50 protein-coding genes, 1 tRNA gene and 1 pseudogene (2 of these 52 cut by a window edge) are annotated in these 55188 nt (G+C 72.2%); 28 read left to right on the top strand and 24 right to left on the bottom strand.

Annotated elements, in window-relative coordinates; translation table 11 throughout:
• Positions 1–1071, top strand: partial view of a GMC family oxidoreductase gene (locus ASF41_RS14025; RefSeq protein ID WP_244476460.1) — the 3' portion only. It extends 504 nt beyond the left edge of the window; only the last 1071 of its 1575 coding nucleotides appear in the window; its start codon lies off the left edge, out of view; its stop codon occupies positions 1069–1071.
• Positions 1068–2027, top strand: a complete 960-nt coding sequence (locus tag ASF41_RS14020) for an alpha/beta hydrolase fold domain-containing protein (protein WP_056494083.1) — start codon at positions 1068–1070, stop codon at positions 2025–2027. Before ASF41_RS14025 ends, ASF41_RS14020 begins: the two co-directional genes overlap by 4 nt.
• Positions 2028–2254: 227 nt before the next feature.
• Here the strand turns inward: ASF41_RS14020 and ASF41_RS14015 are convergent, their stop codons facing one another.
• Entirely contained in the window at positions 2255–2731 is a 477-nt protein-coding gene (locus tag ASF41_RS14015) for a MarR family winged helix-turn-helix transcriptional regulator (protein ID WP_056494080.1), read from the bottom strand.
• Between the two features lie 114 nt (positions 2732–2845).
• On the opposite strand from ASF41_RS14015, the gene ASF41_RS14010 reads away from it, so the two are divergent.
• Positions 2846–3217: an antibiotic biosynthesis monooxygenase gene (locus tag ASF41_RS14010; RefSeq protein ID WP_056352143.1), complete on the top strand. Its 372-nt coding sequence runs from the start codon at positions 2846–2848 to the stop codon at positions 3215–3217.
• A gap of 390 nt (positions 3218–3607) precedes the next feature.
• Here ASF41_RS14010 and ASF41_RS23815 read toward each other — a convergent pair whose 3' ends face one another.
• Positions 3608–4099, bottom strand: coding sequence for a lipocalin-like domain-containing protein (locus ASF41_RS23815; RefSeq protein WP_082504409.1), 492 nt, complete (start codon positions 4097–4099; stop codon positions 3608–3610).
• A 290-nt stretch (positions 4100–4389) separates the two neighbouring features.
• Here ASF41_RS23815 and ASF41_RS14005 point away from each other — a divergent pair, with 290 nt between their 5' ends.
• From ASF41_RS14005 to ASF41_RS13995, 3 genes and pseudogenes are all read left to right on the top strand, one after another.
• Complete coding sequence (locus ASF41_RS14005; protein ID WP_056494077.1) at positions 4390–5442, top strand: tyrosine recombinase XerC; 1053 nt, start codon at positions 4390–4392, stop codon at positions 5440–5442.
• Positions 5443–5464: 22 nt separating this feature from the next.
• Positions 5465–6773 (top strand): annotated as a pseudogene (locus tag ASF41_RS14000) (leucine-rich repeat-containing protein kinase family protein).
• A 120-nt stretch (positions 6774–6893) separates the two neighbouring features.
• Positions 6894–7268, top strand: a complete 375-nt coding sequence (locus tag ASF41_RS13995) for a hypothetical protein (RefSeq protein WP_200941355.1) — start codon at positions 6894–6896, stop codon at positions 7266–7268.
• Positions 7269–7508: 240 nt separating this feature from the next.
• On the opposite strand, the gene ASF41_RS13990 is transcribed toward ASF41_RS13995, so the two are convergent.
• Positions 7509–8630 (bottom strand): aldo/keto reductase, encoded by a 1122-nt coding sequence (locus ASF41_RS13990; RefSeq protein WP_056352142.1) that lies wholly within the window; start codon positions 8628–8630, stop codon positions 7509–7511.
• 96 nt (positions 8631–8726) lie between these two features.
• Between ASF41_RS13990 and ASF41_RS13985 the strand changes: the two genes are divergently transcribed.
• Complete coding sequence (locus ASF41_RS13985; RefSeq protein ID WP_056211784.1) at positions 8727–9620, top strand: LysR family transcriptional regulator; 894 nt, start codon at positions 8727–8729, stop codon at positions 9618–9620.
• 188 nt (positions 9621–9808) lie between these two features.
• Here ASF41_RS13985 and ASF41_RS13980 read toward each other — a convergent pair whose 3' ends face one another.
• Together ASF41_RS13980 and ASF41_RS13975 are read right to left on the bottom strand one after the other, a co-directional pair.
• Positions 9809–10579, bottom strand: a complete 771-nt coding sequence (locus ASF41_RS13980; protein WP_056494074.1) for an SDR family NAD(P)-dependent oxidoreductase — start codon at positions 10577–10579, stop codon at positions 9809–9811.
• 112 nt (positions 10580–10691) lie between these two features.
• Positions 10692–12323, bottom strand: a complete 1632-nt coding sequence (locus tag ASF41_RS13975; protein ID WP_056494071.1) for an alpha-D-glucose phosphate-specific phosphoglucomutase — start codon at positions 12321–12323, stop codon at positions 10692–10694.
• Positions 12324–12559: 236 nt separating this feature from the next.
• On the opposite strand from ASF41_RS13975, the gene ASF41_RS24885 reads away from it, so the two are divergent.
• From ASF41_RS24885 to ASF41_RS13960, 4 genes are all read left to right on the top strand, one after another.
• Positions 12560–12636 (top strand) — tRNA-OTHER (locus tag ASF41_RS24885).
• A 234-nt stretch (positions 12637–12870) separates the two neighbouring features.
• Positions 12871–14364 carry a DUF2252 domain-containing protein gene (locus ASF41_RS13970; RefSeq protein ID WP_082487485.1) on the top strand — a complete coding sequence of 498 codons (1494 nt, stop codon included), beginning with the start codon at positions 12871–12873 and terminating at the stop codon, positions 14362–14364.
• A 173-nt stretch (positions 14365–14537) separates the two neighbouring features.
• Positions 14538–18071, top strand: a complete 3534-nt coding sequence (locus ASF41_RS13965; RefSeq protein ID WP_244479657.1) for a DEAD/DEAH box helicase — start codon at positions 14538–14540, stop codon at positions 18069–18071.
• Between the two features lie 125 nt (positions 18072–18196).
• The gene (locus ASF41_RS13960) at positions 18197–19432 is read left to right on the top strand and encodes an oxalate decarboxylase family bicupin (RefSeq protein WP_056494068.1); all 1236 of its coding nucleotides are present in this window, start codon (positions 18197–18199) and stop codon (positions 19430–19432) included.
• A gap of 6 nt (positions 19433–19438) precedes the next feature.
• Here the strand turns inward: ASF41_RS13960 and ASF41_RS13955 are convergent, their stop codons facing one another.
• The 7 genes from ASF41_RS13955 to ASF41_RS13925 all read right to left on the bottom strand — a co-directional run bounded on the left by ASF41_RS13955 (position 19439) and on the right by ASF41_RS13925 (position 26636).
• Positions 19439–20410: a sulfonate ABC transporter substrate-binding protein gene (locus ASF41_RS13955; protein ID WP_056494063.1), complete on the bottom strand. Its 972-nt coding sequence runs from the start codon at positions 20408–20410 to the stop codon at positions 19439–19441.
• Between the two features lie 332 nt (positions 20411–20742).
• Positions 20743–21906 carry an FMNH2-dependent alkanesulfonate monooxygenase gene (ssuD, locus tag ASF41_RS13950; protein WP_056276019.1) on the bottom strand — a complete coding sequence of 388 codons (1164 nt, stop codon included), beginning with the start codon at positions 21904–21906 and terminating at the stop codon, positions 20743–20745.
• Positions 21907–21937: 31 nt separating this feature from the next.
• Entirely contained in the window at positions 21938–22780 is an 843-nt protein-coding gene (locus ASF41_RS13945) for an ATP-binding cassette domain-containing protein (RefSeq protein ID WP_056352127.1), read from the bottom strand.
• 54 nt (positions 22781–22834) lie between these two features.
• Positions 22835–23617, bottom strand: a complete 783-nt coding sequence (gene ssuC, locus ASF41_RS13940) for an aliphatic sulfonate ABC transporter permease SsuC (RefSeq protein ID WP_056211769.1) — start codon at positions 23615–23617, stop codon at positions 22835–22837.
• Between the two features lie 7 nt (positions 23618–23624).
• Positions 23625–24581: an aliphatic sulfonate ABC transporter substrate-binding protein gene (locus ASF41_RS13935; RefSeq protein WP_056494060.1), complete on the bottom strand. Its 957-nt coding sequence runs from the start codon at positions 24579–24581 to the stop codon at positions 23625–23627.
• A gap of 13 nt (positions 24582–24594) precedes the next feature.
• Positions 24595–25185: an FMN reductase gene (gene msuE / locus ASF41_RS13930; protein ID WP_056211764.1), complete on the bottom strand. Its 591-nt coding sequence runs from the start codon at positions 25183–25185 to the stop codon at positions 24595–24597.
• 350 nt (positions 25186–25535) lie between these two features.
• Complete coding sequence (locus ASF41_RS13925) at positions 25536–26636, bottom strand: HD-GYP domain-containing protein (RefSeq protein ID WP_244472689.1); 1101 nt, start codon at positions 26634–26636, stop codon at positions 25536–25538.
• A 383-nt stretch (positions 26637–27019) separates the two neighbouring features.
• On the opposite strand from ASF41_RS13925, the gene ASF41_RS13920 reads away from it, so the two are divergent.
• The 6 genes from ASF41_RS13920 (at position 27020) to ASF41_RS13895 (ending at position 30955) form a co-directional block, all read left to right on the top strand.
• The gene (locus tag ASF41_RS13920; RefSeq protein ID WP_056211762.1) at positions 27020–27364 is read left to right on the top strand and encodes a DUF2293 domain-containing protein; all 345 of its coding nucleotides are present in this window, start codon (positions 27020–27022) and stop codon (positions 27362–27364) included.
• A 133-nt stretch (positions 27365–27497) separates the two neighbouring features.
• Positions 27498–27707: a molybdopterin-binding protein gene (locus tag ASF41_RS13915; RefSeq protein WP_055948660.1), complete on the top strand. Its 210-nt coding sequence runs from the start codon at positions 27498–27500 to the stop codon at positions 27705–27707.
• Positions 27708–27712: 5 nt separating this feature from the next.
• The gene (locus ASF41_RS13910) at positions 27713–28261 is read left to right on the top strand and encodes a hypothetical protein (protein ID WP_056276029.1); all 549 of its coding nucleotides are present in this window, start codon (positions 27713–27715) and stop codon (positions 28259–28261) included.
• 125 nt (positions 28262–28386) lie between these two features.
• Positions 28387–29313: a penicillin-insensitive murein endopeptidase gene (mepA, locus tag ASF41_RS13905; protein WP_056276032.1), complete on the top strand. Its 927-nt coding sequence runs from the start codon at positions 28387–28389 to the stop codon at positions 29311–29313.
• A gap of 56 nt (positions 29314–29369) precedes the next feature.
• Positions 29370–30260 (top strand): aldose 1-epimerase family protein, encoded by an 891-nt coding sequence (locus ASF41_RS13900; protein ID WP_056494057.1) that lies wholly within the window; start codon positions 29370–29372, stop codon positions 30258–30260.
• Positions 30257–30955, top strand: a complete 699-nt coding sequence (locus ASF41_RS13895; protein ID WP_407067286.1) for a TenA family protein — start codon at positions 30257–30259, stop codon at positions 30953–30955. Before ASF41_RS13900 ends, ASF41_RS13895 begins: the two co-directional genes overlap by 4 nt.
• A 19-nt stretch (positions 30956–30974) precedes the next feature.
• On the opposite strand, the gene ASF41_RS13890 is transcribed toward ASF41_RS13895, so the two are convergent.
• Together ASF41_RS13890 and ASF41_RS13885 are read right to left on the bottom strand one after the other, a co-directional pair.
• A complete protein-coding gene (locus ASF41_RS13890; protein WP_056211753.1) occupies positions 30975–31304 on the bottom strand; it encodes a hypothetical protein in 330 nt (109 codons plus the stop codon).
• Between the two features lie 393 nt (positions 31305–31697).
• A complete protein-coding gene (locus tag ASF41_RS13885; RefSeq protein ID WP_056352113.1) occupies positions 31698–32414 on the bottom strand; it encodes an HAD-IA family hydrolase in 717 nt (238 codons plus the stop codon).
• A gap of 190 nt (positions 32415–32604) precedes the next feature.
• Here ASF41_RS13885 and ASF41_RS13880 point away from each other — a divergent pair, with 190 nt between their 5' ends.
• The 3 genes from ASF41_RS13880 (at position 32605) to ASF41_RS13870 (ending at position 34370) form a co-directional block, all read left to right on the top strand.
• Positions 32605–32925 carry a hypothetical protein gene (locus ASF41_RS13880; protein WP_056211749.1) on the top strand — a complete coding sequence of 107 codons (321 nt, stop codon included), beginning with the start codon at positions 32605–32607 and terminating at the stop codon, positions 32923–32925.
• Positions 32926–33121: 196 nt separating this feature from the next.
• Positions 33122–33391: a hypothetical protein gene (locus ASF41_RS13875; RefSeq protein WP_056211747.1), complete on the top strand. Its 270-nt coding sequence runs from the start codon at positions 33122–33124 to the stop codon at positions 33389–33391.
• Between the two features lie 37 nt (positions 33392–33428).
• Positions 33429–34370: an ABC transporter ATP-binding protein gene (locus ASF41_RS13870; RefSeq protein ID WP_056381964.1), complete on the top strand. Its 942-nt coding sequence runs from the start codon at positions 33429–33431 to the stop codon at positions 34368–34370.
• Positions 34371–34385: 15 nt separating this feature from the next.
• Here ASF41_RS13870 and ASF41_RS13865 read toward each other — a convergent pair whose 3' ends face one another.
• From ASF41_RS13865 to argH, 3 genes are all read right to left on the bottom strand, one after another.
• On the bottom strand, positions 34386–35093 hold the full coding sequence (locus tag ASF41_RS13865) for a hypothetical protein (RefSeq protein ID WP_056494054.1): 708 nt from the start codon (positions 35091–35093) through the stop codon (positions 34386–34388).
• Positions 35094–35193: 100 nt separating this feature from the next.
• Positions 35194–35514, bottom strand: coding sequence for a hypothetical protein (locus ASF41_RS13860; protein WP_056211741.1), 321 nt, complete (start codon positions 35512–35514; stop codon positions 35194–35196).
• Positions 35515–35713: 199 nt separating this feature from the next.
• A complete protein-coding gene (gene argH / locus ASF41_RS13855; RefSeq protein ID WP_056494051.1) occupies positions 35714–37099 on the bottom strand; it encodes an argininosuccinate lyase in 1386 nt (461 codons plus the stop codon).
• A 51-nt stretch (positions 37100–37150) separates the two neighbouring features.
• Here argH and tlpA point away from each other — a divergent pair, with 51 nt between their 5' ends.
• The 3 genes from tlpA (at position 37151) to ASF41_RS13840 (ending at position 40318) form a co-directional block, all read left to right on the top strand.
• Positions 37151–37783, top strand: coding sequence for a thiol:disulfide interchange protein TlpA (tlpA, locus tag ASF41_RS13850; protein ID WP_407067285.1), 633 nt, complete (start codon positions 37151–37153; stop codon positions 37781–37783).
• A gap of 430 nt (positions 37784–38213) precedes the next feature.
• Positions 38214–38495: a hypothetical protein gene (locus tag ASF41_RS13845; protein ID WP_056494049.1), complete on the top strand. Its 282-nt coding sequence runs from the start codon at positions 38214–38216 to the stop codon at positions 38493–38495.
• A gap of 134 nt (positions 38496–38629) precedes the next feature.
• Positions 38630–40318, top strand: a complete 1689-nt coding sequence (locus ASF41_RS13840; RefSeq protein ID WP_056211736.1) for a methyl-accepting chemotaxis protein — start codon at positions 38630–38632, stop codon at positions 40316–40318.
• Positions 40319–40344: 26 nt separating this feature from the next.
• Here ASF41_RS13840 and ASF41_RS13835 read toward each other — a convergent pair whose 3' ends face one another.
• From ASF41_RS13835 to ASF41_RS13825, 3 genes are all read right to left on the bottom strand, one after another.
• A complete protein-coding gene (locus tag ASF41_RS13835; RefSeq protein ID WP_056494046.1) occupies positions 40345–41004 on the bottom strand; it encodes a haloacid dehalogenase type II in 660 nt (219 codons plus the stop codon).
• A gap of 78 nt (positions 41005–41082) precedes the next feature.
• The gene (murJ, locus tag ASF41_RS13830) at positions 41083–42624 is read right to left on the bottom strand and encodes a murein biosynthesis integral membrane protein MurJ (protein WP_056381952.1); all 1542 of its coding nucleotides are present in this window, start codon (positions 42622–42624) and stop codon (positions 41083–41085) included.
• A 435-nt stretch (positions 42625–43059) separates the two neighbouring features.
• Positions 43060–43659 carry a superoxide dismutase gene (locus ASF41_RS13825; RefSeq protein WP_056494043.1) on the bottom strand — a complete coding sequence of 200 codons (600 nt, stop codon included), beginning with the start codon at positions 43657–43659 and terminating at the stop codon, positions 43060–43062.
• 279 nt (positions 43660–43938) lie between these two features.
• Here ASF41_RS13825 and ASF41_RS13820 point away from each other — a divergent pair, with 279 nt between their 5' ends.
• The gene (locus tag ASF41_RS13820) at positions 43939–44883 is read left to right on the top strand and encodes a hypothetical protein (RefSeq protein WP_056494039.1); all 945 of its coding nucleotides are present in this window, start codon (positions 43939–43941) and stop codon (positions 44881–44883) included.
• Positions 44884–44910: 27 nt separating this feature from the next.
• Here the strand turns inward: ASF41_RS13820 and ASF41_RS13815 are convergent, their stop codons facing one another.
• From ASF41_RS13815 to ASF41_RS13800, 4 genes are all read right to left on the bottom strand, one after another.
• Positions 44911–46686, bottom strand: a complete 1776-nt coding sequence (locus tag ASF41_RS13815; RefSeq protein WP_056494036.1) for an HWE histidine kinase domain-containing protein — start codon at positions 46684–46686, stop codon at positions 44911–44913.
• Between the two features lie 223 nt (positions 46687–46909).
• Positions 46910–47656, bottom strand: coding sequence for a tRNA (guanosine(46)-N(7))-methyltransferase TrmB (locus tag ASF41_RS13810; RefSeq protein ID WP_082504407.1), 747 nt, complete (start codon positions 47654–47656; stop codon positions 46910–46912).
• A 4-nt stretch (positions 47657–47660) separates the two neighbouring features.
• On the bottom strand, positions 47661–48839 hold the full coding sequence (metK, locus tag ASF41_RS13805) for a methionine adenosyltransferase (RefSeq protein WP_056276071.1): 1179 nt from the start codon (positions 48837–48839) through the stop codon (positions 47661–47663).
• Between the two features lie 141 nt (positions 48840–48980).
• On the bottom strand, positions 48981–49406 hold the full coding sequence (locus tag ASF41_RS13800; protein WP_056381949.1) for a helix-turn-helix domain-containing protein: 426 nt from the start codon (positions 49404–49406) through the stop codon (positions 48981–48983).
• 1569 nt (positions 49407–50975) lie between these two features.
• Between ASF41_RS13800 and ASF41_RS13790 the strand changes: the two genes are divergently transcribed.
• The 4 genes from ASF41_RS13790 to ASF41_RS13775 all read left to right on the top strand — a co-directional run.
• Positions 50976–51749 carry a DNA-binding protein gene (locus ASF41_RS13790; protein WP_244479656.1) on the top strand — a complete coding sequence of 258 codons (774 nt, stop codon included), beginning with the start codon at positions 50976–50978 and terminating at the stop codon, positions 51747–51749.
• A 5-nt stretch (positions 51750–51754) separates the two neighbouring features.
• On the top strand, positions 51755–53257 hold the full coding sequence (locus ASF41_RS13785) for a M48 family metalloprotease (protein ID WP_082504405.1): 1503 nt from the start codon (positions 51755–51757) through the stop codon (positions 53255–53257).
• A 511-nt stretch (positions 53258–53768) separates the two neighbouring features.
• Positions 53769–55040 carry a sensor histidine kinase gene (locus ASF41_RS13780; protein WP_056494028.1) on the top strand — a complete coding sequence of 424 codons (1272 nt, stop codon included), beginning with the start codon at positions 53769–53771 and terminating at the stop codon, positions 55038–55040.
• A gap of 15 nt (positions 55041–55055) precedes the next feature.
• Positions 55056–55188, top strand: the start of a protein-coding gene (locus tag ASF41_RS13775; protein WP_056211718.1) for a response regulator. 245 nt of this gene lie beyond the right edge of the window; only the first 133 of its 378 coding nucleotides appear in the window; its start codon is at positions 55056–55058; the stop codon falls past the right edge of the window.

Below are 55188 nucleotides of genomic sequence, written 5' to 3'. Positions count from 1 at the left end.
GACGGCTTGAAGCGCGAGGGGCACCGGCCCTTCCACCTGCCGGTGGGCGTGCTCCTCGACGAGCGCGACGGGAAGGCCCTGCCGCACTCGGCCTGCATCCGCTGCGACGCCTTCGACGGCTATCCCTGCCTGACCAATGGCAAGGCCGATGCGCAGATCATCTGCGTCGACCCGGCCCTGGCCCGGCACCCGAACCTCACCCTGTGGACCGGCGCCTATGTCGAGCGCCTCCTCACCAGCCCGAGCGGGCGGGCGATCACCGGCGTCGAGCTCGTGCGCGACGGGCAGAGCCGGACGGTCTCGGGCGACATCGTGGTGGTGGCCTGCGGCGCCCTCTCCTCGGCCCTGCTGATGCTGCGCTCGGCCAACGAGGCGCACCCGCACGGCCTCGCCAACGGCTCCGGCCAGGTCGGGCGCAACTACATGCGCCACAACAACGCCACGGTGCTGGCGGTCTCGCGCACCCCGAACCCGACGAAGTTCCAGAAGACCCTCGGGCTCAACGACTTCTACTTCGGTTCGGACGATTGGGACTTTCCGCTGGGCCACATCCAGATGGTCGGCAAGTCCGACGGCACCCAGATCCACGGCGAGGGCCTGCCGGGCTTCCTGCAATGGTTTCCCGAAAAGCCCTTCGACTGGATCGCGAAGCATTCCCTCGACTTCTGGCTGACCTCGGAGGACCTGCCCCGGCCGGAGAACCGGATCTTCTACGAGGGCGGCCGGGTCCGCCTCGACCTCACCGAGAGCAACATGGAGGGGCATACCCGCCTGAAGCAGAAGCTGCGCGACCTCTGTGGCAAGCTCGACGTGCACCCGCACCTGTTCGACCGCTCGCTCTATCTCGGCAAGGACACGCCCATCGGCGGCACCGCGCACCAGGCCGGGACGCTGCGCTTCGGAACGGACCCGGCCACCTCCGTGCTCGACCTCGATTGCCGGGCCCACGGCATCGACAACCTCTACGTCACCGATGCGAGCTTCTTCCCCTCGATCGGGGCCGTGAACCCGACCCTGACCATCATCGCCAACGCCCTGCGGGTCGGCGACACCATCGCGGGGCGGCTGTGACCAGCCTGCCCGCGCGCCTCCTCGCCCTGGCGATCCGCCTCACCGGGCGGCGGCGCAGCTTCGCCCAGGCGGAGCGCGACCCCGAGGCGGCGGTGGCCCGGCGCCCGCGGCCGGCCCGGCCGACGCCCGCCCTGCGCCGGACCCTGGCGGTGACCTGGGAGACCCGCGACGGCTTCGAGGTCTACACCCTGGCGCCGCGCACGGGGGCACGGGCGCCGCGCACGGGGGCCGGGGCCCCCGGCCAGGGAGCCCGCACGGGGCGGGTGATCTACCTGCACGGGGGCGCCTATACGAGCCCGATCACCCGCCTCCATTGGCGCTTCCTCGCGCGGCTGGTCTCGGCCACGGGCCTCACCGTCACGGTGCCGCTCTACCCGCTGACGCCGGAGCATGCCTGCGCGCAGGCGAGCGCCTTCGCGATGGCGGTCTACCGGGCCTGCGCCGAGGCCGATCCGGGCGCGCCGATCGCCCTGATGGGCGATTCGGCCGGAGGCGGCCTCGCTCTGTCCCTGGCGATGCAGGTCCGGGAGACCGGCGGCGCAGGCAGCCTGCCCGGTCCCGCCGGCCTCGTCCTGATCTCGCCCTGGCTCGACGTCACCACCGCCGACCCGTCCCAGGCCCGGATCGAACCCCGGGACGTGATGCTGATGCGCCCGGGCGTGCGGACCCTCGGGCGCTGGTACGCAGGCGACTGGGACCTCACGGACGAGCGGGTCAGCCCCCTCTTCGGCACCCTGCGGGGCCTGCCGCCGATCGAACTCTTCTGCGGCACCCACGACATCCTGGTGGCCGATGCCCGCCGCCTCGCCGCCCTCGCCCGGGCGGAGGAGGCCCCCCTCGCCTATCACGAGGAGCCCGGCCTGATGCACGTCTACCCGCTGCTGGGCCTGCCGGAATCCCGCCGGGCCGAGGCGCGGATCTGGGATTTTTTGGGGGACCGGATGGGCCGGGGGTGAGGGGTTGGATGTGGGGCGAGTGACGGGCGCTTCTGTATGGCAATGAGGCGTCGCGGCGGCCCGTTTCGGATCGAGGGCGGGTGTTAGGCCCGCCCCTCTGCGTCGGTGATGGGTGAGGAGCAGACCCTGACCCTTCGCCCTCAAGCGGACGTTCCGCCAGCGATCCCCGAAAGCAGCCGTCCTTGTGGACGATACCCGGGGCGTCGGGAGCGTCAGCCGACCGTGAGCTATGCGCTCCGGTCCTCGGCATCGGCGCCGCTCTCCGCGAGCCTGTTACGCAGCATTCCGAGAACACGCAGCGCCGTGGCGAGATCGTCGGAAGGGATGTCTTTGGCCAAGTTGCCGGCCGCCGGAAACCAAGCCCGAACGGCGGCTTCGTAGGCGTGCCGACCTGCCGTCGTCAAAACTACGAGTTGTGCGCGCTTGTGGTGCGGGTTGGTCTCGAAGGCCACCAAGCCGTCCTTGGCGAGTTCGTTGACGATGCGCTGCACGTTCTGCCGGTTCGCGCCGAGGTCCCGGGCCAGCCAAGCCACCGGCTGCGGCCGATCTGCATAGGCGATGGCCCCCATGATCTGCCAGCGCGCGCTGGTGAGCCCGAAGGGCTCGACCAGGCGGTCGCCCCAGATCAGCGTCGCGTTGTTGACCCGGAAGAGCGTGAGAACGAGATCGGTCAGCGCTTCAGCGGAGCGAGAAACTTCGGACATCGCAGAGATCACCGCCTATTGACATCATGATGCCATTTCGCCAATAATGACATCATGATGCCATGTAGGCATCACGAAGGCAACTCATTGGCCTGCATGCCCAGGGAGCACCCGATGTCGACGTTCATCGAAATGGACAGCACCGTGACCCTCGCCGACCAGTTGGCCGACGAGGAGGCTGGTCCGATCGTCTTGATCAACACCTTCGTCGTCCCGCCAGAGGACGCGGACGCGCTTCTGGAGGTCTGGAGCCGCGATGCGGCGATCATGAAACGGCAGCCGGGCTTCATCTCGACACAGCTTCATCGCGGCATCGCGGGAAGCGGTGCCTTTCTGAACTATGCGGTTTGGCAGTCCGTCGCCCATTTCCGGGCCGCCTTCGCCAACCCCGAGTTTCGGGCGAAACTCTCGGAGTATCCAGAGAGCGCGAGGGCGAGCCCCCATCTGTTCCGTAAGGTCGAGGTTCCCGGCATTTGCATCGCCTGACGCCTCATGGGCCCAGATCAGGACACCGCTCTTCGAGAACGCGGATGAAGGCTGATCACTGCGGTTGCTCGATCGAGTGAGGGCCACTTTCTCAGCCCTCACTTCCCAAAGCGGACCGTCGGAAATCCACCACCCTGGACGTGGGTCATCCTCGACGTAGCTGCCGAGAAGCGGACCTTCCAAAAGTCTGAGAAGGGTGGGAAGCCGCCCTTGGCCTTTCTCGCCGAAGCGGACATTCCTCTCCACACTTAAACCTCACCCTGAGCGCTGATCCACTCTGTTGCTAAAACGGACGCAACAAGTGCTTTCGTACGGATCGCTCACAATACTTCGAAAAACCAGATTTCGCTTGGCATTATAGGACAATAATGAATCTGAAACCCTCAAGTTTCAAGGATACCGTTCCCAAACAAGCGTGATTACGCTCATCTTGCCGTCGACATTGAACTTAAAGGGCGGAGTGACCAGTGTGAGTTTATTATCGCTGTACTCCACTTCTCTGACCTGTGACGTACCTGTCCAAACCTCATTCCACGACGTATCAATGGCATGTGTGACTTTCTTGCCGTCGAATTTAAAGGTGCCTGCGTAAGCAAAGAAAGTCTTGTGGAGGCGGACCCGATCCTCATCCGTCATCTTATCGTTTGCCGCAGGTTTTTCGCGACCCTCGAAAGCGCAAATCACCATCATGCGCCCGTCTTTCCCATAGTTGATCCAGCCGGTTGGCCGAGGACCACCATAGGCGTCGATTACCTCATTGGTATCCACGATCTTCCGGGTAGCACTCGAAAGGCGCCACGTCCCGTGGATGTCCTGTGTATCTAATGCGAAGGCTCCGGAAGCGCTTACGAAGCACGCCACGGCTGTAGCAACTATTCTCATATGCTGCTCCTGTTGCTGTAAATTCGCAGCATGCGAACCACATCACTATGGATGGATACTTTACTCACATCCACTCTATCGAATGACTGGGACCGAGAATTGTCATTCGAAACCAGTTTGGCAGAACTCCACCCGTGCCGGTCGTAGGCTTCTGTCTAATTAGCAACCTGGAAGCGGACGTTGTCGGCTTCTGCAAAGGGTCGGAAGCCGACCTCCCCGGCAGTCAGATTCCGCCACCCCGCGCCCCCTCGGCAACGGAGCGTCAACGCCTCTCGGGCTTCAGTGGCCGGATGGCATCCTCCGCACCCGGTCCCGCCCCGCTCCCCGCCGACGCCCTGGCGTTTCCCGGGGACGCGGTCCTGCGCGCCGAAGCCCGGGCGTGGCAGGACGAACTCGCGCGGGAGCGGCGCCTCTCGCCCAACACCGTCGAGGCCTATGCCCGGGACCTGCGCCAGTTCCTGGCCCATCGCGCCGGGCGGCACGGCCCGCCCGGCATCGCCCAGCTCGTCGCCCTGAAACCGCGCGACGTGCGCGCCTTCATGGCCGCGCGCCGGGCGGACGGGGTCGGCGGGCGCTCGCTGATGCGGGCGCTGGCGGGCCTGCGCTCCTTCGCCCGCCACCTCGAGCGCGAGGGCCACGGCACCGTGGCGGCCTTGGGCGCCGTGCGCTCGCCCAAGGTGGAGCGGCGCCTGCCGCGCCCGATCCCCATCGACGCCGCCCGGGCGATGACCGGGCCGGAGCTGCGGGCCGGCGAGACCCGCGAACCCTGGGTGCTGGCGCGCGACGCCGCCGTGCTGGCCCTGCTCTACGGTTCGGGCCTGCGCATTTCCGAAGCCCTCGGGATCCGGGCGAAGGACGCGCCCGTGCCGGGCACCGATTCCGTCACCGTGCTCGGCAAGGGCGGCAAGACCCGGATGGTGCCGGTGCTGCCGGTGGTCGCGGCGGCGGTGGCCGACTACGTGGCGGCCTGTCCCTACGCCCTGGCGCCGGACGGCCCGCTCTTCGTCGGCGCCAAGGGCGGCCCGCTCTCGCCGCGGATCATCCAGTACGCCGTGGCGGCGATGCGGGGCGGGCTGGGCCTACCCCCGAGCGCGACGCCGCACGCCCTGCGCCACTCCTTCGCCACCCACCTCCTGGCGCGCCAGGGCGAATTGCGGGCGATCCAGGAGCTGCTCGGCCACGCCTCCCTCGCCACGACGCAGCTTTACACCAAGGTCGACGCCGCCCGCCTGATGGAGGCCTTCGACGCCGCCCATCCCCGCGCCGGCGCTGGCCGGGCCGCGGCCCTGCGCGCGAAAAGTCGTGCGCCCGGTCCCCCACCCGCGCTAGGACCGGCGGCATGATCCGGCTCCCCGCGCCCCCGACATGACCCAGGACCCGTTGGCCGACCCGCTGGCCGCCCAGCTGGCCTCCCTGCGCCGGGGCGACTGCGCCGGGGCCCGGGCCCTGCGCTTTCCCCCCGGCCTCGCCGAATTCCCGCCCGAGATCTTCGGCCTCGCCGACACCCTCGAGCTCCTGGACCTCAGCGGCAGCCACCTCGACGCGCTGCCGGCGGATCTCGGCCGCCTGCGGCACCTGCGCGTGCTGTTCTGCTCGGGCAGCCGCTTCACCCGCCTGCCGCCGGTCCTGGGGGATTGCCCGTCCCTGAGCCAGGTCGGCTTTCGCGGCACCGGGCTCGAGGAGGTGCCGGGCGAGGCCCTGCCCCCGGCCCTGCGCTGGCTCACCCTCACGGACAACCGGATCGCCGCCCTGCCGGACGCCCTCGGGCAGCGCCCGCACCTGCAGAAGCTCATGCTCTCGGGCAACGCCCTGACCCAGCTGCCCGAGAGCCTGGCGGGGGCGCCGAACCTGGAGCTGGTGCGGCTGGCCGCCAACCGCCTGGAGGCGCTGCCGCCCTGGCTGACCACCCTGCCGGCCCTGGCCTGGACCTCCTTCGCGGGCAATCCCGTCGATGACGCGCCCGGGCGCCGCGACGTGCCGGGCGTGCCCTGGCGCGATCTCGAACCGGGCGACCTCCTCGGCGAGGGCGCCTCGGGCCGCGTGCACCGGGCGCTCTGGCGCCGCGGCGGGGCCCCGGCCGAGGCGGTCGCCCTGAAGCTGTTCAAGGGTGCCATGACCAGCGACGGCCTGCCCGAGCGCGAGATGGCGGCCTGCCTCGCGGCCGGCGCGCACCCGCACCTCACCGGCGCCCTGGGGCGCCTCGTCGACCACCCGGCGGGCGCGGAGGCGGGTGCTCGCCGGGCCGCCGAGCCTGGAGAGCTGCAGCCGCGACGTCTACGCCCCGGGCCTCGCCCTGACGCCGGCGGCGGCCCTGCGCATCGCCCGCGCCGCCGCGGAGGCCTGCGCCCATCTCCACGCCCGCGGCATCCTGCACGGCGACCTCTACGGCCACAACATCCTGTGGGACGGCACGGACGGCGCCGCCGTCGTCAGCGATTTCGGCGCCGCCTCGACCCTGCCCGCGGGGCCGGCCGGCGCGGCCCTGCGCCGGATCGAGATGCGGGCCTGGGGGCTGCTCCTGGGCGAGCTCCTCACCCTGGCGCGCCTCGATTCCGGCCCCTGGCGCGACCTGGAACGGGCCTGCACGGGGCCCGACATCGCGGCGCGCCCGGACTTTTCGGATCTCCTCGCCCTTCTGCCGGCCGCGACGACGGGGGCCGGCCGCGACGACTGATGTGCGGAAAGCACAGGCGCCGCCCGGCGCAAGTCCCGGCGGGCCGAACCCGCGCCCCGGCCCGAAGCGGCCCCGATTTCGTCACGGTGGCCCGCCAGGGACCGCAGCCGGAATCAAGGGATGACGGGGATCATGAAGGCATTTACTTCCGCGTTGCTGCTCCTCGGCGCCCTCGCGGCCCCGCAGGCCGCGATGGCCGCGAGCAAGACCACGGTGGGCGTCGGCACCGGCGCGGTGGCGGGCGCCCTGGTGGGCGGACCGGTGGGGGCGGTCGTGGGCGGCATCGTCGGCGGCTATATCGGCGCCACCGCCGAGAGCCCCCGCCCGCGCCGCCGCCGGGTGCGCGCCGCCCGGCGGGCCGCGGTCGCCCCGCCCAAGCTGCGGGTGGCCGAGGAGCGTGCCGCGCCGGTCCGCCCCGCCGCCCCGGCCGCCACCGGCAGCCTTGCCCCGGTCACCACCGCCCCCGCCGCGACCACCTGGCAGAACCCGCGCTAGCGGTTGTCCGGGATTCGGGGAAAACGGTTCTCCCGAAAAGACCAACGACCGGACAGGACTCGAGGGTCTGTCGGGTTCAGGATGAGCCTGACAGACTCCCGGGGGACGGCCTTCGAGGCCCGGGACGCGCCCCGGCCGACCGTCCGCTCTTGGGGCGCACCGCCATGACGTCGGACATTGGCCGTCCGATCGAGCGGTGCTCGCTCAGGGCGCGGGAGCGTGGGCGGGACGGGATGGGCCTCAGGCCGCCTCGCCCGAGGCCTGAACCCGCGCGCCGCCGAACACGACCGCCTGCCGCAACGGCGCTCGCGACAGGCCGTAGATCAGGCGTGGCTCCGCCGGCGCGCTGACCGCCTCCAACGCGGCGCGATGCTCCGCGGCGAGCACGACATCGAGCGCAGCGATGTTGTCGGCCACCTGCGCCGGTCGGCTCACGCCCATCAGCGTCGCGGTCACACCCGGTCGCCCCATCACCCAGGCGAGCGCCACGCGCGCCGGCGATTGCCCGATGGCCTCCGCCACCCGGCGCACCGCTTCGACGATGGTCCAGTTGCGCGGCGTGAACAGGCTGTCGCCGAACGGATTGGCCCCATCGAGCCGCTTGTCGCCGGCGGGACGCGCCTCGCCCGACGCCGCCGCATCCCTCGGCAGGCCGCCCGCGCGGGGTCCGGCCGCTTCCACCGTCGCGCGGTCGTACGTGCCGCTCAGCAGCCCGTAGGCGAGCGGCGACCACGGCACCACGCCCAGGCCGAATGCGGCTGCGAGCGGGATGTGCTCGTCCTCCACGTCCCGGTTCACGAGGGCGTAGAAGTACTGCAGGGCGATCGGCCCCGGCAGCCCGCGTCGTGCGGCCAGCGTCGCGAGCGTGGCAACGTACCAGGCGGGCGTGTTCGACACGCCCCAATAGCGAACCTTCCCGGCGCGCACGAGACCGGCCATCGTCTCCAGCAACTCCTCGGCCGGCGTGACCCCGTCCCACACATGCACCCAGTAGAGGTCGACGTAGTCGGTTCGCAGACGGCGCAGCGAGCCTTCCAGCGCCGCGTGGACGTGCTTGGCACCGTTGCCGCCCGCATGCGGACCGTTGCCCGTCGCGAACCCCGACTTGGTCGCGAGGACGATCCCGTCCCGCACGCCGGACGCGCGGATGAAGCGCCCGAGCATCGCCTCGCCCTCGCCCCCGGCATACACGTCGGCCGTGTCCACGAAGTTGCCGCCCCGCTCCCGATAGGCGTCGAACACGGCGCGGCTGCCGGCCTCGTCCAGCCCCCAGCGCGCCGTCCCGAAGGTCATGGTGCCGAGCGCGAGGGGACTGACCGCCAAGCCGGAGCGGCCGAGCGTACGGTAATGCGTGAGGTCCATTGTTGCATATCCTTGCTGCTATCACCCAGGATAAGGCCACCGGCCCAGGGGGATTAGCCGGATTCATCGGCAAGGGTCTGTGAGTGGAATTCAGCAATGCGACGAGGCACACTCGATGATCTCGCGGCCTTCGCGGCGGTCGCGCGCACCTGCAGCTTCACGCGTGCGGCGGCGGAACTCGGCCTGTCGCCCTCGGCGCTCAGCCACGCCGTCCGCGGGCTGGAGGAACGGCTCGGGGTTCGGCTGCTGGCGCGCACCACGCGCAGCGTCGCGCCGACGCCGGCGGGCGAGCGGCTCGTGCGGTCGCTGGCCCCGGCGCTGGCGGAGATCGAAGGCGGCCTTGCAGCCCTCGCCGACTGGCGCGGTGCGCCGTCCGGTGCGCTCCGGCTGACGACCTTCTCCTCGGCCGCACGCCGCGTGCTCGAGCCGGCCCTGCCGCGCTTCCTCCTCGACCATCCGGCCGTCTCGGTCGAGGTCGTCATCGACGATCGCCTGGCCGACATCGTCGCGGACCGGTTCGACGCCGGCATCCGCTTCGGCGAGTCGGTGGAGCGGGACATGGTGGCGGTGCGGCTGGGGCCGGACCTGCGCACGGTGGTGGTCGGCACGCCCGCCTATTTCGCGCGCCATCCGCGGCCCGAGACGCCGGCCGACCTGGACGCGCACAACTGCGTCAACTACCGGCTGGTCGGCGGCGGGGGATTGCTGCCGTGGGAGTTCGCGCGCGACGGCCAGGAGGTGCGCGTGCGGGCCAAGGGGCAGCTCATCGTCAACGATGCGGACCTGTCGGGGGCCGCGGTGCGGGCCGGGGCCGGGCTCGGCTACATGCTGGAGGAGGACGTGGCCGCCGACATCGCGGCGGGCCGCCTCGTGCAGGTTCTGGCGGACTGGTGCACGCCCTTCCCCGGCTACCACCTCTACCATCCGAGCCGGCAGGCGACGCCGACGCTTCGCGCCCTGATCGACGCCCTGCGTCGGCCCGAAGCCTGACCGGCCGGGGTCCGGCGCGACGCGGGTGTCCTCGCGACCGCTTCGTCGCGATCTCGCCACAGGGCGCTCCGCCGGCCTTCCGGCCGCCGGAGCGCGGGGCGGGCCGACGAGGTCCGGCCCGACCCGGACCGGACCGGGCGTCAGGCGCCGCCCACCCGGGCGGCCGCCCCGCGGCCCCCGTCACCCCCTCAGGCGCCGCCCCACTGCATGGTCAGGCCGCCGTCGACCACCAGGGTGTGGCCGGTGACGTAGTCGGCATCGTCCGAGGCGAGGTAGAGGATCGCCTTGGCGATCTCGTTGGGCTGGCCGGCCCGGTGCCACGGGATGCGCTCCAGGGACTGGGCGAGCTTGTCCGGGTTCTCGAAGCGGTCGGCGGTCATCGGCGTCTCGATCAGGCCGGGCGCCACGTTGTTGACGTTGATCCGATCCTCGGCGAGCTCCCGCGCCAGGCTGCGGCACAGCGAGCCGACGCCCGCCTTCGACATGCCGTAGGGGGCACTCTCCGGGGTGGGCAGGTGCTGGGCCACCGAGGAGACGATGACGATCTTGCCGCGCCCGCCCTGGGCCCGGCGGACCTTGATGAAGGCCCGGGCGCAGAAGACCGGGGCCATCAGGTTGACGCGCAGGATCTGCTCGAGCTTGCCGTCGTCCATCTCGGCCACCGGCATGCCGCTCATCGCCTGGCCGGCATTGTTCACCAGGATGTCGAGCACGCCGAGATCCTGCGCGACCCGCGCGAAGGTCGCCGCCACCGAGGCCGGATCGCCGACATCGTTCTGGATCACGAGGCAGCGGCGGCCCGCCGCCTCGACCCGGCGCGCGGTCTCGCGGGCACCGTCCGCGTCGGTGTTGTAGGTGATCGCCACGTCGGCGCCCTGGCGGGCGAACAGCTCGGCCGTCGCCTGTCCGATTCCCGAATCCGCGCCCGTGATCAGCGCGCGTTTGCCTTCCAGCGTCATGTGAGCCCGTCTCCTCGCACCATTCGAATCGATGCGGGGACAAGGGACCGGCGCCCGGCCCTGTTCCGGGCCGCGACGCCGGATCACGGGCGCCCGTGCGGGCGTGCGCCCCTCAGGTGACGACGCTCGGCGCGGCGCGGCCGGTGAGCGCGGCGATGTCGGCCAGCGCGTTGGCCACCGCCACCACCGGGGCCAGCACCTCCGCCACCGGCAATTCGAGCCGGTCTGGGGCGGCTTCGTAGCGCTCGATATAGACCCGCAGGGTCGCCCCCGCCGTGCCGGTGCCGGAGAGGCGGTAGACCACCCGGGCGTCCTCCGCGAAGGTGACGCGCACGCCCTGCTGCTCGGTGACGGAGCCGTCGACGGGATCGACGTAGCGGAAGTCGTCCGCCGCCGCGACGGTGAGGCCGCCGAGCTTGCTGCCCGGCAGCGTGGCGAGCTTGGCCCGCAGGCCCTCCATCAGGCCCTTGGCGGCCCCGGCGTCGATCTCCTCGTAATCGTGTCGGGTGTAGTAGTCGCGCCCGAACGCGGCCCAGTGCCCCCGCACGACGTCCTGGGCCGGCTTGCCCGTGACCGCCAGGATGTTCAGCCAGATCAGCACGGCCCAGAGCCCGTCCTTCTCGCGGACGTGGTTCGAGCCGGTGCCGGCGCTCTCCTCGCCGCAGAGGGTGATGAGGCCGGCATCGAGCAGGTTGCCGAAGAACTTCCAGCCGGTGGGGGTCTCGTAGGCCGCGATGCCGAGCGACGCCGCCACCCGATCCAGAGCCCGGCTCGTCGGCATCGAGCGGGCGACGCCCGCGAGCCCCTGAGCGTAGCCGGGGGCGAGGTGGGCGTGGGCGGCCAGGATCGCCAGGCTGTCGCTCGGGGTCACGAACAGGCCGGGGGCCACGATCATGTTGCGGTCGCCGTCGCCGTCCGAGGCCGCGCCGAGGTTCGGCGCGTCGGCGCTCAGCATCAGCTCGTAGAGGTCGTGGGCGTGGACCGGGTTCGGGTCCGGGTGGTGGCCGCCGAAATCCTCCCGCGGCGTGCCGTTGAGGACGGTGCCCGGCTCGGCGCCGAACACGCCCTCCAGGATGGCGTGGGCGTAGGGGCCGGTGACCGCGCTCATGGCGTCGAAGCGCATGCGGAAGCCGCCGGCGAACAGGCGCGCGATCGCGTCGAAGTCGATGAGTTCGCGCATCAGCGCGAGGTAGTCGGCGACGGGGTCGATCACCGCGACGGTCATGTCGCCGATCCGGGTCTCGCCGATCGTGTCGAGGTCGAGGTCGGGCCCGGCGACGATCCGGTATTCGGTCAGCGCCTTGGTGCGCGCGTGGATCGCCGCCGTGACGCTTTCGGGGGCCGGGCCGCCATTGGCGGTGTTGAACTTGATGCCGAAATCGCCCTCGGGGCCACCCGGGTTGTGGCTCGCCGACAGGATGATGCCGCCGATGGCGCCGTGCTTGCGGATGACGCAGGAGGCGGCCGGGGTCGAGAGCAGGCCGCCCTGGCCCACCAGCACGCGGGCGAAGCCGTTGGCGGCGGCGATCCTCAGGGTGGTCTGGACCACCTGGCGGTTCAGGAAGCGCCCGTCGCCGCCGAGCACCAGGGTGGCGCCCGCCCGATCGGGAATGCAGTCGACGATCGCCTGGACGAAGTTCTCGACGTAATGCGCCTGCTGGAAGACCGGCACCTTCTTGCGCAGGCCGGACGTGCCCGGCTTCTGGTCGTCGTAGGGCGTCGTCGGGACGGTCGTTGCGGACATCGTTCAAGCACTCCTGAATCGCCGCGCTCAAGAACGCGGTTTGCCGCTGCGGGTCAATCGGCGCCGGCCCGCAGGGGAGCCGGCCTTCGGGGCAAGCTTTGCGCCGATGGGGGGCGACCACGCACGCTTCGGACAGCGTCGCGGACGGGGATGGTCTTCAGAGAGCGATGACAACGCCAGCGTTCCCGAAGCACATCCGCCTTGCCGCGTCGCGGATTCCATGCTTCCTGGATCTCGGCCAGGTGGGTGAGTGTCGAGCCAGGATCCCCGCAAGGATTCGTACGTCCGGTTCAAATCCGGACCCCGGCCTCCATCCTGAACGACCAGCCCCCTCGCGGCGCGTCTTCGAGGTTCGCCCTCCCCCCCCAAGGGCGGACGACCGGGCCTGAACGCCGGCCGCCGCAACGCCCCTTGCCGACGTCGCCTTTCGCAGCCGCGTCCCGACGCTGCGCGCCGGGATGAAACCCGGTCCTGAGACGTGTTGCCCCGGGAACGATCCCAAACGGTCAAGATTTGTCCTTCACGAATTCGCGTGTGAGGACCGTGCATGGAATGCCCCCAGGATGTCAGCCTGCGCGCTGACGGGTCGAGCGCGACCGAGGTCCGCCCGGAGGCCGACGACATCCTGCTGGCGCCCCTCGCCGACATCCCGCGCATCAACCTGCGCGAGGCGGGCGAGCCCTGGGACAAGCGTCGCCACGCCGGCAAGGCCCTGCGCGAGGCGGTGCCGCACGCCGCCCACGCGGCCTGGACGCCACCCGCCCACCGGCCCGACCCCGTCGCGCTGATCGAGGCGGCGCATGAGGGGCGCCAGGCGCACCTCATCCCGCTCCGGGTCGCCCGCATGGCGAGCTCGCCCTTCGCCTTCCTGCGCGGGGCCGCCCACGTCATGGCCTGGGACCTCGCCCACACCCCGCGCAGCGGCATCGCGGTGGTGATGAACGGCGACGCGCACCTGGCCAATTTCGGCCTGTTCGGCACGCCCCAGCGCGACATCGTCCTCGACCTCAACGACTTCGACGAGGTCACGATCGGACCCTGGGAATGGGACCTGAAGCGCCTCGCCGCCAGCATCGAGGTGGCGGCGCGCACCGACGGGGTCGCCAAGGCCGAGCGCCGCGAGGCCGCCCTCGCGGCGGTGGCGGGCTACCAGCACACCATGACCGAGCTGGCGCCGCAGGGGCCCCTCGACGTCTGGCACCAGGCGGCCCGGGCCGACCAGCTCGACTTCGCCGGGCTCACCATCGACGCCCATTCCGAGGCGGTCATCGCCAAGGCGGTGGAGAAGGCGCGCAAGAAGCACAACAAGAGCCTGCTCGCTCGGGTCGGCGAGCGCCGCACCGACGGCGGCTGGCGCTTCAAGGCGGCGCCCCCGATCCTCACGAGCGTCGATGCCGAGACCCGCGAGGCGGTGATCGGCGGGCTGGAGCACTATGCCGAGACCCTGCCGCGCGAGCGCCGGTTCATGCTCAGCCGCTACCACGTGGTGGACGTCGCCCACCGGGTCGTCGGGGTCGGCAGCGTCGGCACCCGCGCCTACGTCGCGCTCCTGTGCGGGAATTCCGACCAGGACGTCCTCTTCCTCCAGGTCAAGGAGGCGGTGACGCCGGCCCATGCCCCCTACCTCGCGGGCATGCCGGACGCCTACGGCGACCACGAGGGCGAGCGGGTGATCTACGGCCAGCGCCTGCTCCAGGCGGTGGGCGACCCGCTGCTGGGCTGGACCACCATCGAGGGCCGGCCGTTCTACGTGCGCCAGATGAAGAACATGAAGGGCGACATCCCCGTGGCCGGCCTCACCGGCCAGCCGCTGATCTACTTCTCCTGGGCCTACGGCGCCCTGCTGGCGCGGGCGCATGCCCGCACCGGGGATGCGGCGGCCATCGCGGGCTATTGCGGCCGCGACCGCCAGTGCGACCTGCGCGAGGCCCTGGCCGACTGGGCCCTGGCCTACGGCGATCAGAACGAGGCCGACTTCGCCGCCTTCCAGGCCGCCATCGCGCAGGGCCGCCTGGAGGCGGCGCCCGACCCGGAGATGTGATCCACAGGCCTGCGACAAACTGGGGACGGCGGGCGAAAGAACGGAGCCCGGACCCTCCGGCCGCGTTTCCCGAGTCCTCTTCTCGAGCCGGGCAGCGCACACCCCAGATGGCAAAACGCAGGACCGCGTCGTCTTCCGCTTCGACCGCGACGGCCGAGGGATCGGCCGAGGAAATGGCCGGGGGATCGGCCAAGGAAACGGGCAAGAAAACGGCCAAGAAAACGGTCGAGCGGCCGACCAAGACGTCGCCCCAGGGGCCGCGTGCCAAGGCGGCGCCGAAACCCGCCTCCCGCAAGGCCTCGGGGACACCGGCCGAGACGGTTTCCGACGCCGCATCCGGCAAGGGGGCCGGCAAGGAATCTGGGAAGGGGACCGGTGCGGGCCGTCCGGCCGCGGCGCCGGCGCAGGCCGCCCCGGCCGGCCCCGAGATCGTGGCGCCCCTGGTGCCCACCGGTGCCCTGGCGGTCGCCCTCCTGGACCTGACGCGGACCGGCAAGCCCCTGATCCACATGGCCCGCGAGAGCCACCGGCTCGACGTCATCGCCAAGATCCTGCGCGCCCTGTCGCCCGAGCGCAGCGTCGCGATCTACCCCGAATGGGACTGCCTGCCCTACGACAGGGCGTCGCCCTCGCGCGGGGTGATGGGCGCGCGCACCGGCGTGCTGCGCTGGCTCACCGACACCGCGGCCCTGCCCGACATCGTCCTCACCACCGCCCCCGCCCTGATCCAGCGCGTGCCCCCGGCCGAGACCTGGGCGCAGGCGCGCCTGGAGGTCCGGGTCGGCGACGCCCTCGATCCCTCCGCCGTCTCCGCCTTCCTGCAGCGGCTGGGCTACATCCTCGACGACCGGGTCGACGAGCCCGGCGAGGTCGCGGTCTGGGGCCGGACCGTGGACGTCTTTCCGGCCGCCGCCGACCGCCCCTGCCGCATCGAGTACGAGGAGGGCCGGGTCACCGCGATCCGCTCCTACGATCCGGTCTCGCAGCGCTCGCTGGCCGATGCCGACCTGCTCGTCATCGACCCCGCCACGGAGATCCTCCTGCCCGAGGGCTCGGAGAGCCGGCTCGCGCCCTTCACCGGCCAGGAACACGGCCTCGCCCGGTTTTACCCGTCCCTCGTCACGGTCCTCGATCAGGTGCCCGACGCGCGCCTCGTGGTCGAGGACGGGGCGGAGGAGCGGGCGCAGGCCTTCTTCGAGCAGATCGACGAGGGCCGCGAGGCCGCGGCCCGGTCCCGGCGCGGCGGGGCCGAGGATGGCGGCCTCTACCTCAGCCCCGCGGATTGGGCGGCCCAGCTCGCGGCGCGCCGGGTCGCCGAGGCGGAGGCGGAGGGCGCCGAGGACCTCACCATGCCGGCCTTCGTGCGCAAGGCCCGGCCGAACACGGCCCTGGCCGAGACCCTGCGCGAGCGCCTGAAGGCGGGCGACCGCATCCTCCTCACGGGACCGGCCGAGCCCCTGGCGCGCCTCGTCCGCATCGCCGAACGGGCGCTGGGCCGCAAGGCCCGGACGGTCCGGGCCTGGGCCGAGGCCGTCGCGGCCAAGCCCGGCGCGCTCCTCAGCCTGGAGGCCCCGATCGAGGCGGGCTTCCGGGTGCCCGGCGAGGGCCTGGCGGTGGTCGCCGCCGCCGACCTCTTCGGCGCCCGTGCCGCCACCGTGGCGGCCGGGGGCCCGAGCGCCATCCTGCCCATCGGCGAGGTCGAGCTGCGCATCGGCGACGTCGCCGTGGACCGCGACAACGGGCTCTGCGTGTTCGAGGGCCTGGAGGCGGTGAGCACCGGCGAGGGCGGGAGCGAGGACGCCCTGCGCCTGCGCTTTGCCGGCGACGGCATCCTGATGGTGCCGGTCTCGCAGGCCGACCGGATCTGGCGCTACGGCTCCGAGGTGGAGGCCGTGACCCTCGACAAGCTGGAGGGCGGAAGCTGGGGACGCCGCCGCCTCGAGGCGGAGGCCTGCATGGCCCGGGCCGCCCGGGTGATGCTGGCGGACGCCGAGAAGCGCCGGACGATCCGGGCGCCGGTCCTGGTGCCCCGGGAGCGCGAGATGGAGCGCTTCGCCGCCGGCTTCGGCTTCGCCCTGACCGCCGACCAGGCGGCGGCGGTGAGCGGCGTGATGGCGGACCTGGCCTCCGGCCGGCCGATGGACCGCCTCGTCTGCGGCGATGTCGGCTTCGGCAAGACCGAGGTCGCCCTGCGGGCCGCCGCCGCGGCGGTGTTCGCCGGCAAGCAGGTGGCGATCGTCGCCCCGACCACGGTGCTGGCGCGCCAGCACGTGCAGACCTTCACCCGGCGCTTCGCCCGCTTCGGCCTCGAGGTCGCCCACCTCTCCCGCCTCGTCTCGCCCGCGGAGGCCAAGCGGGTGAAGGCGGGGCTGGCCGACGGCACGATCCGCCTCGTGGTCGGCACGCACTGCCTCGCGGCCAAGGGCGTGGGCTTCGCCGATCTCGGCCTGATGGTCATCGACGAGGAGCAGCGCTTCGGCGCCAAGATCAAGCAGGGGCTGCGGGAGGCGGCGGGGGACGGCCACGTGCTCACGCTCACCGCGACCCCGATCCCCCGCACCCTGCAGAGCGCGCTGGTGGGACTCCAGAGCCTCAGCGTCATCGCCACGCCGCCCTCCGTACGCCAGCCCATCCGCACCGTGATCGGGCCCTTCGAGGACGAGGCGATGCGGGACGCCCTCACGCGCGAGCACCGGCGCGGCGGCCAGAGCTTCGTGGTCTGCCCGCGCATCGAGGACATCGCCCCCATGGCGGCGCGCCTCGCCAAGCTGGTGCCGGACCTGCAGACCCGGGTGGCCCACGGCGGGCTCAACGCCGCCGAGATGGACGACGTGATGGTGCGCTTCGCCGACGGCGAGGGCGACGTGCTGCTCGCCACCAGCATCATCGAGAGCGGGCTCGACGTGCCGCGCGCCAACACCATGCTGGTCTGGGATGCCGAGCGCTTCGGCCTGTCGCAGCTGCACCAGCTGCGCGGCCGGGTCGGGCGCGGCCAGCGCCGCGGCGTGGTCTACCTGCTGAGCCGCCCCGACCGGCCGCTGACGCCCGCCACGGAAAAGCGCCTGCGGACGCTGGAGGCCCTCGACCGCCTGGGCGCGGGCTTCGCCATCAGCGCCCGGGACCTCGACCTGCGCGGGGCGGGCGACCTCGTCGGCGAGAACCAGGCCGGCCACGTCAAGCTCATCGGGCTCGGGCTCTACCAGCACCTGCTGCACCTGGCCCTGCGCGCCGCCAAGGGCGAGCCCGCCGAGGACTGGAACCCGGAGATCCGGCTGGGCCTGTCGGGCGCCGTGCCGGCCGACTACGTGCCCGAGCCGGAGGTGCGGCTCAGCCTCTACACCCGCACCCTGCGCCTCGCGAACCCGGAGGAGGTGGAGGCCCTGCGCAGCGAGGTGGTCGACCGCTTCGGCCCGCCGCCCGCCGCCTTCGAGGACCTGATCGCCCTGGCCCGGCTCCGGGTCGGCTGCCTCGGGCTCGGCATCCACCGCCTCAGCGGCGGACCGCAGGGGCTGGCCGCCGACCTGCGGCCGAACGCGCCGCCCCTGCCGGTGCCCGCCCACGCCCATATCGTGCGCAAGGACAACCGGGTGCTCCTGCGCCAGGGCAGCGACGACCCGGCGACGCGCGGGCGCCTCGCCGCCGCCTTCCTGGAGCGCCTGGCGGCGCAGGGCGAGCGCCCGGCGCCCGCCCTCGCGGCGGCGGCCTGACGGGCCGCCGCACGAGGCCGTGAGGCACGGAACGGCCGGCGGCGGGGCCGATTGACGAGGGCGTGGGGGCGCCCAGCGGCGCTCCCGGACGCTAGACGCGACCCGATGCCCGAGACCCGCTGCCCATGACCGACCTGTCCCGCCGAAGCCTCCTGGCCGCCACCGCCGCCGGGGGCTCCCTCCTCACCGTGGCCGGCGCGCAGGCTCAGCCCGCGGCACCCGGGGCGCAGAGCCCGATCCGGGGCAAGGACGGCGCCTCGATCCTGGGGCCCCGTAACCCGGCCCGGGAGGCGCAGGACCCCTTCACCCTGCGCCCGCCCCGGACCGACCACGGCACGATGCCGAACCTGAAATGGTCCTTCGCCGACAGCCACATGCGCCTCGAGGAGGGGGGCTGGGCCCGGCAGACGACGATCCGCGAACTGCCGGTGTCGAAGGCGATGGCGGGGGTGAACATGCGGCTCGGCGCCGGGGTGGTGCGCGAGATGCACTGGCACAAGGAGGCCGAGTGGGCCTACATGCTGAAGGGCCGGGCCCGGATCACCGCGGTGGACGCGCAGGGGCGGACCTTCGCGGACGATGTCGGCGCGGGCGACCTCTGGTACTTCCCCTCGGGCATCCCGCATTCGATCCAGGGCCTGTCCGCCGACGGCGTCGACGGCTGCGAGTTCCTGCTGGTCTTCGACGATGGCGGGTTCTCGGAGGATTCCACCTTCCTCCTGACCGACTGGATGGCGCATACGCCGAGGGACATCCTGGCCAAGAATTTCGGCCTGCCGGAGAGCGCCTTCGCGGGCGTGCCGGAGAAGGAACTCTACATCTTCCCGGGGCCGATGCCCGGCCCCCTCGACGCGGACCGGATGGGCGGCGCCGGCCCGGTGCCGGAGCCCTTCAGCCACCGGATGCTGGCCCAGGCCCCCCTCAGCCTGCCGGGCGGCACCGTGCGCATCACCGATTCCTTGGTGTTCAAGGCCTCGAAGACCATCGCGGCCGCCCTGGTGGAGTTGGAGCCCGGAGCCATCCGCGAGCTGCACTGGCACCCGAACGGCGACGAGTGGCAGTTCTACATCGCGGGCCAGGGCCGCATGACGGTGTTCGGCTCGGAATCGAAGGCCCGCACCTTCGACTACCAGGCCGGCGACGTCGGCTACGTCCCCTTCGCCATGGGCCACTACATCGAGAACACCGGCCCGACGCCCCTGACCTTCCTGGAGATGTTCCGCAGCCCGACCTACGCGGACATCTCCCTGCGCCAGTGGCTCGCCCTCACCCCGCACGCCCTGGTGGCGGCGCACACCCACCTCAATCCGGCGGATCTCGACCGCCTGCCGGCGGTCAAGGCGCCGGTGCTGCCGGGCTGAGCCGCCTCAACTCCCGGGCTTCCTCACCGCCGCGGCGACGTCCACGGGCTTCGGCAGCAGGCCGAGGCGGTGGAAGGTGTCGGCGACCCGCTGCTGGTCGGCGGTGGTCTCGGCGTTCAGCGGCGTGACCCCGTAGGTGAGGCGGCGCAGGGCCACCGTGAGAATCGGCGCCGGGATGCCGACGGAGGGGGCGAGTTCGGCCGCCACCGCGTCGGTGTTGTCCTTGGCCCAGGCGCCGATGGCGGCGAGCGTCGCGTCGAGGGCCGGGCCGTGCGCGGCGGCGAAGGCGCGGGTCGAGAGGTAGAACTGGCGGTTCGGCACGAGGCCGGTGCCGTCGGCGAGGATGCGACCGCCGGTGCTGCGCTCGCCCGAGGCGAGGTAGGGGTCCCAGATCGCCCAGGCGTCCACGGCGCCCCGCGCGAAGGCGGCGGCCCCGTCGGCCGGCGCCAGGAAGGTCGGCGTCACCGCCTCGTAGGGCACCCCTGCCTGCTCCAGGGCCCGGACCAGGAAGTAATGGACGTTCGAGCCCTTGTTCAGGGCGATCTTCTTGCCGCGCAGGTCCGCGACCGTGCGGATCGGGCCGTCCTGGGCCACCAGGATCGCCTCGCCCTTGGGTGCTGCCGGCTCGTGGCCGACATAGAGCAGGTCCGGGTTGGCGGCCTGGGCGAAGATCGGGGGGGCTTCGCCGGCCGAGCCGAGATCGACGGCCCCGGCATTCAGCGCCTCCATCAGGGGCGGCCCCGAGGGGAACTCGGCCCAGGTGACGCGGTAGCCGAGCGGCTTCAGGCGCTGCTCCAGCAGGCCCTTGCCCTTGAGCAGCACCAGGGTGCCGTATTTCTGGTAGCCGATGCGGATCACCTTCTCGTCCGCGCGGGCGTGCAGGACGCCGAAGGTCAGCACGGCCAGGGCGGCGAGCAGGATCCCGGCGCGGCGGGTGCCGTCGGAGCGGAGCGCGAGCGCGTGGGTGGCGGCGGGCATGGGACTGTCCTCTGGGCTGGGGGTGGGGTGGAGCGCCGGCAAGGCTCTCTCCCCGCCTGCGGCGACCGGATTTCCACATGTCGGCACGACGCGGCCCTCCTCCCCCTCGTGGGGAGGAGTGGGAGGTGGGGGTGGCTCCGCCAGCCTCGGCCGGCTGAGGGTCACCCGCCCCCCACTCCTCACCTCTCCCACAAGGGGGAGAGGGACGCGCCGAGCTTGCAGAGGCGGATGCGTGAATACGGTAGCCGCCTGCGGGGCGAGGAGCGCGGACACCGCGTCGTGCCCGCGATGAGCGGCGGCGACGCCGAGGAGGCGCCTTCGACGTCAGCGCCTCAATGGGCCGCGATGCGCCGGCTCGGGACGATGTCGTTGGCGATGACCTCGCCGAACGGGCCGTTGTTGCGGGCGTTCGTAGGCGCGACGCCGGTGGTGGCGCGCAAGGGCAGCTTGGGGAAGACCAGCTCGGCGAAGCGGTAGGCCTCCTCCAGGTGCGGGTAGCCCGACAGGATGAAGCGGTCGATCCCGAGGTCGATGTACTCCTTCATCCGGTCGGCGACCTGATCGGCCGAGCCGACCAGGGCGGTGCCGGCGCCGCCGCGCACCAGGCCGACGCCGGCCCAGAGGTTCGGCGAGACCTCGAGCTTGGTGCGGTCGCCCCCGTGCAGGGCCATCATCCGGCTCTGGCCGACGGAATCCTGGCGCTTCAGGGTGGCCTGCGCCTTGGCGATGGTCGCGTCGTCGAGGCGCGAGATCAGGCTCTCGGCCGCGGCCCAGGCCTCGCCCTCGGTCTCGCGCACGATGACGTGCAGGCGGATGCCGTAGGAGAAGGTTTTTCCTTTCCGGTCGGCCGCTTCGCGGGCCTTGGCGATCTTCTCGGCGACGCCCGCCGGGGGCTCGCCCCAGGTGAGGTAGACCTCGCAATGCTCGGCCGCGACCTCGATGCCGGCCGGCGACGAGCCGCCGAAGTAGAGCGGCGGATAGGGCGTCTGCACCGGCGGGAAGATCACCCGGCCCTCCTCCACCCGGAGGTGCTTGCCTGCGTAGCTGACCGTCTCGCCGGCCATCAGCCCGCGCCAGATGTGCAGGAACTCGTCCGTCACGACGTAGCGCTCGTCATGGTCGAGGAAGACGCCGTCGCCGCGCAGCTCCACCGGGTCGCCGCCCGTGACGACGTTGATGAGCAGGCGCCCGTCCGAGATCCGGTCGAGGGTCGCGGCCATGCGGGCGGCCATGGACGGCTCCTGCAGGCCGGGGCGCACGGCCACGAGGAAGCGCAGGCGCTTCGTCAGGGGCGCCAGCGCCGAGGCCACCACCCAGGAATCCTCGCAGGAGCGCCCGGTGGGCAGGAGCACGCCGTAATAGCCGAGTTCGTCCGCCGCCTGGGCGATCTGGCGCAGATAGGCGAGCGAGACGTCGCGGGCGCCCTCCTGGGCGCCGAGGTAGCGGCCGTCGCCGTGGGTCGGGAGGAACCAGAGAACGTCGGTCTGACCGGTCATGGGAAATCTTTCTTGGACGGGGAGGCGGCGCTCAGGACGGCGCGCGCTCGGACAACAGGTGGTCGAGGATGCGGCCTTCCAGGGCCGCGAGGTCGGCATCGCCCCGCCGGCGCGGGCGCGGCACGTCCACGGCGACGTCGAGGGCGATGCGGCCGGCCTCCACCACGAGGATGCGGTCGGCCATCGCCACGGCCTCGGCGACGTCGTGGGTGACGAGGATCGCGGTGAAGCCCTGCGCCCGCCAGATCCGCTCGATCATCGCCTGCATGTCGATGCGGGTCAGGGCGTCGAGGGCGCCCAGGGGCTCGTCGAGGGCGAGCAGCCCCGGGCGGCTGACGAGGGCGCGGGCGAGCGCCACCCGCTGGCGCTGGCCGCCCGACAGGGTCGCGGGCCAGTTGCCGGCCTTCTCGGAGAGGCCGACCTCGGCCAGCGCCGCCTGCGCCCTGGCGCGGCGCTCGGCCTTGCGGCCGCCCTCGCCGAGGCCCACCGCCACGTTGTCCACGACCCGGGCCCAGGGCAGCAGGCGCGGCTCCTGGAACATGATGCGCTTCGGGGGCGTGCGCACGGCGCCCGACTCGAGGGCGATGCGGCCGGCGCTCGGCTGCTCCAGGCCGAGGATCAGGCGCAGCAGGGTGCTCTTGCCGCAGCCCGAGCGCCCGACCACGGCCACGAACTGCCCGGCCGGGATGTGCAGGTCGAGGCCCTCGATCACCGTGTGGCCGTCGAAGTCCTTCCGCAGGTCGCGCAGGGTGACGCCGATGCCCGTGGCGGAGGGCGGCGCGGCGCGGGCCGGCGCCTTCGGGGCGGCGACCCCGCGGGGTTTCGGATCGCGGATCGGGGAATCCTCGGGGACGCGGAGGGCGGTGGCGAGCATGGGACGGACCGTCGAAGGGGAGATGAGGATTTCGGGAGGGGAGCCGCCGCCGCGTCACGCGTTCCGGTAGGCCGGGTTCCAGGCCAGGAACCGGCGCTCCAGCAGGCGGGTGACCGCGTCGGCGGCCTTGCCGAGGCCGGCATAGATCACGATCGCCAGCACCACGACGTCCACCAGCATGAACTCGCGGGCCTGCATCGCCATGTAGCCGAGGCCCGAGGAGGCCGAGATCGTCTCGGCCACGATGAGCGTCAGCCACATGATGCCGAGCGCGTAGCGCAGACCCACGAAGATCGAGGGCAGCGCGCCGGGCAGGACCACGCGGGTGAAGAGCGTGGTGGGCGACATGCCGTAGACCCGGCCCATCTCCACGAGCTGCGGGTCCACCGAGCGGATGCCGTGCAGGGTGTTGGCGTAGACGGGGAAGAACACCCCGATCGCCACGAGGAAGAGCTTGGCCTCCTCGTCGATGCCGAACCACAGGATCACCAGGGGGATCAGCGACAGGTGCGGGATGTTGCGGATCATCTGCAGCGTCGTGTCGGTGAGGCGCTCGGACAGGCGCGACAGGCCGTTGGCGAGGCCGAGGGCGAAGCCGATGCCGCCGCCGATGAGGAAGCCGACGGCCGCCCGGGCGAAGCTGATCGAGAGGTTGGTCCAGAGCTCGCCGCTGCGCGCCGCCTCCCAGCCCGCCGCGACGACCCCCGAGGGGGCCGGCATGAACCGGGTGGAGACGAGGCCCGTCGAGGCGGCGACCTGCCAGCCGAGCAGGATCACGGCGGGCACGAGCCAGGGCGTCAGGCGCTCGAGGGTGCGGGTGGTGAGGGACGGGGTCATTCTGCGGTCAGCCCTTGCTCGCCGGGGGAGCCGGCGGCGTCCACACGGCATCGCGGACGCGGATGGGGTTGGCGATCAGGCCAAGGGCCTGGAAGCGGTCGGCTACGCGCTGCTGGCCGGCGATGACCGCCTCGGTGAGCGGCGCGATGACGTAGACGCTGCGGTCGACGGCGCGCTGCGTCGCGTCGAGGGGCACGCCGGTGCCCTTCGACAGCAGGGCGGCCACTTCCGGGCGATGCGCTTCGCACCAGGCGGCCACCTCGGCGAGAGCGCCGACCGCCGCCTGGACCACGGGGGCGTTGCCTTGCGTGAAGTCGCGGTTGCCCAGGAAGAAGTTGGTGGGCTTCTCGATCTCGGCGGCACTGGCCAGGATGCGGGTGCCGGGCTGGCGCTCGGCGATGGCGAAGTACGGGTCCCAGATCGCCCAGGCGTCGACGGCGCCGCGGGCGAAGGCCGCCGCCGCATCCGCCGGCGCCAGGGTCACGGGCTCGATGTCCGTGTAGGCCAGCCCCGCCTTCTCCAGGACGCGGACGACCAGGTAGTGGGCGCTCGATCCCTTGGCGAAGGCGACGCGCTTGCCCTTGAGGTCGGCGAGCGTCCCCAGGGGCGACCCCTGCGGCACCAGGATCGCCTCGCCGGAGCCGCCGGCATCCTGGGCTGCGACGTACAGGAGGGAATTGCCGGCCGCCTGGGCGAAGACCGGGGGCGGCGCGCCGGTCTGGCCGAAATCGATGGCGCCGACGCCGAGGGCCTCGAGGACGGGGGGACCGAAAGAGAACTCGGTCCAGCGCACGGACACGCCCAGCGGCTTCAGCGCCCGCTCGATGGCGCCCTGCTGCTTGGCGACGACGAGGATGCCGTTCTTCTGGTAGCCGATCCGGAAGGTGCCGGCCTCCCCGGCCCGGGACGGGGCGGGCAGGCCCGCCGCCAGGGCGCCGGCGAGGAGGGTGCGTCGGGAGAGCATCGGCGGGGCGCCTTCAGCCGGCGCTGGCGAAGGCGGCGACCGGGGCCTCCGGCGCGGCGATCCGGGCGGCCCGGGCCTGGAGCAGGTCCGCGAGCTGGCTCGCGGCGTCGGCGATGCGGGCCTTCACGCCGTCGTCGACGAGGACGCCGTCGCGAAAATCCGCGTCGGAGCCGTAGACCGCGCTCGGGATGGTGTGGGCGCTGAAGAACCCGAAGAGCGGGCGTAAGGAATGCTCGACCACGAGCGCGTGGCGCGGGCCGCCGCCGGTGGCCGAGAGGATCACGGGCTTGCCCACGAGGGCGGCCGGGTCGACGAAGTCGAACAGGTGCTTGAACAGGCCCGTATAGGCGCCCTTGTAGACCGGCGAGCCGACGATGAGCGCGTCGGCGCCCTCGATGGCCTCGACGATGCGGCGGGCCGGCAGCGGCAGCAGGTCCCGCGACCAGGCGGCCCCGAGGCCCGTGCCGGCATCCACCATGTCGAACAGGCGGATCTCGGCCCGCAGGTGCGTGCCCACCGCCTCGGCGAGGGACTCGGCCAGCGCCCGGGTCTTCGAGGGGCGCTGGAGATTGGCGGTGAAGCCGACGATGCGGGGCAGCGACATAGGGTGACTTTCGTGGACGCCAAAGATCTCCAGACGTGACGGCGCCATCGCTCAAGACGAGCGCTGGCCAACTCTGGACATTCGAGAGATCTGTGCTCTGTGAACCGGGCTCTGCCACGGGTTTTCCGTGACGTCGTTCTGACGAAAACGTGCCCGTTGCACGCACGAGAATCAATGAAACGTTCTTTTGAATGCGTGCCACGGCGGAGAGGATCTCTCCGGACTGCGCGCCCCCGGGAGATAATCCCGTTCGACAGGCATTATCGTGCCGAGAATTTCGTCATAGTGAGACGTTCACCGCCGGACGGCGTCGGGCCTCGTCCGCGCGGGACGGCGCCCGGGATCGCGTCTCAGACGACGGCGTCGTCGAGCACGCCCTGCAGCACGACCCGGCGGAACGCCGCCAGGAGGTCGGCATCGAGCTTGGGCACCATGCCCTGCATCAGGGCATGGGCCTCCCCGTGGGGCAGCGGATCGCGATAGGGGCGCCGCTCGGTCAGGGCCGAGTGGATGTCGCAGATGGTGACGAGGCGCACGAGATCGGGGATCGCCGCCCCCGCGAGGCCGTCGGGATAGCCGCTGCCGTCGAGCATCTCGTGGTGCGAGCGCACCACGGCGAGGGTCGCGGCGTCGAATCCGCCCTGGGCGGCGAGGAGGTCGGCGCCGACGGCCGGATGGGTGCGCATCACCGCCATCTCCTCCGCGGTGAGGCGGCCGGGCTTGTTCAGGATCGCCAGGGGGATCTTCGCCTTGCCGACATCGTGCAGGAGGGCGGCCTGGGCCAGGCGCTTCTGGTCGGCGCGGGCGAGTCGCAGGCCGGCCCCGAACGCGGCGGCGTAGCCGGCGACGCTGAGGGAGTGCTGGTAGAGCTGCTGGTCGTGGCTCTGGATGACGTCGAGCCAGGTGCGGATGCCGGAATCGGAGACGGCCGCCAGGATCAGCTCCGTGCCGGCATCGACCCCCTCCGCGCTCACGGGACGGCCGGCCTCGGCCGCCTCGAAGGCGCCCGCCACCAGGCCGACGGCGGCCCGCGCCCGCTCGGCGATGTCTCGGACCTTCCGGATGGGGGCGGCGACGGCGCTCCGGCGGGCGGCCTGCCAGGCGTCCACGAGGGCGAAGAGGGTGGCGAGGACCGCCGTGCGGGGTGCATCCGCCGGCAGGGTGCGGGTGGCGACGGCGGCTCGGCCGCGCGCGGCGGGGGGCCGGTTGGTGAGCTCCAGGCTCGCGATCCGGGCGCCGTGGAGCCGGACGATCCAGGCGGCGGCGAGGCGCGCGTCGCCGGTGATGTCGACCACGGCGACGAGGGGCAGCACCGCCGGCAGGGCCTCGCGGGGCTCGATGCAGCGGCAGGCGAGCACGTTCTCGACGGCGCGGCAGAGCAGGGCCGCCAGTTGCGGCCTGTCCGAAACGATGAGAACGGAATTGTCCTGGGTCACGAGCGGGTCCGTCAACCTGGTGCGCGGTCCGGCTTCCGAGCCCGACCCTCAACATTTGACACGAAATCATTATCGAACAATTCACGACAAAGCATCAGGCAGTCGTGGTGCTCCGTCTACGTGGTCTCCGCGAATGAGCGACGGGTGTCAGTGCCTGAGACATCCCGTTTCGGCACAGGTCAGGCGGCGCAGGCGCGCCGAGAGCTTGTCAACCTCTCGATGCGAGCGCCGCCGGCGGGGGTCCGTGCGGGTGGATGCGCCGGCGACGACGGGCGGCACGGGAGCCGGCGCACCACCCCCCCCCCCGCCGGGACGGCCGCACGGCGTGTGGGCCGGCAGCCATCGGCGGTCGTGGACTTTTGCGGCGCGGTCGCGCACCTCGTGCCCGCCCGACTCGGATGCGGGCGGCGGGCGGCGATGACGGAGAACGGGCGATGAACCGGCGTGAGGCGGTGGCGGCGGCCCTGGCGCAGGCGGCGCCGCGCCTGCCCGATTTCGAGACCGAGGCGGTGATCGACCGCGCCCTGGCGAGCCCGGGCCTGCGCAACGCGCGCCCGGACAACGCGGCCTGGCTCGCCCTCGTGGCCTATGCCCGCCACGTCTTCACCGAATACGACGACCTTCTCGCGGAGGGCTACGACCGCGACAGCGCCCGCCACTTCGTCCTCGACGACCTCAACGCCGCCCTCGCCGCCTGGGGCTCGCGCCGCCGGGTTTCGGAAGAGGAGGACGAAGCCCCGTGAGCCCGATCACGGTCGCGTGGGCTCCGGTGCTGGGTTGCATCCGGACGGGTTGCACCGCGCCGGCGCGAACGGCATCGTCCCGCCGCGCCGGCCCATCCGTCCGGGCCGGGCCAAGGGGAGGGAACCCATCGTCATGAAGATCAGCGCACGCAACGTCCTCAAGGGCAAGGTCGTCTCGGTCGAGAAGGGGGCCACCACGGCCCATGTGAAGATCGAGATCGCCGGCGGCCAGCTGGTCACCGCCTCGATCACCAACGAATCCGTCGACAGCCTGAAGCTGACCGTGGGCGGCGAGGCCTATGCCGTGGTGAAGTCGTCCGACGTCCTAGTGGCGGTGGATTGAGGACGATGCGCCGGCTCGCCGCGATCGCGCTCTCCGCCGCTCTCCTGGCGCCGTCCGCCGGCCGGGGGCAGGCGCAGCCCGCCGGCGAGACCGGCGCGTCGCCGCCCGCGGACCCGGCGGCCTGCACGCAGTTCGACTGGTCGCTCCTGCGCGAGCAGGCCTGGTTCTCGGCCGCGAGCCTGCCGCGGGTGGAATCCGGCGGCACCCTGCCGGCCGCGATGCCGGCCGCGATCCTCGCCCTGAAGCCGCAGGAGGCGGTCGCCCCGCCCGTCGCGCCCTCGCGGGCGCCGAAGCCCGGCTCCTATGGCGGCGTGCTGCACCTCGCGGCGCCCCTGGCCCCCGGCGCCTACCAGGTCACCCTGTCGGACCGGGCCTGGATCGACGTGAGCCAGGACGACCGGACCACGCGGCCCCCGACCGCCAGCACGATGCGCCCCGGCTGCCCGATGCTCGCCAAGAGCGTGCGGTTCCAGCTCGGCACCGCGCCGATCACCCTCCTGGTCAGCGGGGCGCCCGCCGACACGATCCGGATCGCCGTGGCGCCGGTGGAATAGGGCGGCACCGCGGACCCTCGACGGGGCGATCCCCGATGGACTAGCGTGGGCGTGAACCGCGAACCTTCGCCTCAGACGATCCTCGGCGCCCCGCCCGGCGGGGACGCGATCCCGGGAGCCCTCCGCTGACCCTTCGCCTCCGCCTCGCGACGTTCCTGCTCCTCGGCTCCTGTCTCGGCCTGCCCGCTGCGGCCCAGGACCGGGGTAGCGTCAACCCGAAGCCCCTGCCGCCGCTCGCCAACCCGGACGCGCCGGACACGCCGGCCAAAGCCCTGTTCGGCCGCGCCACCACCCCGGCCCCCGGCCCCGCCCAGGCCTACGGCTCCTATGCCAAGGGCTGCTTCTCGGGCGGCGAGGCGCTGGCCGTGGACGGGCCGACCTGGCAGGTGATGCGCCTGTCGCGCAACCGGATGTGGGGCACCCCGCCGCTGGTCGAGTTCCTGGAGCGCCTGGCCGCCAAGGCGCCCCGCATCGGCTGGAACGGCCTCCTCGTCGGCGACATGTCCCAGCCGCGCGGCGGGCCGATGCTGACCGGCCACGCCTCGCACCAGCTCGGCCTCGACGCCGACATCTGGCTGACCCCGATGCCGGACCACCGCATGAGCCGGGTCGAGCGCGAGGAGACCTCCGCCACCAACGTGGTCCGCCCCGACCGCCTCGACATCGACCCGCAGGTCTGGACCCCCGAGCACCTCAAGCTGATCCGGATGACGGCGCAGGAGCGCGAGGTGGCGCGCATCTTCGTCAACCCGGCGATCAAGAAGGCCCTGTGCCGCGAGGCCGGCGGCGACCGCGCCTGGCTCTCAAAGGTGCGGCCGATGTACGGGCACAACTACCACTACCACATCCGCCTCGCCTGTCCGGCGGGCCAGGACCAGTGCGGCGACCAGGCCCCGCCGCCCTCCGGCGACGGCTGCGGCGAGGAGCTGGCCTACTGGTTCAGCGACGCGATCATGAACCCGAAGCCCGCGACGAAGCCGCCGCGCCCGAAGCCGCCGATGACGATGGCGGCCCTTCCCGCCGCCTGCCGGGCGGTGCTGAAGGCGCGCTGAGGACCTCTCCCGCCGCCCCCCACCGCGGGGGCGGCCAGCCGGACGACAGGACACCGATGGGCGAACGGATCACGATCACGGCCGGCGACGGCACGCAGGCGGTCATCGACGCCGACGGGGCCGAGCCCGTCTCCTGGCAGGTGGGCGGCCGCGACTATCTCTGGAGCGGCGACCCCGCGCACTGGAACCGGCACGCGCCGTGGCTCTTTCCGGTGGTCGGCGCCTCCACCGACGGCACGATCCATGTGGGCGACGCGGCCTACCCGATGCCGCAGCACGGCTTCGCCCGCGACCTGCCCTTCACGGTGATCGAGCGGGCCGACGACAGCGTGAGCCTGCGCCTCACCGACAGCGTCGAGACGCGGGTGCACTACCCCTATGCCTTCCGCCTGGACATCACCGCCCGGGTCGGCCCCGGCCTGCTCGACCTCGAGATCTGGATCGAGAACACCGACACGGTGCCCCTGCCCTACGGGCTCGGCTTCCACCCGGCCTTCCCCTGGCCCTTCGCCGGCGGCGCCCGCGCGGCCGGGGGCGGCTACGCCGTCCGGTTCGAGCACCCGGAGCGCCCCTTCGCCCCCGAGGTCGGGGCGGGCGGCCTCCTCCTGCGCGACGAGCGGCCGATCCCCCTGGAGGGCGACACCCTGCCTCTCGATCCGGCGCTGTTCACCGAGGCCCTGGTCTTCCGGGATGCGGCGAGCAGCTGGATGCGCTTCACCGGCCCCGACGGCGCGGCGATCCGCCTGGCGGTGTCGGACTTCCCCCACCTCGCGGTCTGGACCAAGCCGACGGCCCCCTTCCTCTCGCTGGAATGCTGGACCGGCCATGCCGACTGGGACGGTTTCGCGGGCGACCTCACGGGCCGGGATTCGCAGCGCCTGCTGGCCCCGGGCGGACGGGCGCGCCACGGGGTCACCCTGTCGTTCGAGCAGGAGAGCCAGGCATGACGGAGACCGTCTTGGCCGCCACGTCCTCGGCGGAGGCTTTCTCGGCGGAGGCCTGGGCGCGCAACGCGGCGGCCTACGAGGCCATCCGCACCATGCCGTTCAACGCCGAGCTCGCCGCCGGCACCCTCGGGCAGGCGCGCTTCATCCACTACATCGTGCAGGACGCGCACTACCTCGTGGGCTTCGGCCGGGCCCTGGCGCTGGCCGCCGCCAAGGCGCCGAACCCCGACCGGATGGTGCAGTTCGCCCGGGCGGCCGAGACCGCCATCGTGGTGGAGCGCTCGCTCCACGGCGGCTTCTTCCGCGATTACGGCATCGACGCCGAGACCTTCGCGCAGACCCCGCTCTCGCCGCCCTGCGACCACTACGTCTCCTACCTCGTCGCCACCGCCTATGCGGAGCCCTACGAGGTGGTGCTCGGCGCGCTGCTGCCCTGCTTCTGGATCTATGCCGAAATCGGCCGGGACATCTTTTCCCGGGCGCGGGCCGACAATCCGTACCGCGCCTGGATCGACACCTATGCGGGCGAGGACTTCGCGCAGGCGGTCGCCGCCATGATCGCGGCCACCGACGAGGCGGCCCGGGGCGCCTCGCCGGAGGTCCGGGCCCGGATGCACCGCGCCTACACCCAGGCCACCCGCCTCGAATACCTGTTCTGGGACGGAGCCTATCGCGGAGCGGCCTGGCCGGTCTGAGGCGAGGGGCTTCGCCCCATCAAACGGCCTGGAGCCGGGGTCCCCGGGCCTGGGCAGCCGGACGGGTCCGGTCGCGGAACCGGTCCCGGGCGGCGCGGGCCGCCTGCTCGACGCTGCGGTAGACCGTGCCGTCGAGGGGGGCGAAGGCGCGGCTCGACGCGAAGAAGCGCACGCCGCCGGGCTCCGGAACGGCGATCCCGGCGGTGATCTCGCCGATCTCGATGACCCGCGGCGGGGCGGGCTCGGCATGGAGGCGGTTGCGGGCGCGCTCCGCCCGGTGATCCACGAGGCTGGGGGCCGCGTGCAGGCGATTCAGCGCCCGCTCGGCCTCGATCTGAAGATGCGGCATGACAAGGACTCCGGTGGCCGGCGCGGGGCCGGCGCGAGACGAACGGTGGGACGCGAGGGGATGGTCAGCGTCGACAACGGCCGTGTTGGGACCGGAGACGCGGGGCATCGCCCCGCGGGAAGCATGCGTTGCAGACAGTCACGGCAAGTCATCCTTTCCGAGAAGGACCACGAGGCGCGAGCGCATCGCGGTGCTTTAGCGTTTGATGACGCGGCGCAAGCTACACACTTCAAATCACCGCGGCGCGGCGACACCTCCAGGCATCGCCGAACGTCTTGAAGATGCTCATCCCGTTGCGTTTCGTCAACGGATCGATCTTCCGAATGCAGCACAGTCGTTAGCAGAACCGGCCCCGCTCGGCCTCCGGCGCGCGTGCTTCCTTCGCAGCCCCGATCAAGCGGCGGCGATGACGCCGGCGAGGTCCCGGTAGTCGCGGAAGATCCGGGCCGCACCGGCCCGGGTCAGGTCCGCGGCCGCCGGGTCGTGGGTCCAGTGCCCGCCGCCGCTGAAGCCGACGACGCGCATGCCGGCGGCGCGGGCCGCCGTGACGCCGGGCACGCTGTCCTCGATGACGAGGCAGGCCGCGGGGGCGACCCCCATCGCGGCGGCGGCGTGGAGGAACAGGTCGGGCGCCGGCTTGCCCCGCGCCACCAGGGTCGAGGAGAAGATCCGCCCCTCGAACAGGGGGAGCAGCCCCGTCAGCCCCAGGGAGTGACGCAGGCGCACGGGGTCGCTGCTGGAGGCGACGCAGGAGGGCAGCCCGAGGGCGGCGACCGCTGCGGCGACGCCCGCGACCGCCCGGAGCTCCGAGTCGAAGGCGCGCAGCGTGTCCGCCTTCACGGCGTCGACGAAGCCCTCGGGCTCCGCGATTCCGTAATCCTGGGCGATGTGGCCCATGATCGAGACCATCGAGGTGCCGGCGAAGCGCGCCCGCACGGTCTCGACGTCGATGGGCACACCGATGCGGTTGAGGCCGGCGGTGAGGCGCGCCAGGCTGATCGGCTCGCTGTCCACGAGCACCCCGTCGCAATCGAAGATCACCAGCGCGAGGGGTGGGGCCGTCGCGCCGGGCGCGGGCACCGGATGGAGGAGCGTGGAGGCGTCGCGCATGGGATTCGGTCGGGTCTCGGGTTGCGGATGGGCCCCGCGCCGCGCGGCCCCGTGCCCCGCATATGGCGCGATCGCGATCCCGCGCAAACCGCGACGCCCGGCCGAGCCACCGGTGGCTTGCGCCCGTCGGCGCGCCCTCCTACTCAGCCTGAAGGGCCGGCGCGAATGCCGGCGGGTGCGATCGGGTGCGATGGTCCGTTTCCTCAGCCGCTTCCTCGGCCTCGTCTTCCTGGCGGCGGGCTTCGTCTGCCTCGTCTACGACGGTGCCCGCTCCGTCGCGAACAACACCCCGCGCCTCACCAGCGTCAGCGACCTCGCCTTCACCCTGTTCAAGGACCGGGCGAACGCTCTCCAGGGCACGGTGGAGAGCGTCGCCCCCTGGCTCTGGAAGATCCTGGTCCTGCCCCTGACCCTGGCGCCCGCCGCCCTGATCGGGCTCGTGATCGGGGCCGTCCTGCTCTGGCTCGGACAGCCGGCGCGGGAGCGGATCGGCTTCCTCAGCGGTCCGTGAGGGCCGGTCGCGGCGGCGACCGCCGGACCGGGTGCCATTTCGCACGCGCTGCCGCCCGCCGCCTTCGCGCCATCCGGCCGAGGTGCCATAATCCCGTGCGGTCCCCATCGTAGATGAACGGGATCATCGGGGCGCGGCGCCGTTCACGTCCGATCGTCCCGACGCCTCGCCACCTGTCAGGGATCCGTCGCTCCTCATGCCCCGCATCGTCGCCGCCTCCACCCTGGCCCTCCTCCTCGGCGCCGCGCCGGTCCTGGCGCAGCCGTCCCCGGGCGCGCCCCAGCGCAACATCGCGCCCACCGGGGTGACCAAGCCGCCGGGCCGCGCGGAGGCGGGCAAGGCCCCCTATACCCGCGCCTCCACCGAGGCGGACATGGCCAAGGCCCAGCGCGCCTCGGCCGCCCGCGACAAGGCCTGGGACACCAAGATGCGCACCACCATGGGCTCGATCTGCAAGGGCTGCTGAGGCTTAGGCCGCCGGACCGCGCGCCGGTCAGGGCCCCGTGATCCGCCTGGAAGGCGTCAGCAAGCGGTTCCCCGGGGCCGAACGCCCCGCCGTCGACGCCCTCGACCTCGCCGTCGCCGAGGGCAGCGTCTGCGCCCTCATCGGCCCGTCCGGCTGCGGCAAGTCCACGACCCTTCGGATGGTCAACCGGCTGGTGGAGCCGGATGCCGGCCGCGTCCGCGTCGCCGGCACGGACGTGACGCGGACCGATCCCGTCGCCCTGCGCCGGCGCATCGGCTACGTGCTCCAGGGCGTCGGCCTGTTTCCCCACCGCAGCGTCGCCGACAACATCGGCACCGTGCCGGGCCTGCTCGGCTGGCCCCGTGCCCGGATCGCCGAGCGGGTCGACGCGATGCTCGACCTCGTCGGCCTCGACCCGGCGCAGTACCGGGCACGCCGCCCGCACGCGCTCTCCGGCGGCCAGCGCCAGCGCGTGGGCGTCGCCCGGGCGCTGGCCGCCGATCCCCCGGTGCTCCTCATGGACGAGCCCTTCGGCGCGGTGGACCCCGTCGCCCGCGACCGCCTGCAGGCCGAGATCGGCGCCATCCTGCGGCGCCTCGGCAAGACGGTGCTCCTCGTCACCCACGACATCGACGAGGCGATGCGGATGGGCGACCGCGTCGTGCTGATGCGGGACGGCCGCATCGTCCAGGCCGATGCGCCCGAACGCCTCCTGGCCGCGCCGGCCGACGCCTTCGTCGCGGGTTTCGTCGGGCAGGACCGGGCCTTGCGCCGCCTCGCCCTGATCGCCGCCGGGAGCCTGGCGAGCCCCGGCGCCCTGCCGGAGGCCCCCGCGATCGCGGCCGGGGCGTCCCTGCGGGAGGCCCTGTCCCTCCTGCTCGCCACCGGTGCCGACGGTCTCAACCTCACCGGCGACGGACCGCCGGTCCACCTCACCCTGGCGGCGATCCGGGCCGAGGCAGCCCGGGCGGTGGCGTAGGGCCTGACCGGTCCCCTACTTGCACTCCTCGCGGGCGCGCTTCATCGCGTCGGCGAACCCCGCCAGGGCGTACTCGTCGCTGGTGGGATTGCCGCGCAGCGAGGTGGTCTTGACCTGCAGCTTCGGGGTTCGCCCCATCTCGGTGACCACCCGGGTCTCCTCCGCCGGGTTCTGGAGCCAGGCGTTGTTGTCCTTGGTGACGAGGCCGTAGCGGGTGGCGCCGAGGATCAGGGTCGGGTCGGTGGGCGCCGGGCCGGCATTGGCCTTGGCCTGGCTGTTCGCGGGCTTGGCCGGGAAGCCCAGCATCACCGCGACCTCGTTGGCCACGTTCTCGGCCTTGCGCACGGTGACGAAGAGGTAGGCCGTGTCGCGCTTCAGGGTCTTGGGCGAGCGCGTCTGCGGCTGGGCGATGGCGTAGCAGACGCGGGTCTTGCCCTGGCCGCTCGCGAAGACGTTCCAGTCGCCGAAGATCGCCACCGGGGTGGCCTGCTGCATGCCGGGGGCCGTCACGGCGGCCTTCGCGGCGCGCTCGCGCCCCCGGCGGGACTTCCGGCGGCCCGGGGCCTCCGCCTCCTCGGGGGCGGCCTCCTGTGTCTGGGCCTGGCTCTGGGCCCGGGCCGGGCCGGCCGTGAAGGGATGGGGGGCGCCGACCAGGGCGGCGGGACCGGACAGGACCAGGATGGCGGCCCCGAGCCGGAGGCCGCGTCGCAGAACAGGAACCATGGAAGACCCTTCGGGACGTCGCCGGACCGGGAGCCCGGCCGACCGTCCGGATGTGCGACGCCGCGCGGCGCCGGTTTCAGGATTGCGTGTCCCGCCCCGATCAGGCGGCGTGGGGCTCGGCGGCGAACACGCCCGGCAGCGCCGCCATCACGCTCGCGAGGGCGGGTGCGGCCAGCGTCGACAGGGTGGGGGACTCCGCGGGGTCCGGGCCCGTCGCCTCGAAGGCCGCGAGCCTCTGCACCCGCGGCAGCGCGCGGGGCTCCGGATCGTTGTAGGGCGTGTTGTAGCACTTGCGCACCGAGGCCCAGAAGGCGGCCCGGTCGGCCTCGGGCAGGCGGCTCAGGGCGGCGTCGATCAGCGCCGTGGCTTCGGCCGCGAGGGCGGGGACGTCATCCGGCGCGATCCGGCTTTCAGCGGGCATGAGCAGATCTCCGAGGGGCTCGGGACAGGGTCCTACACAGCATCACATAGCTGAGCCGTGAACGCACCTGCCCCGAGTCCGGTTCTTTTCGGGTCAGTCCAAATCGGTTCGATCCCTCCGGGATGGCGGATGGGGGCTTCGGTCGAGCGCCGCGCAGGCTTGCCGAGACGGGCACCGCTCCGATGACGCGGCGTCCGCATCAGTCCTGCCCGAGGGCCGCGAGCCAGCGGTTCGCCTGCGACCGCACGTTGTCCGGCGCGGTGCCGCCGTAGCTGGTCCGGCTCGTGACCGAGTTCTCGACCCCGAGCACGGCGTAGACCGCCTGCGTGATCCGGGGCTCGGCGGCCTGCATCTCGGCCAGGGAGAGTGCCTCCAGCCCGACGTTGCGGGCGGAGGCCGCGCCGACGAGGCGACCGGTGACGTGGTGGGCCTCGCGGAACGGCAGGCCGAGCTCGCGCACCAGCCAGTCGGCGAGGTCGGTCGCGGTGGCGTAGCCGGAGCCGGCAGCGCGGGCCAGCACCGGGGCGTTGGGTTCGAGGTCGCGCACCATGCCGGTCATGGCGGCGAGGCACAGCGAGAGGGCCTGGAGGGCGTCGAAGGTGCCCTCCTTGTCCTCCTGCATGTCCTTCGAATAGGCGAGCGGCAGGCCCTTCATCACGATGAGCAGGCCCGTGAGCGCGCCGATGACCCGGCCGGCCTTGGCCCGCACCAGCTCCGCCGCGTCCGGGTTGCGCTTCTGCGGCATGATCGACGAGCCGGTGGTGTAGCCGTCGGAGAGCTTCACGAAGTTGAACTGGGCCGAGGTCCAGACCACCAGCTCCTCGGCGAAACGCGACAGGTGGACGGCGCAGATCGAGGCGGCGGCGAGGGATTCCAGGGCGAAGTCGCGATCGGCCACCGAGTCGAGGGAGTTCGCCGTCGGCCGGTCGAACCCGAGCGCCGCGGCCGTGGCGTGCCGGTCGATGGGGAAGGAGGTGCCGGCGAGCGCCGCGGCGCCGAGGGGGCACTCGTTCAGGCGCGCACGGGCATCGCGGAAGCGGCCCCGGTCGCGGGCCAGCATCTCCACGTAGGCGAGGCAATGGTGCCCGAAGGTGACGGGCTGGGCCGATTGCAGGTGGGTGAAGCCCGGCATCACCGTGCCGGCATGGGCCAGCGCCTTCTCGGCCAGGGCCTTCTGCAGGCCGGCGGCCTGGGCGTCGAGGCTGTCGAGGGTGTCGCGCACCCACAGCTTCATGTCGGTGGCGACCTGGTCGTTCCGCGAGCGCGCGGTGTGCAGGCGCCCGGCCGCCGGGCCGACGATCTCGGTGAGCCGGCTCTCGACGGACATGTGGATGTCCTCGAGCTCGCGCTTGAAGACGAAGCCGCCCGCCTCGATTTCGTCGCGCACGGCCTTGAGGCCGTCCTCGATCGCAGCCACATCGGCGGAGGGGAGGATTCCCGCCTGTCCCAGCATCGCCACATGCGCCAGCGAGCCGCGGATGTCCTGGGGCGCGAGGCGCTTGTCGAACCCGATGGAGGCGTTGATCTCCTCCATGATCTCGGCGGGGCCGCTCGCGAAGCGCCCGCCCCACATCCGGTTGCTCATGTTTTCAAACGTCCTTCCAGCCGCCCTGCCCGTCCGCCCCCGGACGCAACGATGATGCCCGGCCGCAGATCTGCGCTGATCGCCGGGGCCGTCCTCGTCGCCGCACTCGGTGCGGGGCTTGCCGTATACGGGACGGGCTCGACCGGCGGCAACTCCGCCGGCCCCTGCGCGGGCTCGGTCGCGGCGGCCGCCCGCATCGCCCCCCTGGCCCGGGGCGCCGTCGCCGCCCTCCAGGTCGCGACCGCGCCGGTGCCCGCGCCGGCCCTGGCCTTCAAGGGGCCGGAGGGAACCGACGCCACCCTCGACGGCGTGCAGGGCCTGCGCCTCGTGAACCTGTGGGCGACCTGGTGCGCGCCCTGCAAGGCCGAGATGCCGGCCCTCGACCGGCTCCAGGGCCGGCTCGGCGGGCCGGATTTCAGCGTCGTGGCGATCAATGTCGACACCCGCAACCTCGCGGCGCCGCCCGCCTGGCTCAAGCAGAACGGCATCGCGCGGCTGGCCTACTATGCCGATCCCGGCGGCCGGGTCCTGCCGGCGATCCAGAAGGCCACCGGCTCCCTCGGCCTGCCCACCACCCTCCTGGTCGACGGCGCCGGCTGCACCCTCGGGGTGATGAAGGGACCGGCCGAGTGGGACAGCGCCGACGGCGTCACGCTGATCGAGGCCGCCCTCGGGCGATCCTGAGTCTGACGCGGTGGGGAGAGCGCGGAGGCCACGGCCGCATCACGCCCGGATTGCCGCCAGGACGGGACACCCGCCGGACGGTCGTGTTCGGTCACGGCCAGGCAGGTAAACCTTTTCGCCAGTTTTGACACGCAAAGCCCCCAGTCGTCACGCAGTTCCGTCGCGACCATGATCGATCGCCATCGAGCGATGCGAATGTCTCTGCGCCTGTTCTCAGACGGAGGCCTGTCCATCATGTCACGACATGGGGCTTTCTGTTCGCGGCCGTTCTGGCCGCGCCCCTTGCGCAGGCTGCCGAACTGCCGCGCAGCGGCACCGACAGCTACTCCACAACCTACGTCACCTCCACCTACGTCACCATGAAGCTCGGCGAGCGGATCGTGACGACCCAAGCAGCTCCGGGAACGCCCGCAACGAGTCCGGCGGCCCGATGTTCAACGACATGGGCACGCGCTGCCTCGGGATGCGCGAGGTCGTCGGCGGCGAGGCGCTCAACCGCGGGTCCTGCATCGACAGCGACGCCGATGGCGACCAGATCTCCTCCACCGACGAAGCCAAGGGCGCCAAGGGCACGCACGTCTTCCTCGGGGGAACGGGCAAGTACGCCGGGATGTCGGGGACGGCGGATTACACGAGCCAGTCGGTGAAGAGCCCGGACGGGCGCGGAATGACGCTGGCCATTCATCAGTCGAACTGGACGCTATCGCCCTGACTATTCAATCACGGGCAATGACAGACGACGATCATTCGCGACGAACATCGTCCCTCGACACGAAGACCCGTGGGAATTTTTAACGCCTGTCACGAATGATGCGGGGACTCCCCTCTAGTCGGGCTCCTCGCCGCATGTCCCTTCGCGCCCTGTCGATCCGCACCAAGCTGTTCCTCGGCTTCGGCCTCGTCTTCGGTCTCGTGGCGGTGATCGGCGGGTCGGCCCTGATGCAGCTGCGCGCCGTCAACGGAGTGGCGCGGGAGATGCGCGACGAGCGCCTCCCGACCGTGCAGCTCCTGGGCAAGCTCCAGGTCCTGGTCCTGCGCCAGCGGGTGAATGGCGGCCGCCTGATCACCGCCGACACGCCGGCGGCCCGCACCGACGTCTCGGCCACCCTGGCCAAGCGCGAGGCCGAGATGCGCGCCGCGCAGGCCGCCTACGCCGGCCTGCCGGCCCAGCCGGAGTCGCAGGCCCTCTACCGGACGTTCGAGACGGAATGGACCGCCTACCGGACCCTGCAGGAGGGGATCGTCGCCCAGGCGCAGGCCGGAGATCTCGCCGGCGCCCAGCGCACCTACAACACCGACATGTCGACGCGCATCAACGCCGTCCTCGGCGCCCTGCAGAAGCTCGTCGAGCTGGAGGAGGGCAGCGCCCGCGCCAGTGGCGCCCGCGCCCAGGACACCTACGACACCGCCCTGCTGACCACCGCGATCCTCGTGGGCCTCGGACTGCTGATCGCGGCCGGCGCCGCCCTCGCCCTCGCCCTCGGGGTCAGCCGCCCCCTGCAGCGGATGACCGAGGCGATGCGGCGGCTCGCGACCGGCGACACGGCGGTCGCCGTGCCGGGCGCCGAGCGGGGGGACGAGATCGGCGCGATGGCGGGCGCCGTCCAGGTCTTCAAGGACAACATCCTGCGCACCCGCGCCCTGGAGGCCGAGACCGCGGCGGCCCGGGCCGGGGCCGAGGCCCTGCGCCGGGAGACCCTGCGCAGCCTGGCCGATCAGTTCGAGGCCGCGGTGGGGGGCGTCGTGGCGCAGGTCGGCACGGCCGCCGCACAGTTGCAGGACACGGCCCGCAGCATGTCGGCCAATGCCAGCGAGACGGCGCAGCGCTCCGTTTCCGTGGCCGCCGCCGCCGACCAGGCCTCGGCGAACGTCACCACGGTGGCGGCCGCCGCCGAGGAGCTCGGCTCTTCCGTCGACGAGATCGGCCGGCAGGTCCAGGGCTCGGCCCAGCTCTCCCGCGAGGCGGTGACGGAGGCCGGGCAGACCGCCACCTTCGTGCGCGACCTGAGCGAGGCGGCCCAGCGCATCGGCGACGTGGTGGCGATGATCTCGACCATCGCGGGCCAGACCAACCTGCTGGCGCTGAACGCGACGATCGAGGCGGCCCGCGCCGGCGAGGCGGGCCGGGGCTTCGCGGTGGTGGCGGCGGAGGTCAAGGAGCTCGCCAACCAGACGGCGCGGGCCACGGACGAGATCACCGGCCAGATCGCCCGCATCCAGGGCTCGACGGGCCAGGCGGTGGAGGCGATCGGCGCCATCACGGGGCGCATCCGCGAGATCAGCGACGTCGCGGCCTCGATCGCGGCCGCGGTGGAGGAGCAGGGCGCGGCGACCCAGGAGATCGTGCGCAACGTGGCCCAGGCCTCCATCGGCACCGGCGAGGTCACGCAGAACGTCTCGGGCGTCGCGGGCGCCGCCGAGGAGACCGGCGCGGCCGCCGCCCAGGTGCTGGCCTCGGCCTCGGCGCTGTCGCGCCAGTCCGAGCATCTCGGCGGCCAGGTCTCGCACTTCCTGGCCACCATCCGGGCGGCCTGACAGCCGCAATCCGGGCGGCCCCGCCCTCAGAGCAGGGCGTCCAGGCTCTCGATCACCCGCTCGGGGGGCTGATCGGCATATTCGTCCGGCAGCCCCCTGCGGTTGACCCAGACGGGGCGGAAGCCGAAGGCGGCCGCCCCGGCCACGTCCCAGCGGTTCGAGGAGCCGAACAGCACGGCCTCGGGCCCGACCCCGAAGCGGTCCGTGGCGATGCGATAGGCGGCCGGGGCGGTCTTGAAGGTTCGCGCGGACTCCACCGAGAGCACCGCGTCGAGGTGGTCCGCCAGCCCCGCCGAGGCCACCGCCCGCTCCAGCATCGCCGCGTCGCCGTTGGAGAGGATCGCGGTCCGCCATCCCGCCGCGCGCAGGGCGCGGAGCGTGCCCGGCACCTCCGGATAGGCGTCGAGGTCGCGATAGGCGTCGAGGAGCCGGGGCCGTAGCGCCCGGTCCACCTCCGGGTATCGGGCGAGGGCGTAGTCCAGGGCCTGCTCGGTCAGTCCCCAGAACGGGGCGTGGCACCCCATCAGGCCGCGCACCCAGGAATATTCGAGCTGCTTGGCGCGCCAGATCTCGGACAGGGCGGCCGCGTCCGGCCCGATCGCGTCCGCGTGGCGCGCCACCGCTGCGTGGACGTCGAACAGGGTGCCGTAGGCGTCGAAGACGGCGATGCGGGGGGATTCGGTCATGCGGGCTCCTCTGTCGCATCCGGTCGAGCGCCGCGCCGGCGCGGCGGTTCCCTCGCCTGCGAGCGAGCGGAGGCGGGATCAGGCGCGCCGCAGGCGAAGCCCGAACAGGCGCAGCGTCCCCAACAACAGCACGGCGTAGACCAGCGTTCCGGCGATCCCGAGCAGGCCCAGCACCGCCATCTCGCGCAGGCGCGGCAGGGCCGGCACCAGGGCATCGGCCAGGGGCAGGCCGTAATGGGCGGTGGCCGCGAGGGCGATGCAGGCCACCACCACCCCGACGCCGGTGACCCCGAGGGTGCGGCCCGGGGCCATCCAGCCGCGGCGCCAGGCGAGGGCCACGAGGAGGCCGAGGTTGACCCACTGGCCGATGGCCGTGGCCATCGCGAGGCCGGTCACGCCGTAGGGACCGGTGAGCACCACCTTCAGGGCGACGTTGACGGCGATGGCGGTCAGCGAGGCGATGAGCGGGGTCATCGTGTCCTGCCGGGCGTAGAAGCTCGGGAGCGCGCTGCGCAGGAGCACCACGGCCGGCAGGGCGAGCCCGTAGGCGGCGAGCACCGAGGCCGCGCGGGCGGCATCCTCCGCCCCGAAGGCGCCGCGCTGGAACAGGGCCGTCATGATCAGGACCGGCAGGGTGAGGAACGCCACCGTGAAGGGCGCCGAGAGGGCGAGGGAAAAGCCCGCGGCGCGGTTCTGCGCCGCATGCGCGCCGGCGACGTCGCCGCCGGCGATGCGCCGGCTCATCTCCGGCAGGAGCACCGTGCCGGCCGCGATGGCGATGACCCCGAAGGGCAGCTGGTAGAGCCGGTCGGCGTAGTACAGGGCCGAGACCGCACCGGTCGGCAGGAAGCTCGCCAGGATCGTGTCGGCGAAGGAGGCGATCTGGAACCCGGCCGAGCCGATCACCGCCGGCCCCAGCACCTTGAAGAAGCGCCGCATGGCCGGGTCGCGCAGGGTCGGTGTCGTCAGGGTCGGGGCGATGCCCGCCCGCCGGCAATCCCACCACACCAGGGCGAATTGCAGCACGCCCGACACCGTCACGCCCCAGGCGGCAGCGTAGGCGGCGTTGGGGAAGAGCGACGCCGAGGCCAGGGCGGCCAGCATCGACAGGTTCAGGAGGACCGGCGCACCGGCCGCCACGGCGAAGCGCCGATGGGCGTTGAGGAGGCCGGAGAACAGGGTCACCAGCGTCATGAACAGGAGGTAGGGGAAGGTGATCCGGGTCAGCGAGACGGCGAGCGCGAACCGCTCCGGGTCCTCCGAGAAACCGGGCGCCAGGGCCCGCACGACCCAGGGCATCGCCGGCATGGCGAGGGCCAGGAAGCCGATCTGCACCAGCAGCATCAGGGTGAAGATGCGGTCGGCGAAGCGCCGGGCCGCGCCCGTCTCCGGGTCGGCCTTCTCGGTCTCCGACAGGCTGGCGTAGCTCGGCACGAAGGCGGTGTTGAAGGCGCCCTCGCCGAAGATCGCCCGGAAGTGGTTCGGCAGGCGGAACGCCACCACGAAGGCGTCGGCCACCGGCCCGGCTCCCAGGATCGCGGCCATCACCACGTCGCGGGCGAACCCGGTGACGCGCGAAACCAGCGTCCAGCCGCCGACGGAGAGGATGCTGCGGATCATGGGGACTGCCGGGACGCGGGGCGGGGAGAGTCGGGCGAGCCCTAGACCATGCCGGCGCGCCCGGCGCAAACGCGGAACCGTTCAACGGTCACGCGCCTTGCGCCGCGCACGGACGGACGGCCCGCGGTCGGTGTTCGCCCGACCGGGCCGGTCCGCCCCGGCGCAGCAGGCCCTCTCGCCTTGGACCAGACACTCGCCCAGGACACCTCGCCGTCATTCCGGGTCGTCGGAGACGAGCCCGGACTCCAGAGCCGCCGCCCGTGCGAAATCTCGCACCACCTGCGTTTCCGGATCCCGGCTTCCGCGACGCGGCTCCGGGATGACGGCGGGCCGCCGGAGAATTCCGGTCAGCCGGTCTCCGTCAGCGACGGCCCTGTCCTTCGCGAGACGGCGCCTGTCCCCAGCCTTGCGGCGAGGCCGTAGGATCGTGGGGCCTTACGCCGTGGCCTCACCGTACATCTTTTCCACGTGCTCCCAGTTCACCAGGTTCTCGATGAACGCCTTGAGGTAGTCGGGGCGGCGATTGCGGTAGTCGATGTAGTAGGAGTGCTCCCAGACGTCGACGCCGAGGATCGGCTTGGCGCCGTGCACGAGCGGGTTCTCGCCGTTCGGGGTCTTCATGATGGCGAGCTTGCCGTCCTTGACCGCGAGCCAGGCCCAGCCGGAGCCGAACTGACCGACGCCGGCCTGGATGAAGTCGGCCTTGAACTTCTCGAAGCCGCCGAGATCCTCGTCGATCTTCTTGGCGAGCGCACCCGGGGCGGCGCCGCCGCCGTTGGGCTTCATCCACTGCCAGAAATGGATGTGGTTGTAGTGCTGGCCGGCATTGTTGAAGAGCGGCTGGTTGTTGCCGTAGGCCGAGGTCAGGACCTCCTCGATGCTCTTACCTTCCAGGCCCGTGCCCTCGAGCAGCTTGTTGCCCGTGTCGACATAGGCCTTGTGGTGCTTGTCGTGGTGAAACTCGAGGGTTTCCTTCGACATGTAGGGGCCGAGCGCGTCGTAGGCGTAGGGCAGTTCGGGCAAGGTGAAGGTCATGGGCAACTCTCCGTCTCGTGAGACATTGGACACGATCAGGCGCGCGATCCGCGCGCGATCCTCGCACCAACGCGCCGTTACGTAAGTCGATGCCCGGATGAAGTCGATGCCCGGGTGGCGTCCGCGCCCGGGCGGAGACGATGCCCGGACGGCGGCGATCCGCGGGGGCCTGCCCGGGGCGGGGCTGCACCCGACGTGCGAGTGTGCGTTTTGCAAATGCCCCCCAGGCCTTTAGTGTGCGCGCCGCACCTGAAGGTGCAGGCGTTTGTCGAGACATCCATGAATATCGCGCTGTTCGCGCTGGCCGCCGTCATGATCGTCGGCGGAATCGTATCCGTCATCCAGGGTTTCCCCTTCGTCCGGCTGGAGAGCGGTCTCGCCATGACCATCGCGGGCGCCACCACGGCGTCGGCCGGGGCCGTGGTGCTGGGACTGGCGGTCGTGGCGGGCCGCCTGCGCGGCCTGGAGCGTGCCTTCCGCGAGGCGCGTCCGGCGACCCCGTCCTTCCCCCCGGCCGAGACCGGGCTCGCCCCCGGCGGCGCAGCAGACCCGAGCGCCGCCCAGCGGGCCCGGCCGAGCCTCGCCGCCACCGCCGCGAGCCTGGGTGCGGGTCTGGGCGCCGGCGCGGGCTTGGGAGGCGCCGCCTCCACTCGCCCCGGCCTGGAACCGACCTTCTTCGACCCCGCGCCGCCATCCCCGGAGCCCTCGGCCGCCGAACCCCTGCTGCCGAACCTGCTGCCGGCGGACGCGCCCCACGATCGTCCGGAGCCGCACATCCCGGAGCCGCGCATCGCCGACGCCGCACCGGATCCCGAGACCCGGGCGACGGAGAACGACCTGTTCGACGGCCCCGCTCCCGCGCCGGCACCCGAGCCGGCGCCCGAGAGCGCCCCTCGCTTCAAGGAGGCCGAGGCGGCGCCCCATCGCGCGCCCGACCCCGTTCCCCCGCATCCGTCCGCCGTCGAGACGGCCGAGTTCGTGGGCGTTCCCGAGGACAAGCCCGAACCGTCCCCGGAGGCGCCGGCCGCCGAGTCCACGCCCCCCGTCGCGGAGGAACCGCAGGTCGTCGGCACCTATGCCTCGGGAGGGAACACCTACGTGATGTATTCCACCGGCGTGATCGAGGCGGACACGCCGCGGGGCCGCTTCACCTTCGGCTCCCTCGACGAACTCAAGGCGTTCGTCGAGGCGGGCGGGGAGACCGACAGCCGCGGCGCGGCCTGATCGCAGCCCTCCTTCGCGGGAGCGCCCTCAGGCCAGCGGATTCAGCGCCGCGTTGCGGACCGGCAGGGGCGCCCGCATCGTCAGGGTGAACCCCTCCGGCGGGTAGTTCATGGAGACCTCGGCCCGCACCTGGGCCGTCAGCACCCGCTGGAGCAGGCGCGAGCCGAAGCCCTGCCGCTTCGGCGGTGCGACCGGTGGGCCGCCGCTCTCGACCCAGGTGAAGTGCAGGGTCCCGGCCGGACCGCCGGGCTCGAGCGCCCAGGTGATCGCCACCCGGCCGTCCCGGGTGGACAGGGCCCCGTACTTGGCGGCGTTCGTGGTCAGTTCGTGGATCGCCATGCCGATCGGCACCGCGACCTCGGACGCCATGTCGACGGGGGGGCCGGAGAGCTGGATGCGGGCGTCCCGCTCCTCCGCACCGTTCAGGGATCCTTCCGCATAGGGCTTCAACTCGTTGGCGAGCAGGGTGCGCAGGGACGCCGTCTGCCAGGTGTCCTCGGTGAGGACCGAGTGGGTGTGGGCCAGCGACATGATCCGGCCGACGAAGGCCTCGTAGAAGCTCTCGATGCTGGAGGCGGTGCGGGCGGTCGATCCGACGATGGCCTGGACCGTGGCCAGGGTGTTCTTCACCCGGTGGTGCAGCTCGCGGATCAGGAGCGTCTGGCGCTCCTCGGCGAGCCGGCGCTCGGTCACGTCGGCCACGACCCCGATCAGGCGACGCGGCAGGCGGTTGGGCGCGTCGCGCTCGAAGCGCCCGGCGAAGTCGAGGGTGCGCCACGCCCCGTCGCTGAGGCGGCGGATGCGAGCCGAGACCGCCAGGGTGGTGTCCTCGCGCAGGGCCTGCGTGATCGCGGCGCGGAAGGCCGGGCGGTCGTCCGGATGCAGCACGGTCTCGAGGAATTCGCGCTTGCCCAGGGCGCCGTCGGCGGCGCTGCGCCCGAAGATCGCGAACATGCGCTCGTTCTCCCAGATCGCCTGGTCGTCGAGCATGTGCCATTCGAAGATCCCGAGGGCCGCCAGGGAGGTGGCGATGCGCAGGCGCTGCTCGCCGTCCCGCAGGGCGTTGCGGGCCTCCACGTGGGTGGTCACGTCCTCGACCACGCCGACGAGGGTCGCGGGTCGATCGGCGCCCTCCCCCGCCGGAATGGCCTGCCCCCGGACCCCGACATCGATCGCGGTGCCGTCCGGCGCCCGGCGCAGGCGGCATTCGAAGGAGAAGGGCGCGCCGTCCCGCAAGGATGCGCGGACCTGGGCCCGGATGCGGGCGACCTCGCCGCCGTCCATCGCGGCCTGGAGGCGGGTCCAGGTGACCGGATCGTCCGCGGCATAGCCGAGGAGATGCGCGGCCCGGCGCGACAGGACGACCCGGCCGTCGGCGAAGTCGTAGCGCCACTCGCCCAGGCCCGCCGCCGTCAGGGCGGCGCGGTTCTCCTCGGCCCGCGCGACCTCGTCGGGATCGACGGCCTCGACCACGAGGATCTGCAGGTCGTCGCGCTGCTTCGAGGGGCGGATGCGCATGTCCAGGCCGGTGCCGTCCGCCCGGAGCCAGCGCCGGATGCAGACGCGCTGGGCCACGGCGCCGAGGACCGAGAGGGCCCGCCCATTGAGGGCGCCGGGCTCATAGCCGAGGAGATCGCAGAGATGGGGGTTGGCGTCGCGGATGAGGCCGGCCCCGTCGACCACCAGGATGCCGATCGGCGCCTGCGCGAAGGCCGTCCCGTGCAGACCCGATCCTGGCCCGGCATCCGGGGCGGGCGCCGACGCCAAGTCCGTCCCGACGCCCGCGATGGAAGACTTGTCCATGGAAGACTTGTCCGAAGCGTCGTGCACGCCACATCCTCGCTCGGCGCGTCCGACCTCGTGTCACGGACGCGCGACCGCGCTCCACCGGACGGCTCGCGGTGATCGCGGCCCATCAGACAACCGAAGTCCGAGCGGAACAAGGCCGGGCTGAGATGGGGATGCGCGTTTCTCGAACAACCCCATCAAAAGGATGTCGGCAAACCGGGTTACGCCGCCACCGCGCTCAGGCCGGTCCGACCCGGCGGAATTCGAGGTAGCTCGGCGGCCGGCCGGCGGCGAGGGCCTTGGCCTCGTAGCGGGTGCCCGGCCAATCCGACCAGGGCTGCGTCCAGTCCCGGGCCGCCTCGGCGGTCCAGGCGAGGTCCGGACAGCGCGCGGCGCGAACGAGGGTCCAGCCGGCGTAATCGTCGATGTCGCTGGCGAAGCGGAACACGCCGCCGGGCCGGAGCACGCGGGCGATCTCCGCCAGGGCGCCGTCGGAGACGAAGCGGCGCTTGCGCTGCCGGCGCTTGGGCCAGGGATCGGGATAGAGCAGGTAGACCCGGGCCAGGCTGGCATCGGGCAGGGCCGCGAGCAGGGCCGTGGCGTCCTCGTCCCAGATCCGGACGTTGCGGAGGGCCGCCTCGTCCACCGCGCGCAGGAGCTTGACGACGCCGTTGACGAAGGGCTCCGCGCCGATGATGCCGGTGCGGGGGTGGGCGGCCGCCTGGGCGGCGAGATGCTCGCCGCCGCCGAAGCCGATCTCGAGCCAGACCTCGTCCACCGGGACGGGAAACAGGCTCGGAGGATCGAGGGGCTCGCCGGCGGGCGGCAGGGTCAGCCGGAGGGTCGGCAGCAGCTCGGACAGGCGCTGCTCCTGGCCGGCCCGCAGGCGCTTGCCCTTGCGGCGGCCGTAGAAGGCGCGGTCGGCGCCCTCCGGTGATTCGTGCCCGCCCGGGTGGGGCGGGAGCTGGTCCCGCCCCAGGGTCATGGGGTCAGGCCAGGGCCGACTTGAGGCTGTCGGCCAGATCGACGCGCTCCCACGAGAAGCCGCCATCGGCCTCCGGGGCGCGGCCGAAATGGCCGTAGGCGGAGGTGCGGGCGTAGATCGGCTTGTTGAGGCCGAGCTTCGTCCGGATGCCGCGGGGCGACAGGTCGAAGGCGTTCATCAGCACGTCCTCGAGCCGGGCCTCGTCGACTTGGCCGGTCCCGTGGAGGTCGACGTAGATCGAGAGCGGCTTGGCGACGCCGATGGCGTAGGCGAGCTGGATCGTCGCGCGGGTGGCGAGGCCGGCGGCCACCACGTTCTTGGCGAGGTAGCGCGCCGCGTAGGCGGCCGAGCGGTCGACCTTCGTCGGATCCTTGCCCGAGAAGGCGCCGCCGCCGTGGGGCGCCGCGCCGCCGTAGGTGTCGACGATGATCTTGCGGCCGGTGAGGCCGGCATCGCCGTCGGGACCGCCGATCACGAACTTGCCGGTCGGGTTCACGTGCCAGACAGTCTCCTCGGAGACCCAGTTCTGCGGCAGGGCGGCCAGGATGTAGGGCTCGACGATGGCGCGCACGTCGGCCGAGTCGAGGGACTCGTCCAGGTGCTGGGTCGAGAGCACGATCTGCGTGACGCCGACGGGGCGGCCGTTCTCGTAGCGGACGGTGACCTGGCTCTTGGCGTCGGGGCCGAGCTTGGCGGCGTCGCCCTGGCGGGCCTTGCGGGCGTCGGCGAGGTCCTTGAGGATCTTGTGGGCGTAGTAGATCGGTGCCGGCATCAGCTCGGGCGTCTCGTCGGAGGCGTAGCCGAACATGATGCCCTGGTCGCCCGCGCCCTCGTCCTTATTACCGGACGAGTCCACGCCCTGCGCGATGTCCGCCGACTGGGCGTGCAGGTGGATGGCGATGTCGTTGTTCTTCCAGTGGAAGCCCGACTGCTCGTAGCCGATGTCCTTGACCGCCGCGCGGGTCAGCTCGGCGAGATGGTCGAAGGTCACGGAATCGGGACCGCGCACCTCGCCCGCGATGACGATGCGGTTGGTGGTGGCCAGGGTCTCGACGCCGAGGCGGGCTTCCGGCATCGCCGCGAGGTAGGCGTCCACGACGGTGTCGGAGATTCGGTCGCAGACCTTGTCGGGGTGGCCTTCCGAGACGGATTCGCTCGTGAACAGGTAGTTTGAACGCGGCATTGGGGTCCCGATGCTGTGAGCGCCCAAGCTGTCGCGGCGCCGTTCTCGATTAATCAGGCGCGCGTGTCTGGCAGGACGGCCCCGCAGGGTCAAGCCGGAAGACCGGATAAATCCGCCAAAGCGAACGAATCGGACGATAGATCAGCCGTCGAGCTGGCGCCCGATCGCCTGGAGGATCGCGGCGAACCGGCGGCGCTCCGGCTCGGGGAAATGTGCGCTCACGTGCTGCACCACGACGTCCGTCAGGCCCAGCCAGGGATTGTCGGCGGCGTAGACCTCCTGAGGCCCCTCGGCGAACCCCGGTCCTGCGTCGCCGCCGGACGGTCCCGCGCCCTCGTGCTCCAGCCCGTCGAAGAAATAGGCGATCGGCACCCCCGTCAGCCGGCTGAAGGTGTCGAGATGGATGGCGCTGATGCGGTTCGTGCCCTTCTCGTACTTCTGCAACTGGGCGGCCGACATCCCGAAGCTCTGGGCGACGCGCTTCTGGGTCAGGGACGCCCTCTTGCGCTGCTCGGCGATTCGCTGCCCCACGTGAACGTCCCGTGCGTCCGTCTTCTGCCCAGCCATCTTGCCCGTCCCACGCTCTGCTGCGAGCCCTTGCAGCGCCAGGGCCTGACCACGTCCGGACCCTTCGCCCTCAGCGAAGGCTTCGCCGCGGAGACGACCTGCCTTCCGTTCGCCCGGCGGGACGGTATGGCCCCCTCCCGCAGGCGTCAAACCGAACGGGGCCCTGGGGATCACGCGACCGGGCGATCATGTGGACAAGCCGTCCACCCCACATTTCCCGCATCGCAACCGGGCCCGGGCGGCCGGCGTGGTCGAGCCCTGGGGCAGACGGCATCCAGGCGCCGGACGGCGAGATCGCGCCCGCCCATCAACAACCGTCAGATCAAGAAGCGGTCATGCCCAATTTCACGCCTCGAACGGTCAGAGACCTTGACCAATCCTGAAAGAATATGGGGCAAGCCTATATTTCTCGCATCTGAAGGATTTATCGGGCTCCTCGTGATGCAAAACGTATCAGGCAGACCTATACTCTTGTCCCACGGCGCTGCGAAGGCAGCGCATGAAGGGACCTCACGCGTCATGACTATGGGACATCATCAACAGACGGCCACGATTCTGCCCTTTCGCAATCCGCGGGCCTCGGCGGCACAGGGATCACCCGCGATCGGCAAGACGGACGGCGAGGTGAAGGGGCAGCGCCCGTCCCAAGCGGCCTACCACGACAGCGGATATCATCAGGCGGCCATCGAGGAAGCCTCGCGGACCCGCAAGCCCTAAGACGGGCCTTCCGGACCAAGCCTCCATTCGGACAACGGCCCGTCAGCGCGCGCCGATTCGATCCGCATCTGCTGGCGCCGAGCCCAGGCACGCGGGCCTGTACGGGTCGCCCCCCTGCCCTTGCGGGGGCATGCCCGGCGCAACGGCCCAAGCCTCCAAGCCCGAGCCTACAAAATTCTGAAGCGAGATCGATGCAATCGCGCGCCGGACACGGCGCGTGCGTGGTGGCGTCCCCGGCAGGTCTCGAACCTGCGACCCCAGGTTTCATCCCACTTCGGCTTCCGCCGCCGCGCGCCCGGAGGCGCCCGTTCGTGGTCTGGACTATCCCTTCACCGTAGGCTTCGTCGCCGAACCCCTTAGGTGCCGCCCGTCTAGTCTCTACACCGTCCCGAAGCCCGCGGATGCGGGTGCCGGGCTTGGCTCGGGATTGGCTGCGTGCGCCGGAAGCACACGGTGAGCGTTCCCCGAATTTGAGCGGATCCGCCGCGCGGTTTCCCCTCGCGACGCCCAATTAAGATCTAGGAAACCTGTGCTCTGTCCAGCTGAGCTACGGAGACTCACCGGGGGTGTTCCTAGCATCATCGTCCGGACCCGCCAACCGGGGACGCACGTCTCTGCCGGCCGGTCCGCGAGGCCCAGCCTCGCCGGCCTCTCCTCCCCTTGGGCGGTCGTCTCGCCTGTGGCCATCTTGCCGCAATGCGGCATGAACCGGCCGGCGCGCCGGCCCCCTTCCTTGTCTCCACCCCGTACGGGGCGACAATGGCGGGGGATTCGCACCATCGCCCGGGAGTCGGTTTCGTGACGATCGCACAGCGACGATCGCCCCGCCTGCGGGGAGGACGGCGTCTCGGCTTGGCCGTTGGCGCCGTCCTCGCGCTGCCGAACCCGGCCGGCGCGGGCGCGCCCGAGTGCCGTGAGGCGCCGGCGCGGGCGGAGCGTCTCGCCGGCCTCGGCGTGCGGGGCGAGCTGATCCTCGCGTCCGGCCAACGGGCCGTGCTGGACGGCGTGCGCTGGCCGGACAGGCCGGACCTGGCGTCGGAGGCCGGCGCCTGGCTGCTCGCCCGCAACGGACGCTCCCTGACGCTGGTCGCCCGGGGCGAGAGCGATCGATGGGGCCGGTCCCACGTCGACGCGACGGTGGCCGAGACCGACGCCGAGGCGGCGACGCCCGATCTCGCGGCCGGGCTGGTGGCCCTCGGCCTCGTCGCGGTCGATGCGGGCGAGCGGGACACCCTGTGCCGGCCGGCTCTCCTGGCGGTCGAGGCCGGGGCGCGACGGCGCGGCCGCGGCCTCTGGGGCCAAGCCGGTCCGGACGTCCGGGACGGCCCGGCCCTGCGCGCCAGACTGGGTCACTTCGTCGTGATGCAGGGCGCGGTGCGGTGGGTCGGCGAGCGCCCGCGCCGCACCTATCTCGACTTCGCAGGCCGGGGCGAGGATGGGCTGACCGTGACCGTGTCGAAACGCACTTGGCGCGTCTTGCAGGAACGTGGTTTGAGTGCGGCCTCCCTGCGCGGGCGAGAGGTCCGGGTCCGGGGGGTGGTCGAGGCGTGGCGCGGCCCGACCCTCGACATCGCGAGTGCCGACATGATCGAAGTTCTGGACGGGGAGCAGGCGCAGCGGCGCTGAACGGCATGGGTTCGATCCTTCGCCTCACGATGGCCGCTCCTTCGCCGGCGGGCCGGCTCCGGCCCGGCCGGCAGGCCGCCGCCTGGCCGCTCCTCGGGCTGCTGCTCTCGGGCTGCATCGGCGACCAGACCGGTGCCGTCGTGCAGAAGGCGGCGCTGGCCGTGCCCCGCGAGGCGCCGCGCACGACGGGGCGCGAGCGCACTGCCTCGGACGCCGACCACGCCAAGCTCGTGGCCTCCTTCGGCGGCGAGTACCGGTCCCCGGCGACGTTGCGTCTCGTCAGCGACGTGACCGACCGCCTCGTCAAGGCGACCGAGCGGCCGGAGGAGACCTACGCGGTCACCCTGCTCGACTCGCCCGTCATCAACGCCTTCGCGCTGCCGAGCGGCCGGCTCTACGTCACTCGGGGCCTGCTGGCACTGGCGAGCGACACCTCCGAGGTGGCCGCCGTCCTCGCCCACGAGATCGCCCACGTCACCTTGCGCCACGCCACGGCGCGCACCGAGCTGGCGCTGCGCTCGCAGCTGGTCAGCAAGGTCGTGGCCGACGTACTCAACGATCCCGTGACGGGCGCCCAGCTCCAGAGCCAGTCGAAATTCGCCCTCGCCCGGTTCTCGCGCGATCAGGAACTCGAGGCCGACAGCGTCGGGGTACGCACCCTGGCGCGCGCCGGCTACGATCCGTTCGGCGCCGGCCGGTTCCTCACGGCCCTAAGCCGGACCACGGCCCTGAAGACCGGCACCGGCATGGCCGGCGAACCCGATATGCTGGCGACCCATCCGGGCACCACCGAGCGCATCACGCTGGTGACCCGCGCCGCCCGCCTCATCGGTGCCCCCGGCCTCGGGGTCGACGAGCGCGCCCGCTACCTCGCGGCCATCGACGGCATCGCCTACGGCGACAATCCGGGCGACGGCGTCGTGCGCGGGCGCAAGTTCCTCCATCCCGCCCTCGGCATCGCCTTCGAGGTGCCGGAGGGCTTCTCCATCGAGAACACCCGCAACGCGGTCCTGGGCACCACCGGAGAGGGCAGCCGGCGCCTGCTCTTCGATCAGGTCGAGAGCAATCCGGGCCAGGGCCTCGACGAGGTGCTGAAGGCGACCTGGAACGATGTCGTCGAGCCGGGCTCCCTGGAGAACCGGATGGTCGCCGGCTACCCGGCGGCCACGGCCCTGTCCCGCGGCAAGGATTGGACCTTCCGCCTCGCCGTGATCCGGGTCGGCGAGACCACCTTCCGGATGATCATGGCGGCCAAGGGCAGCACCGATCCGGACGGCGCCTTCCGGCGCTGGACCGAGAGCCTGTCCGCGATCGATCCGGCCGAGGCCCGGACCCTGCGGCCCCTGCGCCTCGTGGTGGTGACGGCCGGCGCCGGCGAGACCGTCGAGACCCTGGCGCAGCGCATGGTGGTCCCGGATAAACCGGTGGAGCGCTTCCTCGTGCTGAACGGCCTGGAGCGCGGCGCCCCCCTCCGGGCGGGCCAGACCTACAAGGTCGTGGTGGAATAGACGCGCCCGGCGAGAAGCGCTCGGCAAGACGCGATCAACAAGTCGGGAGCGGCGAGTCGGGAGCGGACTTCGGCGCCGGTCGGTGCCCGGCCGTGTGGGACAGGCTTCCCCGCTCCGGTTTCGCGCACCGTCGAGGCCTCGGCGATCGCGGCGGATCGATCGGCTGCGAGTTCCCTTCCGTGCCACTCTCGGGAATCTCGCCCCGCCGCGGACCACCGGCTCCTCCGCCTCGACCGATGCGCCGAGCGGCTGACACCGCACATGGTTCACCCTCCATACGGGGGAGCGTACGCGCGCCGAGACCGCGGGCCAAAACCGCGCGGCGGCGCCGTCCCCGTGCAGAGCCATAATAAATCAGCGCACGCCCCAGTCGTGACCCTTAATAGCTCATAGTCAACACGCGCTTTTGTCTGGGACGTCAGGCGTTGTTCAGGCTATAATCGGACGCAGATCATGCCCGCTGCGCCTGCCCGGTCGGAAGCGGATGAACCCGGAGCCTCCGAGACCTGACATGCTCGCGATCCTGAGCGGCTTCCTCGACCGCACCAGCCTGGCACCACACGGGATCTGCCTGCTGTGGCGGCCGGAGCTGATCTGGACGCATGTCGTCTCGGACGCGATCATCGCCTTCGCCTACTTCACCATCCCGGTGGCCCTCGGGGTCTTCGTGACCCGGCGGCGCGACATCGCCTTCGGATGGATGTTCTGGGCCTTCGCCCTTTTCATCCTAGCCTGCGGCACCACCCATCTCTTCGGAATCTGGACCCTGTGGGTGCCGGACTACGCGGCCGAGGCCGTGATCAAGGCGATCACCGCCGCCGCCTCGATCGTGACGGCGATCCTGCTCTGGGTCCTGCTGCCGCGGGCCCTCGCCCTGCCCTCGCCCGACCAGTTGCGCAGGGCGAATGCCGAGCTGCTGGCGCGGATCGGCGAGCGCGACGCGGCGCTGGCCGCCCTGCACGAGGCCCATGCCGAGCGCGACCGGGCCGAGGAGATGCTGCGCCAGAGCCAGAAGATGGAGGCCATCGGCGCCCTCACGGGGGGCGTCGCCCACGACTTCAACAACCTGCTCGGCATCGTCATCAGCAACCTCGACCGGATCGAGCGCTTCCTGCCTCCAGAGAGCGGGGCGCGCCGCTCCCTGAACGGCGCGCTCACGGGGGCCGAGCGCGCCGCGGCCCTGGTGCAGAAGATGCTCGCCTTCGCCCGGCGCCAGCCCCTCCAGCCGGTGCGGGTCGACCCGAACCGGCTGATCCGCGACCTGTCGGAACTCCTGCGCGGGGCCCTCGACACGGTGGAGCGCCCGGAAATGACCCTCGCGCCGCAGGTCTGGCCCGTCTGCGTCGACGCCAACCAATTGGAGAACGCCCTGCTGAACCTCGCGGTGAATGCCCGCGACGCGACCGAAAAGGGCGGACGCACGGTCATCCGCACGCGCAACGTTCCCGCCGCGGAAGCCGAGCAGATCCCCGCCCTGCGCCCCGTCGATCACGTGGCCATCGCGGTCGCGGATAGCGGCCAGGGCATGAGCCCGGAGGTTCTCGCCCGTGCCTTCGAGCCGTTCTTCACCACCAAGGCGGTGGGCGAGGGCACCGGCCTCGGCCTGAGCCAGGTCTTCGGCTTTGCCAAGCAATCCGATGGGCACGTCGTGATTGAAAGTGCATCGGGCCGTGGCACGACGGTATGGATCTACTTGCCTCGCGATCCAACCGAGCTATCGTCCCCTCATCCGAGTGGAGAGGCGTCCCGGCTCGGCCGCACACCACGCCTGGGCTACGCCTGACGGAACGCCACGACGATGAGCGGCTCGGCCAAACCACGCATCCTCATGGTGGAGGACGAGTCTCTGCTACTGGAAGTCATCACGGCCGATCTCGAGGATGCCGGCTTCGCCGTCTTCCAGGCGGCGACCGCCGAGATCGCCCTGAACA

The sequence above is a fragment of the Methylobacterium sp. Leaf111 genome (assembly GCF_001423285.1).
GTDB lineage: Bacteria > Pseudomonadota > Alphaproteobacteria > Rhizobiales > Beijerinckiaceae > Methylobacterium.
This window is presented reverse-complemented; position numbering and strand designations above follow the sequence as displayed.

What these genes read in the sequence shown, in the direction of transcription:
- ASF41_RS14015 (WP_056494080.1), bottom strand. Translation starts at nt 2,731, where the DNA reads ATGTCCGAAGTTTCTCGCTCCGCTGAAGCGCTGACCGATCTCGTTCTC.
- ASF41_RS14010 (WP_056352143.1), top strand. Translation starts at nt 2,846, where the DNA reads ATGTCGACGTTCATCGAAATGGACAGCACCGTGACCCTCGCCGACCAG.
- ASF41_RS23815 (WP_082504409.1), bottom strand. Translation starts at nt 4,099, where the DNA reads ATGAGAATAGTTGCTACAGCCGTGGCGTGCTTCGTAAGCGCTTCCGGA.
- ASF41_RS14005 (WP_056494077.1), top strand. Translation starts at nt 4,390, where the DNA reads ATGGCATCCTCCGCACCCGGTCCCGCCCCGCTCCCCGCCGACGCCCTG.
- ASF41_RS13995 (WP_200941355.1), top strand. Translation starts at nt 6,894, where the DNA reads ATGACGGGGATCATGAAGGCATTTACTTCCGCGTTGCTGCTCCTCGGC.
- ASF41_RS13990 (WP_056352142.1), bottom strand. Translation starts at nt 8,630, where the DNA reads ATGGACCTCACGCATTACCGTACGCTCGGCCGCTCCGGCTTGGCGGTC.
- ASF41_RS13985 (WP_056211784.1), top strand. Translation starts at nt 8,727, where the DNA reads ATGCGACGAGGCACACTCGATGATCTCGCGGCCTTCGCGGCGGTCGCG.
- ASF41_RS13980 (WP_056494074.1), bottom strand. Translation starts at nt 10,579, where the DNA reads ATGACGCTGGAAGGCAAACGCGCGCTGATCACGGGCGCGGATTCGGGA.
- ASF41_RS13975 (WP_056494071.1), bottom strand. Translation starts at nt 12,323, where the DNA reads ATGTCCGCAACGACCGTCCCGACGACGCCCTACGACGACCAGAAGCCG.
- ASF41_RS13970 (WP_082487485.1), top strand. Translation starts at nt 12,871, where the DNA reads ATGGAATGCCCCCAGGATGTCAGCCTGCGCGCTGACGGGTCGAGCGCG.
- ASF41_RS13965 (WP_244479657.1), top strand. Translation starts at nt 14,538, where the DNA reads ATGGCCGGGGGATCGGCCAAGGAAACGGGCAAGAAAACGGCCAAGAAA.
- ASF41_RS13960 (WP_056494068.1), top strand. Translation starts at nt 18,197, where the DNA reads ATGACCGACCTGTCCCGCCGAAGCCTCCTGGCCGCCACCGCCGCCGGG.
- ASF41_RS13955 (WP_056494063.1), bottom strand. Translation starts at nt 20,410, where the DNA reads ATGCCCGCCGCCACCCACGCGCTCGCGCTCCGCTCCGACGGCACCCGC.
- ssuD (WP_056276019.1), bottom strand. Translation starts at nt 21,906, where the DNA reads ATGACCGGTCAGACCGACGTTCTCTGGTTCCTCCCGACCCACGGCGAC.
- ASF41_RS13945 (WP_056352127.1), bottom strand. Translation starts at nt 22,780, where the DNA reads ATGCTCGCCACCGCCCTCCGCGTCCCCGAGGATTCCCCGATCCGCGAT.
- ssuC (WP_056211769.1), bottom strand. Translation starts at nt 23,617, where the DNA reads ATGACCCCGTCCCTCACCACCCGCACCCTCGAGCGCCTGACGCCCTGG.
- ASF41_RS13935 (WP_056494060.1), bottom strand. Translation starts at nt 24,581, where the DNA reads ATGCTCTCCCGACGCACCCTCCTCGCCGGCGCCCTGGCGGCGGGCCTG.
- msuE (WP_056211764.1), bottom strand. Translation starts at nt 25,185, where the DNA reads ATGTCGCTGCCCCGCATCGTCGGCTTCACCGCCAATCTCCAGCGCCCC.
- ASF41_RS13920 (WP_056211762.1), top strand. Translation starts at nt 27,020, where the DNA reads ATGCGGGCGGCGGGCGGCGATGACGGAGAACGGGCGATGAACCGGCGT.
- ASF41_RS13915 (WP_055948660.1), top strand. Translation starts at nt 27,498, where the DNA reads ATGAAGATCAGCGCACGCAACGTCCTCAAGGGCAAGGTCGTCTCGGTC.
- ASF41_RS13910 (WP_056276029.1), top strand. Translation starts at nt 27,713, where the DNA reads ATGCGCCGGCTCGCCGCGATCGCGCTCTCCGCCGCTCTCCTGGCGCCG.
- ASF41_RS13900 (WP_056494057.1), top strand. Translation starts at nt 29,370, where the DNA reads ATGGGCGAACGGATCACGATCACGGCCGGCGACGGCACGCAGGCGGTC.
- ASF41_RS13895 (WP_407067286.1), top strand. Translation starts at nt 30,257, where the DNA reads ATGACGGAGACCGTCTTGGCCGCCACGTCCTCGGCGGAGGCTTTCTCG.
- ASF41_RS13890 (WP_056211753.1), bottom strand. Translation starts at nt 31,304, where the DNA reads ATGCCGCATCTTCAGATCGAGGCCGAGCGGGCGCTGAATCGCCTGCAC.
- ASF41_RS13885 (WP_056352113.1), bottom strand. Translation starts at nt 32,414, where the DNA reads ATGCGCGACGCCTCCACGCTCCTCCATCCGGTGCCCGCGCCCGGCGCG.
- ASF41_RS13880 (WP_056211749.1), top strand. Translation starts at nt 32,605, where the DNA reads ATGGTCCGTTTCCTCAGCCGCTTCCTCGGCCTCGTCTTCCTGGCGGCG.
- ASF41_RS13875 (WP_056211747.1), top strand. Translation starts at nt 33,122, where the DNA reads ATGCCCCGCATCGTCGCCGCCTCCACCCTGGCCCTCCTCCTCGGCGCC.
- ASF41_RS13865 (WP_056494054.1), bottom strand. Translation starts at nt 35,093, where the DNA reads ATGGTTCCTGTTCTGCGACGCGGCCTCCGGCTCGGGGCCGCCATCCTG.
- ASF41_RS13860 (WP_056211741.1), bottom strand. Translation starts at nt 35,514, where the DNA reads ATGCCCGCTGAAAGCCGGATCGCGCCGGATGACGTCCCCGCCCTCGCG.
- argH (WP_056494051.1), bottom strand. Translation starts at nt 37,099, where the DNA reads ATGAGCAACCGGATGTGGGGCGGGCGCTTCGCGAGCGGCCCCGCCGAG.
- tlpA (WP_407067285.1), top strand. Translation starts at nt 37,151, where the DNA reads ATGATGCCCGGCCGCAGATCTGCGCTGATCGCCGGGGCCGTCCTCGTC.
- ASF41_RS13845 (WP_056494049.1), top strand. Translation starts at nt 38,214, where the DNA reads ATGTTCAACGACATGGGCACGCGCTGCCTCGGGATGCGCGAGGTCGTC.
- ASF41_RS13840 (WP_056211736.1), top strand. Translation starts at nt 38,630, where the DNA reads ATGTCCCTTCGCGCCCTGTCGATCCGCACCAAGCTGTTCCTCGGCTTC.
- ASF41_RS13835 (WP_056494046.1), bottom strand. Translation starts at nt 41,004, where the DNA reads ATGACCGAATCCCCCCGCATCGCCGTCTTCGACGCCTACGGCACCCTG.
- murJ (WP_056381952.1), bottom strand. Translation starts at nt 42,624, where the DNA reads ATGATCCGCAGCATCCTCTCCGTCGGCGGCTGGACGCTGGTTTCGCGC.
- ASF41_RS13825 (WP_056494043.1), bottom strand. Translation starts at nt 43,659, where the DNA reads ATGACCTTCACCTTGCCCGAACTGCCCTACGCCTACGACGCGCTCGGC.
- ASF41_RS13820 (WP_056494039.1), top strand. Translation starts at nt 43,939, where the DNA reads ATGAATATCGCGCTGTTCGCGCTGGCCGCCGTCATGATCGTCGGCGGA.
- ASF41_RS13815 (WP_056494036.1), bottom strand. Translation starts at nt 46,686, where the DNA reads ATGGACAAGTCTTCCATCGCGGGCGTCGGGACGGACTTGGCGTCGGCG.
- ASF41_RS13810 (WP_082504407.1), bottom strand. Translation starts at nt 47,656, where the DNA reads ATGACCCTGGGGCGGGACCAGCTCCCGCCCCACCCGGGCGGGCACGAA.
- metK (WP_056276071.1), bottom strand. Translation starts at nt 48,839, where the DNA reads ATGCCGCGTTCAAACTACCTGTTCACGAGCGAATCCGTCTCGGAAGGC.
- ASF41_RS13800 (WP_056381949.1), bottom strand. Translation starts at nt 49,406, where the DNA reads ATGGCTGGGCAGAAGACGGACGCACGGGACGTTCACGTGGGGCAGCGA.
- ASF41_RS13785 (WP_082504405.1), top strand. Translation starts at nt 51,755, where the DNA reads ATGGGTTCGATCCTTCGCCTCACGATGGCCGCTCCTTCGCCGGCGGGC.
- ASF41_RS13780 (WP_056494028.1), top strand. Translation starts at nt 53,769, where the DNA reads ATGCTCGCGATCCTGAGCGGCTTCCTCGACCGCACCAGCCTGGCACCA.